Source organism: Mangrovicoccus sp. HB161399, from assembly GCF_013184745.1.
Taxonomy (GTDB): domain Bacteria; phylum Pseudomonadota; class Alphaproteobacteria; order Rhodobacterales; family Rhodobacteraceae; genus Mangrovicoccus.
Window position 1 is genome coordinate 114,222 of the sequence record NZ_JAATVU010000004.1, and the last position, 55,945, is coordinate 170,166.

General features: G+C 68.6%; 52 protein-coding genes and 1 pseudogene (2 of these 53 only partly in view). 25 read left to right on the forward strand and 28 right to left on the reverse strand.

Annotated features, from left to right (window positions below):
* From HCC78_RS03620 to HCC78_RS03635, 5 genes and pseudogenes are all read left to right on the forward strand, one after another.
* On the forward strand, positions 1–234 hold the 3' portion of the coding sequence (locus tag HCC78_RS03620; protein WP_172327372.1) for a c-type cytochrome. 1,047 nt of this gene lie to the left of the window's left edge; 234 of the gene's 1,281 nt are visible here — the last part of the coding sequence; its start codon lies off the left edge, out of view; its stop codon occupies positions 232–234.
* Positions 231–356, forward strand: coding sequence for a hypothetical protein (locus HCC78_RS34430; protein WP_256368204.1), 126 nt, complete (start codon positions 231–233; stop codon positions 354–356). The genes HCC78_RS03620 and HCC78_RS34430 overlap by 4 nt, the downstream gene beginning before the upstream one ends.
* Entirely contained in the window at positions 340–1,728 is a 1,389-nt protein-coding gene (locus HCC78_RS03625) for a sigma-54 dependent transcriptional regulator (protein WP_172327373.1), read from the forward strand. The genes HCC78_RS34430 and HCC78_RS03625 overlap by 17 nt, the downstream gene beginning before the upstream one ends.
* 46 nt (positions 1,729–1,774) lie before the next feature.
* Positions 1,775–3,049 (forward strand): lytic murein transglycosylase, encoded by a 1,275-nt coding sequence (locus tag HCC78_RS03630; RefSeq protein ID WP_172327374.1) that lies wholly within the window; start codon positions 1,775–1,777, stop codon positions 3,047–3,049.
* A gap of 63 nt (positions 3,050–3,112) precedes the next feature.
* Positions 3,113–3,668 (forward strand): annotated as a pseudogene (locus HCC78_RS03635) (IS5/IS1182 family transposase).
* Between the two features lie 9 nt (positions 3,669–3,677).
* On the opposite strand, the gene HCC78_RS03640 reads toward HCC78_RS03635, so the two are convergent.
* The 5 genes from HCC78_RS03640 to HCC78_RS03660 all read right to left on the reverse strand — a co-directional run bounded on the left by HCC78_RS03640 (position 3,678) and on the right by HCC78_RS03660 (position 7,438).
* Positions 3,678–4,562 (reverse strand): helix-turn-helix transcriptional regulator, encoded by an 885-nt coding sequence (locus HCC78_RS03640; protein WP_172327375.1) that lies wholly within the window; start codon positions 4,560–4,562, stop codon positions 3,678–3,680.
* A gap of 46 nt (positions 4,563–4,608) precedes the next feature.
* Positions 4,609–5,430, reverse strand: a complete 822-nt coding sequence (locus HCC78_RS03645) for a substrate-binding domain-containing protein (protein WP_172327376.1) — start codon at positions 5,428–5,430, stop codon at positions 4,609–4,611.
* A gap of 50 nt (positions 5,431–5,480) precedes the next feature.
* Positions 5,481–6,233, reverse strand: coding sequence for an ATP-binding cassette domain-containing protein (locus HCC78_RS03650; RefSeq protein ID WP_172327431.1), 753 nt, complete (start codon positions 6,231–6,233; stop codon positions 5,481–5,483).
* Positions 6,234–6,258: 25 nt separating this feature from the next.
* Complete coding sequence (locus HCC78_RS03655) at positions 6,259–6,966, reverse strand: ABC transporter permease (RefSeq protein ID WP_172327377.1); 708 nt, start codon at positions 6,964–6,966, stop codon at positions 6,259–6,261.
* A gap of 172 nt (positions 6,967–7,138) precedes the next feature.
* Complete coding sequence (locus tag HCC78_RS03660) at positions 7,139–7,438, reverse strand: hypothetical protein (RefSeq protein ID WP_172327378.1); 300 nt, start codon at positions 7,436–7,438, stop codon at positions 7,139–7,141.
* 222 nt (positions 7,439–7,660) lie between these two features.
* Between HCC78_RS03660 and HCC78_RS03665 the strand changes: the two genes are divergently transcribed.
* Positions 7,661–7,963 (forward strand): hypothetical protein, encoded by a 303-nt coding sequence (locus tag HCC78_RS03665; protein ID WP_172327379.1) that lies wholly within the window; start codon positions 7,661–7,663, stop codon positions 7,961–7,963.
* Positions 7,964–8,003: 40 nt separating this feature from the next.
* Here the strand turns inward: HCC78_RS03665 and HCC78_RS03670 are convergent, their stop codons facing one another.
* The 9 genes from HCC78_RS03670 to HCC78_RS03710 all read right to left on the reverse strand — a co-directional run bounded on the left by HCC78_RS03670 (position 8,004) and on the right by HCC78_RS03710 (position 16,705).
* Positions 8,004–8,657 carry a L,D-transpeptidase gene (locus HCC78_RS03670; RefSeq protein WP_172327380.1) on the reverse strand — a complete coding sequence of 218 codons (654 nt, stop codon included), beginning with the start codon at positions 8,655–8,657 and terminating at the stop codon, positions 8,004–8,006.
* A gap of 159 nt (positions 8,658–8,816) precedes the next feature.
* Positions 8,817–9,518: a GntR family transcriptional regulator gene (locus HCC78_RS03675; protein ID WP_172327381.1), complete on the reverse strand. Its 702-nt coding sequence runs from the start codon at positions 9,516–9,518 to the stop codon at positions 8,817–8,819.
* 46 nt (positions 9,519–9,564) lie between these two features.
* Complete coding sequence (locus HCC78_RS03680) at positions 9,565–10,398, reverse strand: alpha/beta fold hydrolase (RefSeq protein WP_172327382.1); 834 nt, start codon at positions 10,396–10,398, stop codon at positions 9,565–9,567.
* Complete coding sequence (locus HCC78_RS03685; RefSeq protein WP_172327383.1) at positions 10,395–11,675, reverse strand: LLM class flavin-dependent oxidoreductase; 1,281 nt, start codon at positions 11,673–11,675, stop codon at positions 10,395–10,397. The genes HCC78_RS03680 and HCC78_RS03685 overlap by 4 nt, the downstream gene beginning before the upstream one ends.
* Positions 11,672–12,445, reverse strand: a complete 774-nt coding sequence (locus HCC78_RS03690) for a class II aldolase/adducin family protein (protein WP_172327384.1) — start codon at positions 12,443–12,445, stop codon at positions 11,672–11,674. The genes HCC78_RS03685 and HCC78_RS03690 overlap by 4 nt, the downstream gene beginning before the upstream one ends.
* Before the next feature lie 33 nt (positions 12,446–12,478).
* Positions 12,479–13,318: a carbohydrate ABC transporter permease gene (locus tag HCC78_RS03695; RefSeq protein WP_172327385.1), complete on the reverse strand. Its 840-nt coding sequence runs from the start codon at positions 13,316–13,318 to the stop codon at positions 12,479–12,481.
* Positions 13,318–14,247 carry a carbohydrate ABC transporter permease gene (locus HCC78_RS03700; protein ID WP_172327386.1) on the reverse strand — a complete coding sequence of 310 codons (930 nt, stop codon included), beginning with the start codon at positions 14,245–14,247 and terminating at the stop codon, positions 13,318–13,320. Before HCC78_RS03700 ends, HCC78_RS03695 begins: the two co-directional genes overlap by 1 nt.
* Before the next feature lie 57 nt (positions 14,248–14,304).
* Entirely contained in the window at positions 14,305–15,600 is a 1,296-nt protein-coding gene (locus HCC78_RS03705; RefSeq protein ID WP_172327387.1) for an extracellular solute-binding protein, read from the reverse strand.
* A 37-nt stretch (positions 15,601–15,637) separates the two neighbouring features.
* The gene (locus HCC78_RS03710) at positions 15,638–16,705 is read right to left on the reverse strand and encodes an ABC transporter ATP-binding protein (RefSeq protein WP_172327388.1); all 1,068 of its coding nucleotides are present in this window, start codon (positions 16,703–16,705) and stop codon (positions 15,638–15,640) included.
* Positions 16,706–17,042: 337 nt separating this feature from the next.
* Between HCC78_RS03710 and HCC78_RS03715 the strand changes: the two genes are divergently transcribed.
* From HCC78_RS03715 to HCC78_RS03765, 11 genes are all read left to right on the forward strand, one after another.
* Positions 17,043–17,825: an SDR family oxidoreductase gene (locus HCC78_RS03715; RefSeq protein WP_172327389.1), complete on the forward strand. Its 783-nt coding sequence runs from the start codon at positions 17,043–17,045 to the stop codon at positions 17,823–17,825.
* Positions 17,825–18,949, forward strand: a complete 1,125-nt coding sequence (locus HCC78_RS03720) for a pyridoxal phosphate-dependent aminotransferase (RefSeq protein ID WP_172327390.1) — start codon at positions 17,825–17,827, stop codon at positions 18,947–18,949. Before HCC78_RS03715 ends, HCC78_RS03720 begins: the two co-directional genes overlap by 1 nt.
* Positions 18,950–18,960: 11 nt before the next feature.
* Positions 18,961–19,839, forward strand: a complete 879-nt coding sequence (locus tag HCC78_RS03725; RefSeq protein WP_172327391.1) for an alpha/beta fold hydrolase — start codon at positions 18,961–18,963, stop codon at positions 19,837–19,839.
* 3 nt (positions 19,840–19,842) lie between these two features.
* Positions 19,843–21,099 carry a hydantoinase/carbamoylase family amidase gene (locus tag HCC78_RS03730; RefSeq protein ID WP_172327392.1) on the forward strand — a complete coding sequence of 419 codons (1,257 nt, stop codon included), beginning with the start codon at positions 19,843–19,845 and terminating at the stop codon, positions 21,097–21,099.
* A complete protein-coding gene (locus HCC78_RS03735; protein WP_172327393.1) occupies positions 21,096–22,022 on the forward strand; it encodes an AraC family ligand binding domain-containing protein in 927 nt (308 codons plus the stop codon). The genes HCC78_RS03730 and HCC78_RS03735 overlap by 4 nt, the downstream gene beginning before the upstream one ends.
* A complete protein-coding gene (locus HCC78_RS03740; protein WP_172327394.1) occupies positions 22,022–22,960 on the forward strand; it encodes a nucleoside hydrolase in 939 nt (312 codons plus the stop codon). The genes HCC78_RS03735 and HCC78_RS03740 overlap by 1 nt, the downstream gene beginning before the upstream one ends.
* 41 nt (positions 22,961–23,001) lie before the next feature.
* Entirely contained in the window at positions 23,002–23,799 is a 798-nt protein-coding gene (locus HCC78_RS03745; protein ID WP_172327395.1) for an ABC transporter ATP-binding protein, read from the forward strand.
* 54 nt (positions 23,800–23,853) lie between these two features.
* Positions 23,854–24,867, forward strand: a complete 1,014-nt coding sequence (locus tag HCC78_RS03750; RefSeq protein WP_172327396.1) for an ABC transporter substrate-binding protein — start codon at positions 23,854–23,856, stop codon at positions 24,865–24,867.
* 53 nt (positions 24,868–24,920) lie between these two features.
* Positions 24,921–25,667, forward strand: a complete 747-nt coding sequence (locus tag HCC78_RS03755; RefSeq protein ID WP_216671011.1) for an ABC transporter permease — start codon at positions 24,921–24,923, stop codon at positions 25,665–25,667.
* Complete coding sequence (locus tag HCC78_RS03760; RefSeq protein WP_172327398.1) at positions 25,664–26,425, forward strand: ABC transporter permease; 762 nt, start codon at positions 25,664–25,666, stop codon at positions 26,423–26,425. The genes HCC78_RS03755 and HCC78_RS03760 overlap by 4 nt, the downstream gene beginning before the upstream one ends.
* 123 nt (positions 26,426–26,548) lie before the next feature.
* A complete protein-coding gene (locus HCC78_RS03765) occupies positions 26,549–27,547 on the forward strand; it encodes a sulfotransferase family 2 domain-containing protein (RefSeq protein ID WP_172327399.1) in 999 nt (332 codons plus the stop codon).
* Here the strand turns inward: HCC78_RS03765 and HCC78_RS03770 are convergent.
* Positions 27,516–29,156 (reverse strand): hypothetical protein, encoded by a 1,641-nt coding sequence (locus HCC78_RS03770; protein WP_172327400.1) that lies wholly within the window; start codon positions 29,154–29,156, stop codon positions 27,516–27,518. The two genes, HCC78_RS03765 and HCC78_RS03770, sit on opposite strands and share 32 nt — an antisense overlap.
* A gap of 108 nt (positions 29,157–29,264) precedes the next feature.
* Positions 29,265–30,686, reverse strand: a complete 1,422-nt coding sequence (locus HCC78_RS03775) for a TrkH family potassium uptake protein (protein WP_172327401.1) — start codon at positions 30,684–30,686, stop codon at positions 29,265–29,267.
* Positions 30,687–31,135: 449 nt separating this feature from the next.
* Between HCC78_RS03775 and HCC78_RS03780 the strand changes: the two genes are divergently transcribed.
* Positions 31,136–33,925, forward strand: a complete 2,790-nt coding sequence (locus HCC78_RS03780; RefSeq protein WP_172327402.1) for a bifunctional aconitate hydratase 2/2-methylisocitrate dehydratase — start codon at positions 31,136–31,138, stop codon at positions 33,923–33,925.
* A gap of 220 nt (positions 33,926–34,145) precedes the next feature.
* Here HCC78_RS03780 and HCC78_RS03785 read toward each other — a convergent pair whose 3' ends face one another.
* The 12 genes from HCC78_RS03785 to HCC78_RS03840 all read right to left on the reverse strand — a co-directional run bounded on the left by HCC78_RS03785 (position 34,146) and on the right by HCC78_RS03840 (position 49,105).
* Complete coding sequence (locus tag HCC78_RS03785; RefSeq protein ID WP_172327403.1) at positions 34,146–35,684, reverse strand: family 16 glycosylhydrolase; 1,539 nt, start codon at positions 35,682–35,684, stop codon at positions 34,146–34,148.
* 131 nt (positions 35,685–35,815) lie between these two features.
* Complete coding sequence (locus HCC78_RS03790; RefSeq protein WP_172327404.1) at positions 35,816–36,727, reverse strand: esterase family protein; 912 nt, start codon at positions 36,725–36,727, stop codon at positions 35,816–35,818.
* A 10-nt stretch (positions 36,728–36,737) separates the two neighbouring features.
* The gene (locus HCC78_RS03795; RefSeq protein ID WP_172327405.1) at positions 36,738–38,270 is read right to left on the reverse strand and encodes a hypothetical protein; all 1,533 of its coding nucleotides are present in this window, start codon (positions 38,268–38,270) and stop codon (positions 36,738–36,740) included.
* A 5-nt stretch (positions 38,271–38,275) separates the two neighbouring features.
* Positions 38,276–39,013, reverse strand: a complete 738-nt coding sequence (locus HCC78_RS03800; protein ID WP_172327289.1) for a peptidoglycan-binding protein — start codon at positions 39,011–39,013, stop codon at positions 38,276–38,278.
* Positions 39,010–40,344, reverse strand: a complete 1,335-nt coding sequence (locus HCC78_RS03805) for a DUF3131 domain-containing protein (protein ID WP_172327406.1) — start codon at positions 40,342–40,344, stop codon at positions 39,010–39,012. The genes HCC78_RS03800 and HCC78_RS03805 overlap by 4 nt, the downstream gene beginning before the upstream one ends.
* Positions 40,341–42,170 carry a glycosyltransferase gene (locus HCC78_RS03810; RefSeq protein WP_172327407.1) on the reverse strand — a complete coding sequence of 610 codons (1,830 nt, stop codon included), beginning with the start codon at positions 42,168–42,170 and terminating at the stop codon, positions 40,341–40,343. Before HCC78_RS03810 ends, HCC78_RS03805 begins: the two co-directional genes overlap by 4 nt.
* A 7-nt stretch (positions 42,171–42,177) precedes the next feature.
* A complete protein-coding gene (locus HCC78_RS03815) occupies positions 42,178–43,326 on the reverse strand; it encodes an acyltransferase (protein ID WP_172327408.1) in 1,149 nt (382 codons plus the stop codon).
* Positions 43,323–44,981 carry a DUF3131 domain-containing protein gene (locus tag HCC78_RS03820; protein WP_172327409.1) on the reverse strand — a complete coding sequence of 553 codons (1,659 nt, stop codon included), beginning with the start codon at positions 44,979–44,981 and terminating at the stop codon, positions 43,323–43,325. The genes HCC78_RS03815 and HCC78_RS03820 overlap by 4 nt, the downstream gene beginning before the upstream one ends.
* The gene (locus tag HCC78_RS03825; RefSeq protein WP_172327410.1) at positions 44,978–47,131 is read right to left on the reverse strand and encodes an ATP-binding protein; all 2,154 of its coding nucleotides are present in this window, start codon (positions 47,129–47,131) and stop codon (positions 44,978–44,980) included. Before HCC78_RS03825 ends, HCC78_RS03820 begins: the two co-directional genes overlap by 4 nt.
* Entirely contained in the window at positions 47,128–47,544 is a 417-nt protein-coding gene (locus tag HCC78_RS03830) for an ATP-binding protein (protein WP_172327411.1), read from the reverse strand. Before HCC78_RS03830 ends, HCC78_RS03825 begins: the two co-directional genes overlap by 4 nt.
* Positions 47,544–47,891, reverse strand: coding sequence for an STAS domain-containing protein (locus tag HCC78_RS03835; protein ID WP_172327412.1), 348 nt, complete (start codon positions 47,889–47,891; stop codon positions 47,544–47,546). The genes HCC78_RS03830 and HCC78_RS03835 overlap by 1 nt, the downstream gene beginning before the upstream one ends.
* On the reverse strand, positions 47,888–49,105 hold the full coding sequence (locus tag HCC78_RS03840) for a PP2C family protein-serine/threonine phosphatase (RefSeq protein WP_172327413.1): 1,218 nt from the start codon (positions 49,103–49,105) through the stop codon (positions 47,888–47,890). Before HCC78_RS03840 ends, HCC78_RS03835 begins: the two co-directional genes overlap by 4 nt.
* Positions 49,106–49,723: 618 nt before the next feature.
* Here HCC78_RS03840 and HCC78_RS03845 point away from each other — a divergent pair.
* The 7 genes in view from HCC78_RS03845 to HCC78_RS03875 are tightly spaced (at most 57 nt apart) and all read left to right on the forward strand, a layout consistent with a single transcriptional unit that may run on beyond the window.
* Positions 49,724–50,434: a GntR family transcriptional regulator gene (locus HCC78_RS03845; RefSeq protein WP_172327414.1), complete on the forward strand. Its 711-nt coding sequence runs from the start codon at positions 49,724–49,726 to the stop codon at positions 50,432–50,434.
* Positions 50,435–50,436: 2 nt separating this feature from the next.
* Positions 50,437–51,435, forward strand: coding sequence for an ADP-ribosylglycohydrolase family protein (locus HCC78_RS03850; protein WP_172327415.1), 999 nt, complete (start codon positions 50,437–50,439; stop codon positions 51,433–51,435).
* A complete protein-coding gene (locus HCC78_RS03855) occupies positions 51,435–52,343 on the forward strand; it encodes a PfkB family carbohydrate kinase (protein WP_172327416.1) in 909 nt (302 codons plus the stop codon). Before HCC78_RS03850 ends, HCC78_RS03855 begins: the two co-directional genes overlap by 1 nt.
* 57 nt (positions 52,344–52,400) lie before the next feature.
* Positions 52,401–53,438, forward strand: a complete 1,038-nt coding sequence (locus HCC78_RS03860) for a PotD/PotF family extracellular solute-binding protein (protein ID WP_172327417.1) — start codon at positions 52,401–52,403, stop codon at positions 53,436–53,438.
* Between the two features lie 37 nt (positions 53,439–53,475).
* The gene (locus tag HCC78_RS03865) at positions 53,476–54,339 is read left to right on the forward strand and encodes an ABC transporter permease (protein WP_172327418.1); all 864 of its coding nucleotides are present in this window, start codon (positions 53,476–53,478) and stop codon (positions 54,337–54,339) included.
* Positions 54,336–55,121: an ABC transporter permease gene (locus tag HCC78_RS03870; protein ID WP_172327419.1), complete on the forward strand. Its 786-nt coding sequence runs from the start codon at positions 54,336–54,338 to the stop codon at positions 55,119–55,121. Before HCC78_RS03865 ends, HCC78_RS03870 begins: the two co-directional genes overlap by 4 nt.
* On the forward strand, positions 55,121–55,945 hold the 5' portion of the coding sequence (locus HCC78_RS03875; protein ID WP_172327420.1) for an ABC transporter ATP-binding protein. Its footprint extends 189 nt past the window's final position; only the first 825 of its 1,014 coding nucleotides appear in the window; the start codon lies at positions 55,121–55,123; the stop codon falls past the right edge of the window. The genes HCC78_RS03870 and HCC78_RS03875 overlap by 1 nt, the downstream gene beginning before the upstream one ends.

Here is a 55,945-nt window from a genome sequence, read left to right on the forward strand (position 1 = left end):
CACGGGCTGTTCGGACGCCCGGCCGGGACGGTGCCGGGCTACGGCTATTCCGCGACATTGGACGGGTCGGGGATCATCTGGACCGAAGAGACGATAGACGCGCTTTTCGATCAGGGTCCGGACCATTACATTCCGGGATCTAAGATGCCCATGCAGGTGATCGCCGGGGCGGATGACCGCGCCGACCTGATCGCCTATCTCAGAGAGGCCACCAAGGGAGAGGGACCGCCATGAAAGCCATGCTCACGGGCTTTGCCGCCATCGCCGCGATCGGCATTGCCGCATATTTCGGCCTGCATGAAATCGGCCTGAGCTCGGCCGAGGTCTATTCCACGCAGAATGTCCGCCTCGACTGAGGCGCGGCGCGTGGCGGATGCCGCCGGAGCGCGGGACGATTACGGGCCGATGCTGGCCGGCGCCTCGATCCTGGTGGTCGATGACGAACCCGGCATGCGCAATTTCCTCGTCAAGATCCTGGCGCCGCGGGTGCAGCGGATCGAGGCGGCGGCCTCGGCGGCCGACGCCACGAAGAAGCTCGACGCGGCGCATTTCGACCTGGTGATCCTCGACAACCTGCTGCCGAAGACCACGGGACTCGACTGGCTGGCGGAACAGGCGCGGCGCGGCTTCTTCGGCGACACGATCCTGATCACCGCCTATGCCGACCTGGAGACCGCCATCGCCGCGCTGCGCGCCGGGGTCGCGGATTTCGTGCTGAAGCCGTTCCGCGCCAACCAGATCCTCGGGGCGGTGGCGCGCACGCTCGACCGCAAGCACCTGCGCCGGGAAAACGCGCTGCTGCGGCGGGAGCTGCGCAGCGGCCAGCTTCAGGGCAAGCTGCTGGGCAAGTCCGAGGTGATGGTCGCGCTGCGCGCGCTGCTGGCCCGTCTGGCGCCGCTGCCGACGCCGGTGCTGTTCACGGGCGAAAGCGGCACCGGCAAGGAACTGGCGGCGCGGCAGCTGCACGCGCTGTCTGACCGCGCGGAGAAGCCCTTCGTCCCGGTGAACTGCGCGGCCATAGCGCCCGGGCGCATGGTGCAGGAGCTGTTCGGCAGCATCGGCGCCGACGGGCGGCTGAAGCCGGGGCTGCTGCTGCTGGCGGATGGCGGGACGCTGTTTCTCGACGAGGTGGCGCAGATGCCCGAGGCGCTGCAGGCGGCGCTGCTGCGGGTGCTGGAGGACCAGCGCATCCGCCCGGTGGGCGCCGAGCGCGAGCTGCGGCTGAACCTGCGCTTCCTCTTCGCGACCAATGCCGATCTCGGCGCCGCGGTGGCCGAAGGCCGGTTCCGCGCCGACCTGTTCCACCGGATCGACGTTCTGCGGGTCGGGATGCCGCCGCTCAGCGAGCGGTCCGACGACATCCTGGATCTGGCCGCGCTCTTCATGGCGCAGTTCTCCAAGGCGCTCGGCATGCCGGAGCTGGAGCTCGACGAGGAGACCCTGCTGAAGCTGCGCCGCTACGCCTGGCCCGGCAATGTCCGCGAGCTGCGCAACCTGGTGGAGCGCTCGGTGATCCTCGGCGCCTTCCCCGAGGAATTCGCCGGTGGCGGCAAGGTCACCGGCGCGCAGGCGATCGAGGATCTCGATCTGGTGGTGCAACGCCACATCCTGCACATGCTGGACCTCTGCGGCGGCAACCGCGCCGAGGCCGCGCGGCGGCTGGGCGTGTCGCGCAAGACCATCGACCGCAAGATGGCGCTTTGGGAGGAGCCCGGCGTTCCGCCCTGAGCCATCCTGCGCTACACTGGGGCAAAACTTGGGGGCGGAGCAGGACATGACCGGAATATCCGACGGCCGGACAGGCATCCGGAAGCTGCGGCACAGGGCGCTGGCCGCACTGGCTGCGCTCTGTCTCGCGCTGCCCGCCGCCGCAGTCGACCGTGCGGCCGCCGAACGGCAGTTCCGCGGCTGGCTGGAACAGACCGTCTGGCCGCAGGCCGCGCGCAAGGGCGTGTCGCGCGCCACTTTCGAGCAGGCCTTCGCCGGGGTGCGGCTGAACTGGGACCTGCCCGATCTCGTGCCGCCGGGCACCAAGCCTGCGACGCCGAGGCAGCAGCGCCAGGCCGAATTCGGCCAGCCCGCCAAGTATTTCAGCCGCGGCTCTCTCGAGGGGGCGACCAGCGTCGGGCGGCAGATGGCCGGCCGCCACGCCAGGGCGCTGGCCGCCACCGAGCGCGCCACCGGCGTGCCGGGGCGGATCGTGCTGGGCATCTGGGGCCGCGAAAGCGGCTATGGCCGCGCCTCCATCCCCTACAACGCCTTCGAGGTGCTGGGCACCAAGGGCTTCATGTCGACCCGGCCGGACTATTTCACGGCCGAGCTGGTCGCGCTGCTGCAGATCGCCGAAGGAGGGCACGCGCCGGAAAGCGCGATGAAAAGCTCCTGGGCCGGGGCGCTGGGACAGCCCCAATTCATGCCCACGAGCTTCCTGCAATACGCCGCCGACGGCACCGGCGACGGCCATGCCGACATCTGGCGGTCCGAGACCGACACGATTGCCTCGATCGGCGTCTACCTGGCGAAGCATGGCTGGCAGAAGGGCCGGGACTGGGGCTTCGAGGTACGCGTGCCCGCCTCGGTTTCCTGCACTCTGGAAGGACCCGACCAGGGGCGGCGGATCTCGAACTGGGAAAAGATGGGCATCACCCGCGTCTCGGGCCGCCCCTTCCCGCAGAACGAGCGGCGCGGCCAGGGATTCCTGCTGATGCCCGCCGGGCGGCATGGACCGGCCTTCATCGTCACGCCGAATTTCTACGTGCTGAAGGACTACAACATGAGCGATCTCTACGCGCTCTATGTCGGCCATGTCGGCGACCGCATCCAGTACGGGGCTGGGGATTTCAGCGCGCCCTGGGGCAATGTCGGCGGTCTCTACCGGTCGGACGTGGCCCAGATGCAGCGCGCGCTGGAACGGATGGGCCATGATGTCGGCGGCGCGGACGGGCTGCCTGGGTACAAGACCCGCCGCTCGATCGGGCGCTGGCAGGAATCGCGCGGCATGGCGGCAACCTGCTTCCCCGAGGCCCCGATGAAGGCAAGCCTGCGCTAGGGTCAGGATGCCTTGGTTTGTGCTGTTCCGCATGCTTCGCGGCTGCAACGACACAGCAGTGACATGAGCGGTGTCTTCCGGCTGCCGGACGCGCACATGGCGCGTCTGGCCCGCTTCTTTCCGAAGCCGCACGGAAAGCTCGAAAAACGCCCGGCAGTCTCTGGAAGCACTGGAGCGGGAAGGGCATCTTCGCGCAGATCACGGCGGGCGCGGCCGCCTCACCGGCCGAACCGGAAGCGGCATGGACATCAAGCCCCGCGCCATCTGTGGCCGCCCGGTGCGACCGGTTGAGCTGTTCGTCACCGCCGGACAGGCGAGCAATCATGCCGGCGCAAGAGCGCTGATCGGCAGCCTGCCCAGCGTCAAATGGCGGCCCGGGAGTTGCGGCCATGATGCTGGCCGGCTCCGGGAAGCGTTGCAGGACAAGGGCATGCGCGCGTGCATTCCGGGCCGAAAGCAACGCAAGATCCCTTTCAACCACGGCAAGCGGCGCGACCGCATCGAGATCATGTCCGGCAGGCTCAGGGACCGGAGGCGTGCTGCAACCCGCTGCGGCAGCTGTCCCAGGGTCTTCCTCCAGGCCATCGCTCTCGCGGCAACCGTCACCTTCTGGGCATGAACCCCGGCCCTAGGCGTTCCAGACCACCTGGCCAAGCCGCGACAGGCCGTAGCCGCCCAGGTTTTCGGCGCGCTTGCGGAAGGGCTCCGAGCGGCAGAAGGCCATCAGCTCCTGCAGCGGCGGCTCGAACCAGGCGCGGCGGCAGGCCAGAAGGTCGAAGCGCTCCTCGATCACCGGCACGAAGCGCAGCCCGTAGGTGCGGGCCAGCGTTTCCAGCCCGAAGGTGACGTCCGCCTCGCCGCGGCGCACGGCCTGCACCGCCTCGTCCTCGGTGCGCTCCAGCCCGGCCAGCCGGACCTTGCCGAGATCGAGACCCGCCTCCGACGCAAGGTCGGACAGCAGCCCGGCGGTGCCGGAGGCGTCCTGCCGCGGCGCGAGCCGCAGCCCGGCCAGCCCGGCCAGGCCGGCGGGCGCCGCGACCCCCTCGCGCAGAACCAGCCCGCGGCGGCGCGTGGCGAAGCCGACCAGCACCGCGTCGAGACCGCCCGCCGCCTCGCGCGCGGCGGCGATGTTCCAGCTGCCGCCGGTGTCGCGCAGGTGCATCCCGGCCGCCACGCCCTCGCCGGCGGCGAAGCGGGCCAGCCCGTCGAGCGAGCCGTCGAAATAGGTCGCAAGCCCGCAGCGCGACTGGCGGATCGCCCAGTCGAGCAGCGGATCGTGGCTGCCCAGGAACACGCCCGGACGCGGCGCGGCAGGCGCGCTGCGCCCGCCCCGCGCGCCCTCGATCCAGGCGCGGATCTCGGCGGCCGGAAACAGCAGCTTGCCGGTGGCGCGCGAACAGGGCAGCTCGCCCGAGGCGGCCAGATCGTAGATCTTGCGCTCCTTCAGGCGAAGCAGCTCCGCCAGCTCGCGCACGGTCAGGTATTCATGGGTCGGGCTCTGCAGGTCGGTCATCGGCTCGGACTTGGGGGAACGGCGGCGCGCCGTCCCCGCGATGCTATCAGTTTCCGGGCGCATTCGGGAAAAAGAGCTGCTGGCCGTCCACCTGGTAGGCCGCAATGGTCCGCTGGCCCTCCGGCGACAGCAGCCAGCCGGCGAAATCCTGTGCCGCCGCGATATTGGCCGAGGGGCATTTTTCCGGGTTCACCGGGATCACGCCGTACTGGTTGAACAGATCGGCATCGCCCTGCACCTCGACCGCGTAATCCTGCTTGTTGCCGAAGCTGATCCAGGTGGCGCGGTCGGTCAGCACATAGGCGCCCATGCCGATCCCCGCATTCAGCGTCGCGCCCATGCCAGAGCCGGTCTCGCGGTACCAGTCGCCCGAGGCGGCCGTGGGGTCGATCCCGGCGGCCTTCCACAGCGCGACCTCCTTCTTGTGGGTGCCCGAGTCGTCTCCGCGCGAGGCGAAGAGCGCGCCGGAGGCGGCGATCTTCTCCAGCGCGGCCTCCGCATCGGTCATGCCCGCCACGCCTGCCGGGTCGCCTTCCGGCCCGACGATGACGAAGTCGTTGTACATCAGGTCGGTGCGCTTGGTGCCATAGCCCGCGGCGACGAATTTCTCCTCGGCCGGCTTGGCATGGACCAGCAGCAGGTCGCCGTCGCAGTTCTCCGCGTTGCGGATCGCCTGGCCGGTGCCGACGGCAACGACATGGACCTCGATGCCGCTCTCGCCGGAATAGATCGGCAGCAGGTAGTCGTAGAGCCCCGAATTCGCCGTCGAGGTGGTGGATTGCACGATGATCGACACGTCGTCGGCCTGTGCCGCTGCGGCGAGGCCCAGCGACAGCGCGGCGGCAGCGGTGATCCTGAAGATGGCCATGATGGGAAGCTCCTCTCTGCCCGTTTGTCCGGAAGGTCCTGCCGGCGGGATCACAGGATGATCCTGCCCGCCAGGTAGTCCCGCGCCGCCTGCGACCGCGGCTCGGGGAAGAAATCGGCGGCGGCGGCGTGCTCGGCGACCCTGCCGCGATGCAGGAAGACCACCTCGTCGGCGATCCGCCGCGCCTGGCCGATGTCATGGGTGACGAAGATGATGCGGGTGCCGCGGGCGCGCGCCTCGCCGACGATCCGCTCGATCACCAGCACCGAGGCCGGATCGAGGCTGGCGGTCGGCTCGTCGAGAAACAGCACTTCCGGCCCGGTGGCCAGCGCCCGGGCCAGGGCCAGCCGCTGCGCCTCGCCGCCCGACAGCAGGCGGGCGGGCTGGCGCGCCTTGGCCAGCAGACCGACATCGGCCAGCAGTTCATCGCGGCGGCTGCGGTCGCGGCCGCGTGCCTTCAGCACGAAATCCAGGTTCGCGGCGACCGAGCGGCGCAGCAGCACCGGCTTCTGGAAGACCAGCGCCTGCCGCGCGGTGGCCCGGGCCGCGTCGAGGCCGTTCCAGCTGACCCGGCCCGCGCTCGGCGCGATCAGCCCGTGCAGCAGCTTCAGCAGGATGCTCTTGCCCGCGCCGTTGGGCCCCATGATGACCGTGCAGCCCGCGGGCGCCAGCGCCAGATCCACTCCGTCGAGCAGCACTGCGCCCCCGGCCTCCAGCCGCAGCCCGGACACCTGCAACGGCAGGAGCGACGCGGGCCGGGCGGCAGCGGCATGGGCGGGCGGCAGGGCCAGGGCATCTGACATGCCGAGGCCGGTGACGGAGACGTCCTCAGGCATGGGCCTGCCTCGCGGCGGTCAGGCGCAGCGCCTGCACCGCGGCATTCACCCCCAGCGCCAGCACCAGCAGCACGATCCCCAGCGCCAGCGCCAGCGCCAGGTCGCCCTTCGAGGTCTCCAGCGCGATGGCGGTGGTCATGACCCGGGTCAGGTGGTCGATATTGCCGCCGACGATGATCACCGCGCCGACCTCGGCGATGGCGCGGCCGAACCCGGCCAGCCAGACCGTCAGCAGCGCGTAGCGCCCGTCCCAGAGCAGCGTGGCGATGCTCTGGCGCGGGCTGAGGCAGAGCGAGCGGAACTGGTCGGCATATTCGGCATGCAGATCCTCCAGCACCTGCCGCGACAGGGCGGCGACGATGGGCACGATCAGGATGGTCTGCGCCAGGATCATCGCGCCCGGCGTGTAGAGCAGGCCGAGAAAGCCCAGCGGACCCGAGCGCGACAGGCTGAGATAGACCAGAAGCCCCACCACCACCGGCGGCAGCCCCATCAGCGCGTTCATGACCACGAGGACCAGGCCCCTGCCCCGGAACCGGCTGACCGCGACCAGCGCGCCCACCGGCAGGCCGATGGCGCTGGCCAGGAGCGTGGCGCTCAGGCTGACCCTCAGCGACAGCCCGACGATTTCGTAGAGATCCGCCTCCCCGGACAGGACCAGCGACAGCGCCAGCCCGAAAGCCTCTGCGATATTCTGCAAAATTTACCCTCCCCGCGGAAATTTTGCGTCCTCCCGACTATGCAGGACCGCGCGCAGGACGCAAGCGGGGATTGCTCCGGCAGCGGCGGGGGCCGCACGCAACGGCGGGGCGCCAAGGGCCTGCCTGCGTCGCCCCTGGCTCCCCTCGCCGCCGGTGACGGCGGCCCGTCCGCTATTTCCCGGCCTGGGTCCTGTCCTGATCCCGGTCCTGATCCTGGTCCTGATCCGGGACAGTGGCTGCCGGATCGCCGGAGGCGGGCGCGGAAGCGGCCGTCGCCGAGGCCGCAGCCCGTCCGCCGCCGTCATCGCCATCGCCGCCGGCATAGGTGCCGCCCTGGTTGGCGAAGTCGCTGCAGGCTGCCAGAGCGCTTGCCACGACAAGCAGTACGAGCAGTTCTTTCATGATGACCTTCCTCCTTTCCACGTCCCCAGCGTAGGGCGCGAGGCGGAAAACGGCCATGATTTCGGTCAATTGCGCGAAACTTCTCCAGGATCGCGGCCCATCGGCCGGCCGGGGCGCGGCCATGGCGGCGCGGGGTCCGGGCGAATGCCGCGGGCGCGGGGATGGACGGCGCCGCAAATCTGCCTACCTGATGCAAGAAAGCCCCGGATGCCCTCGGCCGCAGATGCCCGGTTGCGCCGGACGCGGCAGATGCGACACTCGGGGAAAGTCATGACTTACGGAAATGGATCCATGCGTTTCAGCTTGCACTCCGCGTTTCTCCTTCCCGCCCTTCTTGCAGGCCTGGCCGGCTGCGATCCCGCCGCGCTGACGGCGCTGAATTCCGCGACGCCCGACCAGGTCCCCGAGGCGGTGCGGGCGGCGGCAGCCCCGGACCAGGACATCGCGACGGCGCGGGTCCTGCCAGAGGACGGCTGCTACTGGTACGAATATTCCGGACCGGTGGAGACCACGCTGCTGCCGCTGCTGACCCCCGGGGGGCGGCCGATCTGCACCCAGGCCGCGGTCGAGGCGAAGGCGGCGGACGCGGGCTGAGCCGCGGCTGCCGGGCCTCCGCCCGCCTTGCGGCGGGGGCTCAGCTCTGGGCGGTCACCGTCCGCTCGGCGGGATGCAGGATGGCGCGGCTGCCGACGGAGACATTGTCGTAGAGGCCGATGATATGCGCCATGACCATCCGGACGCAGCCCGAGCTCGCCCGTCCGCCGATCGAGCGGGGATGCGGCGTGCCGTGGATGCGCAGGTAGGTGTCGCGGTTGCCCTGGTAGAGATAGAGCGCGCGCGATCCCAGCGGGTTGCTGGGCCCGCCCGGCATCCCGTCGGCATGCTGGGCGTAAAGCTGCGGGTCGCGCGCGATCATGTCCGAAGTCGGGGTCCAGCTCGGCCATTTCGCCTTGCGCCGGATCGAATAGGTGCCCGGCTCGTAGAGATGCCCGCGGGCGATGGCCACGCCGTAGCGGTTGGCCGTGCCGCCCGGCTGGATGTGGTAGAGATAGCGCGCCACCGCGTCGACATGGATGTCGCCCGGCGTCAGCCCCGGCTTGGCCTCGACCGTCTGCGGCAGGAAGCGGGGATGGAAGCCCCACGGATTGGACGTTGCGGGGTTGTAGTTCGCGGGCGTGACCTGCGCATCCCAGCGGGCCCAATCGCCGGTTGCGGCAGCGGCGGGAAAGGCGATGGGCGCCGAGAACAGGGCAGCGCTGGTCGTCAGGAAATGGCGTCTCGTCAACATGGGCAAACGGCCCCCGGCTTGAGTGAACGAAAAACTGGCGTGTCGCATGGGATCTAGGATGGATCGCATGATCATCCAGCTCCGTGCTGCACACAAGTCAAATGCTCCCTGCCCTTGCCGGGGCGGGTCGCCGGCGCAACGCCCGGACTGCCGGCGGCCTCAGCCCAGCAGGTGCGGCGGGATCGTGGCGATGAAATCCGACAGGTGGTCGCCGAGCAGCCGCACATGTTCGCTGGCCGCCACCATCGCGCGGTCGCTGTCGCCGGCATCGATCGCATCGATGATCTCGCGGTGCTCGCTCAGCGTGGCGCGCATCTTGCCCGGCTGGTAGGTCACCTGCCGCCGGTAGGGCGAGAGCCGCAGCCGGAGCGCGATGGTCTGTGACGCCAGGAAATGGGTATGCGCGGCGGCATAGAGCAGGTCGTGGAATTCCTCGTTGATCCAGTAGAAGGCCACCGGGTCGCCTTCCTCGAAGGCGGCTTCCAGCCGTTCCTGGATTTCCAGCATCGCCGCCTTCTCCTCGCGCGAGGCGCGCCGTGCCGCCAGCCGCGCGCAGAGCCCTTCAAGCGCGGCCATCAGGTCGAACATCTCGATCAGCATCGGGATCGACAGCTGCGTGACCATCGTGCCCTGCCGCCCGCGGACCTCGACCAGCCCGGTCGCGACCAGTCCCTTGATCGCCTCGCGCACCGGCGTGCGCGACACCGAGAAGCGCGCCGCGATCTCGGTCTCGTCCAGCCGGTCGCCGGGCTTTAGCTCGCCCTCCACGATCAGCCGCTCCAGGTCCTGGCGAAGTTCCTCGGCGCGCGTCAACGGGCGGCGGGCCGGTTTCCCGGGACTGGTCTCGGCGATCTGTGACATGGGCTCTCCTCTCCCGCCGGCGGCAAGGGTGCCGTCCTGGGCGGTGTCATGGTATATGCGGAAGGTCGGTTGCTGTATACTGGAATGGCGTTTCGGCATCGGTTTCAGCCAGTTCTGCCAATTCGGCGAGCAGAACCGGCAGCAGGGACGCCGGAGCCTCGATCTGCGGGAAATGCCCGCTGCCGTAGATCCGGCACGGGACCGCGGCGAGGCAGGGCAGCGGATCGGCGGCATGGGCCGCCTCGACCGCGGCGGAATTGACCAGCCTGAGCGGGCAGGCAAGGCCCGGCAGGCGCGCGGCGATTTCCCACGCGAAGAGCGCGTCGCGCAGGTCGAGCAGATCCGCCGGACGGGCCCGCAGGATGTCCCGCACGATCCCGGCGCGCCGGTCTGCAGGCGTGGCGGGCGCCGCGATGGCATCGACCATGCGGCGGGTCTCTCCGGCGAGGTCCGCGCCGAAGGCAGCGCGGCGGCGGGCGATCTCCGCCGCGGGCGTTCCGCCGTAGAACACCCGGTCGGCCAGCGTGTCGAGCCCGAGAAGCCCGCGGATCCGTCCGGGCGCAGCCAGGGCGGCCTCGACCATCACCGGCCCGCCCATGGAATGGCCGAGCAGCACCGCATCTTCGAGCCCGGCGGCACCGAGGAGCGTGGCCAAGCCCTGCCCCAGCGCAGCCATCGACACCGGCCCCGCGAGCGGATGGACCGGCCCGCCGGGCAAATCGGCGGCGAAGACCCGCCAGCGGGCAGACAGGCCCGGCAGCTGCGCCTGCCATTGCGCGGACGAGCCGCCCCAGCCATGGACCAGCACCAGCGGCGGGCCGGAGCCCCCCGCGTCCGACAGGGCGAAGCGCCCTGCCCGGCTGGCCAGCTGCCAGGTCACGCGGGCAGGCCCAGCTTGCCGCGCAGGGTGCCCGGCGCATAGGCCGTCTTGTAGAGACCGCGCTCCTGCAGGATCGGCACCACCAGGTCGATGAAGTCGGTGAAGCCTTCCATCAGCCAGCCCGGCATGATGTTGAACCCGTCGGCGGCGCCGGTCTCAAACCATTCCTGCAGCGTGTCCGCCACCTGTTCCGCCGAACCGCAGAGCACCCAGTGGCCGCGCGCGGCGGCGACCAGCGCGTAGAGGTCGCGCAGGGTCATGTTCTCGCGCTTGGCCTTCGACAGCATGGCGCGGGCGAAGGCGTGATAGGCGTCGTTCTCGCCCAGATCCGGGATCGGTCCGTCGAGATCGGCACCCGAGAGGTCGGTGTTGAACCGCTCCGACAGCATCCCCAGCGCGGTCTTGTCGTCGACGAAGCCCATCAGCCGCGCCAGCTTCTCGCGCGCCTCGGCCTCGGTCCGGCCGACGACCGGCATCACGCCGGGCAGAACGACAAGATCCTCCGGCTTGCGGCCGTTCTTCTCCAGCCGCGCCTTCAGCCCCTTGTAGAAGGCGGCGGACTCGGCGCGGTCCTGGGTCACGGTGAAGACGACATCCGCGTGCTTCGCCGCCAGCTCCTGTCCCGGTTCCGAACCGCCGGCCTGCAGGATCAGCGGCCGTCCCTGCGGGCTGCGCGGGATGTTGACCGGGCCCTTCACCTTGAAGAACGTGCCCTCGTGGTCGATCGGACGGATTTTCGCCGGGTCGAAATAGGCGCCGCTTTCGCGGTCCTTCGGCACGGCGTCCGGTTCCCAGGCATCCCAGAGCTTGCGCACCACCTCGATGAATTCCGCCGACATCTCGTAGCGCCGCGCATGGTCGGGATGGGTGGTGCCGAAATTCGCCGCCGCCTGCGGGTTCGAGGTGGTCACAGAGTTCCAGGCTGCGCGGCCGCCCGAGATGTGGTCGAGCGAGGCAAAGGCGCGCGCGAGGCTCCAGGGGTCGCCATAGGTGGTCGAGGCCGTGGCGCCGAGGCCGATATGGCTGGTCGACATCGCGATGGCCGAGAGCAGCGTCAGCGGCTCCAGCCGCGAGCAGTAGGAGGGATGCGCGGACGGGTCGGCATTGAGGTTGTCGCCCATGAAGATCAGGTCGAATAGCCCGCGCTCCGCCTCGCGGCAGATCGCTTGCACTTGAGACAGATCCGCGAAGTCGTCGCAGGCCCCCTCCATCCGCCAGCCCGAGATATGGCTGCCGGTGGCCATCAGGAAGAGGCCGAGGCGCATCTCGCGGCTCATGCCCGGTACCCCGCATCGACGCGGTCTAGATCGCGCATCAGGGCCGGCCATTCGCGCTCGCCCGGGATCAGGATGTCGCCCTTGAGCTCCCAGAACTGGCGCGCGGCCTTCTCGCAGACGTCATGCTCCGGGATCACCAGCGCGATGCCCGAGGCGCAGGCGGCCTGCATCTGCAGCTGTATCTTCGCGGCGCGCTCGAAATAGTAGAGCAGCATGAAGGCCTCGCCCGGCGTGCGCCCGACGGTCAGGATGCCGTGGTTGCGCATCAGCATCACCGGGTGGTCGCCCAGATGGGCGATGATGCGCTGCTGCTCGGCCTCGTCGATGGCCACGCCCTCGTATTCGTGGAACCCCTGCCGGTTGTAGAACCGCATCGCGAATTGCGTCAGCGGCAGCAGCCCGTCCGGCTGGCCAGAGACGGCGGTCGAGGCGTCCGAATGGGTGTGCAGCACGCAATGGGCATCGCCGCGCGCCTTGTGCACGGCGGCATGGATGACGAAGGCGGCGACGTTCACCGTGTAGGGCGTGTCCTCGATGACATTGCCGCTGGTGTCGATCTTGACCAGCGAGGAGGCGGTGATCTCGCTGAAGAGATGGCCGTAGGGATTGATCAGGAACTGGTCCGTGGTCCCCGGCACGCGCATCGAGATGTGGTTGTAGATCAGGTCGTCCAGCCCCAGCTTCGCCACCATGCGGTAGGCGGCGGCGAGGCCGATCCGTGCGTCCCATTCCTCGTCGGAATAGCGGTCGGGCTTGGGATAGTCGGTCATTTCAGGTCCCTTTTGAGGTCTTGCGGGAATGTCTCAGCCCTTGATGCCGCTCATCGCCATGCCCTGCGTGAAGTATTTCTGCAGCAGGAGGAACAGCAGGATCAGGGGAAGCGTGGCGACGGTGGCGCCGGCGAAGGTCTCGCCCCAGTTGGGCAGCTGCGTGGGCGACCCCTGCTGGGCGATGGCGACCTGGATCACCTGCGCATCCGGGCTCTGCGCGATGACGAGCGGCCAGAGGAAGCTGTTCCAGGAGAAGAGAAAGGTGACGAGCCCGAGCGTCAGCAGCGGCACCTTGACGTTGGGCAGGATCACCGAGACGAAGATGCGCAGATGCCCGGCCCCGTCGATGCGGGCGGCGTCCTCGAGGTCGCGCGGCAGCTCCTCGAAGGCCTGCTTCAAGAGGAACAGCCCGAAGGGCGAGGCGATCCAGGGGATCATGATGCCGGTCAGCGTGTTCGACAGGCCCAGGCCGGAAACCACCTGGTAGAGCGGCACCAGCAGCGCCTCCACCGGCAGCAGGAAGGTCAGCAGGATCAGCACGAAGACCGCCTGCGACCCGCGGAACTTGATGCGGGTCAGCGCATAGGCCGCCATCGAGCACAGCAGCAGCGTCAGCGCCACCTGCCCCGCCGCCACGATCGCGGTGTTCAGCAGCGCGTGCAGGATGTTGGTGCGGGCGAAGAGCGATCGGTAGTTTTCCGCCACCGGGTCCAGCGGCAGGAAGGTCCGCCAGCTGATCGGCGTCACGTCGGAGAAGATGCCGAGCTGCGGCTTGAAGCTGTTCGACACGATCCACAGGAAGGGCGCGAAGAAGCAGACGAGGATCAGCGCCAGCACGGCGGCCAGAAGGAGGGGCTTGCGGAAACGGGCCATCAGTAGTTCCACCTTGCGCGCAGGAGCCACATCTGCAGGAGCGAAATGCCCAGCACGATGACCAGCAGCAGCACCGACAGCGCCGAGGCATAGCCCGCGTTCTGCATGACGAAGGCGGTCTTGTAGATGTGGTAGACGATCAGGTTGGTGCTGTCGCGCGGTCCCCCGTCGGTCATCAGGAAGGCGGGCGCGAAGGCCTGCAGCGAGAAGACCGTCATGATCACCACGACGAAAAGCGTGGTCCGCGAGAGCAGCGGAATGGTGATGTTCCACAGCACCTGCGCCTTGGTCGCGCCGTCGATGCGGGCGGCCTCGGCCAGCTCCTTCGGCACGCCCTGAAGCCCGCCGAGGAACAGGATCGCGGCAAAGCCCACCTGCTGCCAGGCGGTCATGATCGCGATCATGACGAGCGCCTGGTCCGGCGACGTGAGGAAGGGCTGGCGCGGCAGGCCCATGGCGGTGACAACGCCGTTGATCAGCCCGTTCGACGGGTCGAGCAGGAAGTTCCACATGGTCGCGACGACCACGGCAGAGGTGACGACGGGCAGCATGATGATGGTGCGCACGATGCCGCGCGCGGGCAGCTTGCTGTCGAGGAACAGCGCCAGCGCGAAGCCCAGCGGAATGACGATCGCCACGACGCCGAGAGCGAAGAGGAAGGTCGCGGCCAGGCTCTCGCGGGCATCGTCGAAATAGAGCATGTCCGAGAAGTTCAGGAGCCCGACGAATTTCGCGGCATCCGGGTTCAGCAGCGAATAGTCCATGAAGGCGTTCTTCGCCATCATCGCCAGCGGGACGTACTGGAACAGCAGGAGCAGGAACAGGAAGGGCGCGAGGAAGACATAGGCCACGCGCGCGTCCCGCTTCTGCCGCGGCGTGCGGCGTGCCCTCGCGGCGGCAACTGTACCTTGGGCGTCGATCGCAGTCATGGAAACTCCGGGAAAGGGGCCGGGCCGCCCGCAGGAGGCCCGGCAAGGGGGATCAGGTCAGCGGCGCATCGCGCGGGCGACCTCGCGCTCGGCATCGGCCATTGCTTCCTCGGGATCGCCGCCGAAGGCGACAGAGCGGATGGCATCGGTGACGATGCGGTCATACTGGGAGAAATACGGGCTCGGCGGGCGCGGCTGGCCCCACTGCTCCAGCTGGTCGGTGAAGACCTTCATCGGGTAGTCCTGGTAGGCCGGGAAGCGCGGGAAGAGCGACTTCAGCGTCGGCAGGTTGCCGCGCTGGCTGACATTCATGTAGGCGTACTCGCCCCATTCCATGTCCACCGCGAACTGCGCAGCGATCTCGGGATGCTTCGAGCGCGCGGTGACGCCGATGGTGGTCGAGCCGGTATGCACCACGGGCGTCTTGAAATACGGGATCGGCGTGATGCCCCAGTCGATCACCGGATCCTTCAGGAGCGCGTTCCCGGCGGCGGGCGTGTCGATGTAGAAGCACGCCTTGCCGTCGAAGAAGGCGTTGGGGATCCCGGCCTTCGGCGCGACGCCCTCCTCGTTGAAGAGGCTGCGGTAGAAGGTCAGCGCCTCGATCGCCTCGGGCGTGTCGAGATAGCCCTCGACCGTCGAGCCGTCCGGCGCCATCGCCCAGAAGGTCTTCCAGGCAGAGCTCTCGGGATCGGCCTCCGGGTCGCCGTTCGAGCGCTGGTAGATGAGGTCCTGGTAGACCAGGCCCGGCTGGCCGTTGCCGAAGCGGGTCGGTCCCAGTCCCCAGACCTCCGGTGCGCCCGGCTCGCCCTGCTGGCAGGCCTTGAACGCCTCCAGCGCCTCCGGCCAGGTCCAGGCTGCGTCCAGCGTCTGCGGCGGTTCGATCCCGGCGGCATCGGTCAGCGCCTTGTTGTAGTACATCGCGACCGTGGTCTGCTCGATGCCCGGGGAATAGACCTCGCCCTCGTAGCTGTGCTCGGCCTTGGTGGCGGGCAGGATGTCATCGTCCCAGCCTTCCGGCAGGTATTTCGTCAACGGCAGCAGGATGCCGGCTTTGGCATAGGACTGGGTGTTCGGCCCGTCATAGACCAGGATGTCGGGCGGGTCGTCCGACGCCGCCTGGACCGAGATGGTGTCTCCGAGCTGGGCGAAGGGCACCTCGTTGATCTCGAAGGAGACGCAGGGATGCTCCTTCTGCCAGGCTTCCATCGGCGCCGGATAGGGATAGTTGCCGGGGGTGCGCAGGATGCGCAGCGTCACCGGCTTGCCGTTGCAGGCGGCGTCCTGTGCAAGCGCGGGCAGGGCGGCAAGCGCGCTGCCCCCGAGCAGGGTGGCGAACAGCACTCGTTTCATCGTCAAATCCTTCCTGTCGGGGTCTTCTTCTTGGCGTTCAGACGGCGCGGCCCGAATCCGCGTCGAAAAGCGAAAGCCGCGCCGGATCGGCCGAAAGATGGACCGGCTGCCCGGCCCGCGGCGCGCGGGCGGGCTCCATCAGCGCGGCGCAGTCCTGACCGGCATGGGAGAAATGCACCAGCGAGGTCGCGCCCAGATGCTCGACCATCGTCGCCGTGGCATGGAAGGCGGCGTCCTCCGGCGCGGCCGCGGCGAAGGCCTCGGGGCGGATGCCGGCATCGAGGCGGCGCCCCTCGGGAAGCGGACGGCCGGGCGGCAGCGGGAGAACCGCGCCGCCGCCGAGATCCAGCGCCCCGTTCCGCACCGTGGCGGCCAGGAAATTCATCTGCGGCGAGCCGAGGAAGCCCGCCACGAAGCGCGTCGCGGGGCGGTCATACAGTTCCTGCGGGCTGCCCTGCTGCTCGATCCTGCCGTCCTTCAGCACAACCACCCGGTCGGCCAGCGTCATCGCCTCGACCTGGTCATGGGTGACATAGATCGTCGTCGCCGACAGCCGGTCGTGGATGCGCCGGATCTCGGCGCGCATCTGGCCGCGCAGCTGGGCGTCGAGGTTGCTGAGCGGCTCGTCGAACAGAAACACCTCCGGCTCGCGCACGATGGCGCGGCCCATGGCGACGCGCTGGCGCTGCCCGCCCGAAAGCGCCTTCGGGTGGCGGTCGAGATGGCCGGACAGTCCCAGCGTTTCGGCCGCGCCCTCGACCCGCCGCCGGATCTCGGCGCGCGGCAGCCTGGCCAGGCGCAGCCCGAAGCTCATGTTCTGTGCCACCGTCATGTGCGGGTAGAGCGCGTAGTTCTGGAACACCATGGCAATGCCGCGCTCGCGCGGTTCCAGCCCGTCTACGCGGCGGCCGCCGATGCGGATCTCGCCCGCCGTCGGCTCCTCCAGCCCGGCGATCATCCGCAGCGTCGTCGACTTTCCGCAGCCCGATGGTCCGACCAGCACGAGGAACTCGCCGTCCTGCACGTCGAGATCGAGACCGGCAATCGTGTTGGCGCCGGCCCCTTCATAGGTCTTGCCGATGCCTGCAAGGCTCACCTGGGCCATGGGGCTCCTTTCCTTCCGCGGCATTCGCGGATGCGGCTGCCGGGGCATCCTTGCCGCCGGGATCGACTCGAAAGCACATCGAATTGACGCATCCGTAAATATCTATTCTGCATGCACAGTGGAATTTTATGTACGCCATTTTCCAATTGACTAGTTTTACGGCAAAATACCTGCACACCATATGTGTGTTTGCCGGTTTTCCCGGCAGCCGCATGCAGGCTTCGGGTTGAGTGCCAAATTTCGCTGCATTTCGTGCGGTCCGGTGAAATCATCGGTTTACAGGATGCAGGCTGTGTGTATGCACAAAACAACTTATTGCATCCAAGTGGAGACGTCGATGAAACTGGACCTGACCGGCAAGACCGCCCTGATCACGGGAGCCTCCAAGGGCATCGGGCACAGCTGCGCCAAGACCCTGGCGGCAGAGGGCTGCAACCTGCATCTCGCCGCCCGCAACGGCGAGGCCCTGGCGGCGCTGAAGGCAGAGATCGAGGCCGAGCACGACGTCACCGTCACCATCCACCCGGCCGATCTGGGCTCTGCCGAGGCGATGATCGCGCTCGATGCCGCGGCCGGCGACTACGACATCCTGATCAACAACGCGGGCGACATCCCAGCGGGCCCGCTGGACGAGGTCACCGACGAGGCGATCCGCACCGGATTCGAGCTGAAGGTCTTCGGCTACATCACCCTGTCGCGGCTGTTCTTCGCCAAGCGCAAGGGCAAGCCGGACAGCGTCATCGTCAACGTGATCGGCAATTCCGGCGAGAACTGGGACGCCTCCTATTTCGCGGGCTCGACCGGCAATGCCTCGCTGATGTCCTTCACCAAGGCGATCGGCGGCCGCTCGCTCGATGACGGCATCCGCGTCGTCGGCGTGAACCCGGGCCCGGTCGATACCGACCGCATGCTGAAAATCATGAAGCGCAAGGCGATCGACATGCTGGGCGACGAGAGCCGCTGGGAAGAGCTCTACGCCAAGTACCCGGGCAAGCGCCCCGCCACCGCCGAAGAGGTCGCCGATCTCTGCGCCTTCCTGGCCTCGCCGAAAGCGGGCTACATCACCGGCACCGTGGTCACCATCGACGGCGGCATCTCTGCCCGCGGATCGGTGATCTGATGGCCGACCTCTCCGTCCGCAACCGGTATTTCGACGACCTGTTCAACACGCCGGATCTGGCGTGGATGGGACAGAACACCAATCACATCCCGGCCCATCCCGATGTGACGGCGGCGATGACCGCTTCCATCGAGGCCGGAGAGTTCAACGCCTATGCCCCGCCGCTGGGCTTCGAGGAACTGCGCGCCGCCGTCGTCGCGGATGTCGGCGTCCCTGGACTGGAGGCACTGGTGACAGAGGGCGGCGTCAACGCGCTGTCCCTGATCTGCCGCGCGCGGGCGAAGCCGGGCACGACGCTGGTCACCACCGACCCGACCTGGAAATGGCCCTGCCAGTTCGCCGAGCAGCAGGGCGCCGAGGTGGTGCAGACGCCGATCTACGGGCCCGAGACCGGCTACAAGCTGACCCCGGAGCTCCTGCGCGCCCATATCGACGGGCGCTGCGCCATCCTCTATCTGGTCGACCCCAACAACCCGCTGGGCGTGACCTACACGGCCGAGGAAATCGCCGAATTCGCCGCCATCGCGAAGGAATTCGGCGCGCTGCTGGTGCATGACTGCACGTATCGCGATTTCGCCGAGGGGCATACGCCGGCGGTCTCCGTGGATGCAGACAACGCCGTCTGCACGCTCTCCTTCTCCAAGTGGCTGGGGCTTGCCGGCATGCGCATCGGCGCGCTCGTGGGCAATTCGGCGCTGATCGCCGAACTGGCCGCGGTCTCGACCTCGGTGCTGGGCGGCAATGTCGTGGCACAGCGCGGCGCCATTGCCGGGCTGAAGGTCAAGGCCGAGTGGATGGACACCGTCCGCCGCATCGACCTGGCCAACAAGGAGAAGGTCAAGGCCGCGGCCGAAGCCATCGGCATGTCCGTCCCGGTCTGGCCGTCGCACGGCAACTTCATCATCATCGAGACCGCGGGCGTGCGCCCCGAGGCGATCGTCGAGGCCGCGCGGCTGGACGGGGTGATGATCCGCCAGGGCGCGTATCATACCGCCGCCTTCGGCGACCGCTTCATCAAGGTATCGACCACGGTCCCCGAAGCCTGGGCCGACAAGCTTGCCGCCAATTTCGCAGCCTATGTCGAGACGGCCAAGGGCCTGACCGACGTGCCTGCATTGTTCTGAGGAGACGCCGGATGTACGCAACCGCGAAGGACGGCACCAAGATCTACTACGAGACGGCGGGCGAAACCGGCACGCCGATCCTGTTCATCCACGAATTCGGCGGCAACTACGACGCGTGGGAGCCGCAGATGAGCCATTTCGCGCGCCGCCACCGCTGCATCACCTATGCCGCGCGCGGCTATGCGCCCTCGGACATCCCCGCCGACATGGAGATGTATTCCCAGGCGATCGCCGTCGATGACGCCATCGCGGTGCTGGACGATCTGGGCATCGAGAAGGCACATATCGTCGGGCTGTCGATGGGCGGCTTTGCCACCGTGCATTTCGGGCTGAGCTATCCCGAACGCGCGCTATCCCTGACCGTCGCCGGCGCCGGCTATGGCTGCGAGAAGGAGACCGAGGAGTATTTCCGCGGCGTCTCTCTGACCGTGGCCGAGAAGTTCGAGACGGACCCGGTCGGCTTCGCCGAGGTCTACGGACGCGGCGCAAGCCGGGTGCAGTTCGAGAACAAGGACCCGCGCGGGCATCTGGACTTCGTCGCCCGCCTCGCGCGCCACGACAAGGTCGGCGCGGCGAACACGATGCGCGGCGTGCAGGCGCGGCGCCCGTCCTTCTGGGATCTGGAGGACAAGCTCAAGATCTGCACCCTGCCGACGCTGGTCATGGTCGGCGACGAGGACGATCACTGCCTGCAGCCGGGTATCTACCTGAAGAAGACCATGCCCGCCTCGGGCCTCCTGATCCTGCCGAAGACCGGCCACACGCTGAACCTGGAAGAGCCGGTCCTGTTCAACCTGCATCTCGCCGAGTTCATCGCCCAGGCCGAAGCGGGCGCCTGGGGGCTGCGCGATCCGCGCGCCAACCCCGCCCAGGTCATGCGGACAGACTGAGCCATGGATGACCTCCCCCGGATCGACGGCGGCAGGCTCTGGTCGCGGCTGATGGAGATGGCCGCGATTGGCGCCCTGCCCGATGGCAAGGGCGTCAACCGCCAGGCGCTCTCGGCCGAGGACCGTGCCGCCATGCGCAAGCTGATCGGCTGGGGGCAGGCCATCGGGCTGTCGCCCGCTTTCGACACCGCCGGGAACCTGTTCCTGGAGATGGAGGGCGCCGCACCGGGCGCGCCAGTGCTGATCGGCTCGCATCTCGACAGCCAGCCGACCGGCGGGCGCTTTGACGGGGTCTTCGGCGTTCTGGCGGCCTTCGAGGCACTGGAAACGCTGCATGACGCGAGCATCGTCCCGCCGCGCCCGGTCACGCTGGTCGCCTGGATGAACGAGGAAGGCAGCCGCTTTGCCCCCGGCATGATGGGCTCCGAGGTCTTCGCCGGGACCCGCAGCCTCGCCGATATCCGCGCCGCTGCGGATGCCGCTGGCGTCACCGCGGGCGCGGAGCTGGACCTGCTGGCCGCGAGCTTCCCGGATGTGCCGGTCCGCGATCCGGGCTTCCCGCTCCATGCCTATGTCGAGCCCCATATCGAACAGGCCGACCTGCTGGAGACCACCGGCATGGTGATCGGCGCGGTCTCGGGCATCCAGGGCAAGAAGACCTACGAAGTCACCGTCACCGGCCGCGAGGCCCATGCCGGCACCGAACCGATGGCACGCCGCCAGGATGCGGTGCAGGCCTTCGCGCGGATCGCGGTCGCCATGCAGGCGGCGGCGCTGGCGGCGGGACCCGATATCCGCTTCACCATCGGCCGGGTGGAGGTGCTGCCCAACGCGCCCTCGGTCGTGCCTGCGGAGGTCCGGTTCCGCATCGACCTGCGCCATCCCGAAAATGCCGTCCTCGACGCCACGGGCCTGGCGCTGGAAGCTGCTGCGCGGGACGGGGCCGCGCCCTGCCGGGTTGCCGTCCGCGGCATGGTCGACGCCCCCGCCAATGATTTCTCGCCCGCGCTTCGCGCCGCCATCCGCGACAGCGCCGCGTCGCACGGCATCCCGGCGGTCGACCTGCTTTCCGCCGCCGGGCATGACGCGCGCCACATGGCGCCGCTCTGCCCCTCGGCGATGATCTTCATCCCCTGCCGCGGCGGGCTGAGCCACCATCCCGACGAATGGGCCGAGCCTGCCCATGTCGCAGCCGGCGCCCAGGTCCTGCTGGACGTCTGCCTCCGCGCCGCCTCTTCCGATCAAGGAGATCTGACATGACGATCAACGACATGGCCGAAATGCCGGTCCAGCATCCGCGCGCGCCCAAGACCGGGGCCGAGGCGCGGGGCCGCTATTTCAACTCCGGCAACGCCTTCAACATCAAGCTGCCCCCGGTGCCGCCGCGCATCCTGCGCGACGAGCCCGCGCAGGCGCTGGCGAAGACCGGGACCGGCTGGGTGCTCTGCGACCTTTCCGCCGAGCTCGGCTGCCGCTTCCCCGCCACCACGCCGCTGATGCTGGCGCGCTACGCCACCGTGCTGGCGGGCGACGGCCTCGACGTGACGCTGACCTGCACCGCCTCGGTCTGGTACGTGATAGAAGGCACCGCCAGGATCATCGTCGGCGACGAGACGGCGGAGCTCGGCAAGGGCGACGTCTTCCTGCTGCCCGGCGGGGTGGAGAGCCGCATCGAAGCGTCGGAAACCGCCGTGTTCTGGGCGGTGGGCAATGATCCGCAGCTTGCCTTCGAGAAGGCCGCGCCGATCACCGGCGAGGAGGCTGCGACCGGCTTCGTGCATTACCCCGCGGACGAGATCACCCATCAGCTCGACGTGGTCTATGGCCGCGACGCGAATGACAGCACTTCGGGCCATGCGCTGATCTTCTCGGCCGAGCCGACCGAGGCCAGCCGCAACATCGCGCCGACGCTGACGCTGTCGCTGAACACGCTGAAACCGCACAGCTTCCAGCCGCCGCACAAGCACAACTCGGCGGCATTGACCCTCGCGGTAGCCGGCGATCCGGCCTATTCGATGGTCGGGGACCTGAAATGCGACTGGTCGCCCTGGGCGACGCTGCTGACCCCGCCGGCCGAGAAGCACAGCCACCACAATGACGGCGACACCCGGGCCGAGTTCCTGATCGTGCAGGATGGCGGGCTCTACTACCACGCGCGCACCATGGGGTTCGAGTTCTACTGATGCGGCTGATCATCGACACCGACACGGCAGGCGACGACTGCTTCTCGCTGCTCCTGGCGATGAAGAGCCCGGGCGTGACGCTGGAGGCCGTGACGATCTGCAACGGCAATGTCGATTTCGACCAGCAGGCCGAGAACGCGCTGGCCACGATCGAGGCGGCGGGGATGTCGGGCGCGGTCCCGGTCTATCTGGGCGCGCGCAAGCCGCTGCTGGCAGACTGGGAGCCCGCGCAGATGCATGGCGCGGACGGCATGAGCGGCGCGGGGTTTCCCCCCGCCCGCCAGCGCCCGGAGACGCAGCACGCGGTCGATGCGCTGATCGAGAGGATCATGGCGGCCCCCGGCGAGATCGAGATGATCGCCCAGGCGCCGCTGACCAACCTCGCGCTTGCCGTTACCAAGGAGCCGCGCATCGCCAAGGCGCTTAAGCACCTCTGGATCATGGGCGGCACCGACAATTCGGTCGGCAATGTCACGCCCTGCGCCGAATTCAATTTCTACATCGACCCCGAGGCGGCCGCGATCGTCTTCCGCGCGGGGTTCGACATCACCCTGTCCACCTGGACGTTGACGCTGAAGAGCGCGGTCTTCGACGGCGAACAGCTCGCCCGGCTCGACGCGCTCGGCACGCCGCTGTCTGAATTCCACGCCAAGGTGTCGAAGACCCCGCGCACGGTGGCGAAGGAACGCTACGGCCGCGTGATCTGCACCTATCCCGACACGCTGACCTGCGCCTGCGCGATCAACCCGGACCTGATCACCGCCGCCCGCGGCGCCGTGGTGCGGATCGAGACCGGCGGCACCATCGCCCGCGGCTTCTCGGCGGTGCATCCCGCCAAGCTGGGCGCGCGCTGGCCCGACTACGCCGAGAACGCCCGCGTGATCGAGACCGCGGACAATGCCGCGTTCTTCTCGATGGTGGAGGCCGCCCTCTCATGATGACCCGACCCCAGACCGATTTCACCGCCGCGGAGGCAGCCATGACCGACACCGCAGAGCCGATCCTCGACCTGCGCACCCTGTCCAAGACCTTCGGCGAGGTGCAGGCGCTCAACGGCGTCGACCTGAAGGTGCAGCCGGGCGAATTCGTCACCGTCGTCGGCCCCTCGGGCTGCGGCAAGTCCACGCTCTTCAACATCGTCTCGGGGCTGGAAGAACCCGACAGCGGCTCGGTCCTGCGCTTCGAAGGCCGGTCGGTCATGGCGCGCGACCTCCTCGGCAAGGTCTCCTTCATGCCGCAGCGCGACCTGCTGCTCGCGTGGCGCAACGTCATCGACAACGCCATTCTGCCCTTGGAGATCGAGGGCGCCAACCGCGCCGAGGCCCGACGCGAAGCCGAGCGGATGCTGCCGGAATTCGGGCTTGCGGGCTTCGCGAAACAGTACCCCCACGAGCTGTCGGGCGGCATGCGCCAGCGCGTGGCGCTGATGCGCACCTTCATGTTCAAGCGGGACCTGATGCTTCTGGACGAGCCCTTCGGCGCGCTCGACGCGCTGACGCGCTCGATGATGCAGCGATGGCTGCTCGATGTCTGGCAGAAGCACCGACGCACCGTCCTCTTCATCACCCATGACGTCGACGAGGCGATCTTCCTCGGCGACCGCGTGCTGGTGATGACCGCGCGCCCCGGCGCGATCAAGCTGGAGCGCAAGGTCGACCTGCCGCGGCCGCGCGGCGCCGATCTCGTCACCTCCCCCGAATTCATCGCTCTCAAGCGCGACCTGCTCGATGCGATCGAGGAAGAGAGCATGAAGACCTTCGGCCCGAACCCGCATTAGGGCCGCACCGGAGCCCGGGCGAACCGGGCCCTTTCCAACAGCACGGAGACTCCCATGAAAAGACGTTCCTTCCTCTCCACCCTCGGCGCCGTCGCCTCTGCCGCCGTCATCGGCGCGCCCGCCATGGCGCAGGACCTGACCGAGGTCTCGCTGCGGCTCAAATGGCTGCCGCAGGCGCAGTTCGTCGGCTTCTACATGGCGAAGGCCAAGGGCTACTATGCCGACGAGGGCCTCGACCTGACGATCAACCCGGGCGGCCCGAACCTGCTGACCGAGAACCTCGTCGCCACCGGATCGGACACGTTCGGCCTGTCGGGCGGCACCGACTCCGTCTTCGCGGCGATCGAGAAGGGCCTGCCGATCACCTGCATCGGCATCGCCCACCAGGAAACGCCCTTCGTCTTCGTCTCCAAGGCCGACGGCCCGGTGCAGGAGCTGGCGGATTTCCAGGACGCCTCGATCACGACCTGGTTCACAGGCGCAAACTACGTGCTCTACGCGATGCTGGCGGCGAACGGGCTGGACCGTTCGACAATGAACATCCAGCCGCAGCAGGTTTCGGTCACGCCCTTCGTCGACGGCCAGATCGACGTCGTCACCGCGACGCGCTACAACGAGTACTACACGCTGATGCAGCGCGTCGGCGAGGAGAACCTCAAGCGCTTCGTCCCCGAGGATTACGGCGTCTCCTTCCCGCGCGACACGCTGATCGTCGGCAATGACTGGGCCGCCGAGCATCCCGAGCTGGTGCAGGGCTTCGTGCGTGCCTCGGTCAAGGGCTGGCTCGACACCTTCGCCGACAAGGGCGCCGCAATCGACCTGATCCTGAAGGAGGCCCCGACCCTCGACCGCGCCCACCAGGAATTCATGCTCGACGAGATCGAGAAGATCATGATGGCCGGCGCCGCGGCGACCGACGGGCTCTTCACCATCGACATGGACGCGGTCGGCAAGGCCCACCAGATCATGGTCGACTACGAGGTGCTGGAAGGTCCGATCGACCTCGGCAAGGCCTTCGACAGCCAGTATGTCGACGCCATCCCGGTGGCGGAGCGCCTGCCGAAATGACGGCAGTCCCGGCACCTGCGGGGTCCTTCCCCGCTGCACGGCGCTTCGGCGCCGTGCTCCCCCTGCTCCGCGGCGTGCTGGCGCTGGCGGCGGTGCTGGCCGCGGTCGAGCTGATCGTCATCGCGCTCGGCATCCGCCCCTATGTCCTGCCGCGCCCCTCGGCCGTGTTCGAGGCCATCCTGCGCACCCCCGCGGCCTATCGCGACGCGATCATCCGCACCGGGCTGGAAACGCTCTACGGCTTCGCGGCCGGGGCGCTGTTCGGCATCGGCATCGGCATCGCCTTCTCGCGGCTGCGTTTCCTGCGCGAGACCGTCTTCCCGATCTTCATCGTGTCCCAGACCATCCCGGTGATCGCCTTCGGCGCGCTGGTCGTCATGTGGTTCGGCAACACGATCCTGGCGAAATCCGTGATCGTCTTCTACCTGACCTTCTTTCCGGTGACCGTGAACACGCTGCTGGGCATGCGTGCCGTCGACCAGAAGCAGGTACAGCTGCTGAAGAGCTTCGGCGCCTCCGAGGGCGAGATCCTGCGCAAGCTGCGCTTCCCGACCGCGCTGCCGCATATCTTCGTCGCGCTGCGCATCGCCTCCGCGCTCGGCCTGGCCGGCGCGGTCGTCGGCGAGTGGTTCGGCGACACGACCGGGCTGGGCGTCCTGCTGCTGCAGGGCATGTATGCCGAGAACATGGTCGCGATCTGGGCCAGCGTCTTCTGTTCCGCGCTTCTCGGCGTGGCGCTCTTCTCCGCCATCGGCTTCGCCGAGCGGCGCATCGTGTTCTGGGGAGGCAGCGACGCATGAGCACCGATCCCATGGCTCCGTCCCGCCACGCGCTGGCGCGCGGCATCTTCGGCGGCGTGGCGCTGTTCCTGGTCTGGGAATTCGTCGCCCGCGGCTTCGACCTGCCGAGCTACATCCTTCCGGCCGTCTCCGAGATCGTCGCCCGCATCTGGACCGCCCGCGCCGCCTTGGGCAATGCCGCGGCCTACACGCTGGGCGAGTCCGTCGCGGGCTACCTGCTGGGCGGCGCGATCGGCGTCGGCCTGGCGCTCTGCGTGACGCTGGTCCCGCCGCTGCGCAAGGTGATCGTGCCCGCGGCGACCGCGGTGAACTCGGTCCCGGTCGTGGCCTTCTCGCCGCTGATCCTGCTGTGGTTCGGCATGGGCATGACCTCGAAGATCGTCATGGTCGCCGTGGCGGTCAGCTTCACCATGTTCGTCTCGGCGCTGGCGGGCTTCGACCGCGTCGACGAGCGCAGCGTCAACCTGATGCGCAGCTTCGGCGCCAGCCGCGCCGCCATCCTGTGGAAGCTGCGCCTGCCGACCGCGCTGCCCCTGATCCTGTCGGGGATGCGGCTGTCCACCGTGCGCAGCCTGATCGTCGCCATCGTGACCGAGATGCTCGGCGCCTATGGCGGGCTCGGCTGGGTGATCTACCAGGCCGTGGTCGTCATCGACTTCGTGCAGGTCTGGGCCGCGATCTTCATCGCCTCGCTGGCCAGCCTCGCCTTCTTCGGCGTCGTCTCGTGGCTGGAGCGGCGGCTGGTCTTCTGGCGCTGAGACGCCCGCACCGGGGTGTGGCCGGCGACAGGCCGCACCCGCCGCTGACCTGACGCGCTTGCAGCCGCGCGCCCGGGCAGCCATCATGGCCCAGGGAATTCCGCGGCAGGAGGGTCCGGCAGCTTGGCAGACACGGCAGGACAGCCCCCCGGGGCAGCGGCCCCGCTTCCCGGGCTCGCGGCGCGGCTGGGCGCGAACGGGCGCCAGCTCGACTACCTGGTCAATCCCGATCCCGCCCGCGGCATCGCCTATGTCGAGACGCCGAAAGTCGCCTGCACCGCCGTCAAGGACTTCATGCAGTCCCGCGCCGCCGGGCGCCCGCCCTCCTCCGGGCTGGCCCGCGTGCATGACCGCGACGCCTCGCCCCTGCCGCGGCTCAGTGCGCTGCCGGTGCCCCAGCGCCGGGCCATCCTGTTCGGGCCGGTCCGCCGCTTCTCCTTCACGCGCAACCCCTTCACGAGGGTCCTGTCGGGCTATCTCGACAAGCTGGTCGCCAGCAGCTGGGAACGCAGCCGCCACCTGCCCCGGCTCGGCCTGCCGCCGGACGCCATGCCCGATTTCCCCGCCTTCCTGCGCGCGCTTGCCTCGCGGCCGGAAAGCGCGCGCGACATCCATTTCGCCGATCAGAGCCGGCTGCTGATGCTCGGCGACGTCGCCTACGACTTCCTCGGCGCCTTCGAGACCTTCGGCGGGGATTTCGCCGAGGCGAAGCGGCGCTATTACGGAGGGGCGGAGGAGGCTGCCGAGGCCGGGCCGGGCCGCCACCATGCCACCGGCGCGGGCGGCAAGCTGGCCGGGCACTATGGACCGGCGGAAATCGCCCTGGTCCGCAAACTCTATGCCCGCGATTTCGAGCTGCTCGGCTATTCGACGGAATTGGAGGAGGCAGGGCTGCCGCCCGTCCGGACGGAGCCGCCGCAGCGTTCGGTCCGCCTTGCGGCCCGCAGGCTGGGCCTGCCGGATCCCGCCGGCGCGCCCGCCGCCTTCCGCGCCGCGCTGGATGCCGCGGAGGCCGGCGGCCGCCTCCCGCCGGAACGCGCCGCCAACCTGCGCCGCCGTGCCGGGGAGGAGTGTCCCCTCGGCCCGGGGGTCAGTCCCGCGGAAACTCCACGAAGCCGTTGACGTCGAGATTGCGGATCGCTCCGTCCTGCGCATGGACCGATGCCGAGAGCGCCGCATTCTGGTCGATCCACCACAGGTCGGGCGACCCCGGAACGCTGAACTGCATCTCGAGGAACAGCCGCATGTGCGTGGCGAAGGCCAGGCCTTCCGGACCATAGGGCAGATAGAGGCTGTTCACCGTGATCCGCTGCCACGGATAGCAGTAGCGCGGGGAGATGCGCAGCCCGATCCGGTCGCGCGGCTGCCCGGTCCGGGCGAAGAACGCGGCGGCGCTTTCCCGGAAGAGGATGTCGATGTCGAAGACGAAGACCGGCCTGCGGCGGGTCCGCATCAGCTCGGGCGCGATCAGGTAGCGCAGGCTGGCGTAATAGGCCCGCTCCTCCGGCAGCCCGCCGAGCAGCCGCAGCTCGATGCCGCCGAGTTCCGCTGCAAGCGCCTGCAGGCGCTCGGCCAGGTCCGGGTCCGGATTGGCGACGGCCAGCACGATATCCGCCTCGCCTGCCGCGCGGCAGCTGCGCAGCGCGGCCTCGCCATGCTCCGCCGCATAGACCCTGTCCGCCGCCATCAGCACCACCGGCGCCTCGCCTGCCTGCGGCGGCAGGGCCGGCGCGGCGCGTGCCATCCGGTCGAGCCCCGCGCAGGTTCCGCGCTCGACCCGGGTGGACAGGCCGCGGTTCCACGGCCCGAACCAGGCCGGGTCCCAGGCCGGAAGCTGCGGAACAAGCGCCCAGTACCGGTCCCAGTCGCCGCGCCAGAGCGCCTGCGCCGCCAGGTAGGCCAGGCCCGGCGTCATGCCGAAGCGGCCCAGCCCCGGCCGCGCGAAGAACGCGTCGCAGCCCGCGTCCCGGCCGTCTCCCTTCATCTGGCAGTAGGCCGCGGCGTCGAAGGCGCGGTGCGCCTCCCGGCCGGTCCCGGCGCGCGCGATGGCGGCGAAGTCCATGCGGCCCTTGTTCATCCTCTTCGCGCCGATATGCTGCCAGGCCTCGCGGAAGGTCGGCGAATCCGGGCTGCGCGCCTGTCGCGGCCCGCCGAAGGCCAGCCGGTAGCCCCGGCCCGCGGGCACCGGCAGCCGCAGGCGCCTGGCGTGGAAGGCGGCAAATCGCCGATCGGCGGGATAGCCGAGCAGCCGGAAATCCGCGGCATGCAGGCTGCGGACGCGCCTTGCCGCGTCCCGCGGGATGGCGGGAGGTCCGGGCAGCGCCTCCGGAGCCGCGACATCCGCGGCGCCGAACAGCTCCGCCAGCAGCGCCGGGAGGTCGGTGCCGAGCGCCTCGGCATGGATCACGTGGTCGAAGGCGACGGCGCCGCCGCCCAGAAGCTCCGCCTGACCGGGCGGCGGCGCCTCCGCCAGCAGCTCCAGCAGGCCGGTCCCCGCGGCTTCCGCCATCGCGGCGAGCCGCGCGTACGGGTTGCGAACGGCCGCCACCCGCAGCAGGCCCGGCTCCGCAAGCGCCGGATGGTCGGCGGGCAGCAGGCGTCCCTCGTCCCCGGCGGCTTCGCGGAAGGCGGCGGACAGCAGCTCCGGCACCACGCCCGGCAGCAGCCACAGCGCGACGCGCTTTCCCTTCGCCCCGAGAAGGAGGCAGTCTGCTGCCATGATGTCCGCCATGCCGAATTCCATCCTGCCGGTCCCCTGTCCCTGCCGGGAGATGCCGCGACCCTAACCCGGATGGGCATGCGGCAGGCTGCGGCAAATCTTCGGCCGCCGGGCAGCGCGTCAGAACGCCGTTTCGCGCCAGAAGACCGGCGTCAGCAGCACCAGCGCGGTCAGCATCTCCAGCCGTCCGAGCAGCATGCCGAAGACCAGCACAAGCTTCTCGGGATCGGTCAGCGCCTCGAAATTCCCGGCTGGGCCGATCACAGTGCCGACCCCCGGCCCGACATTGGCCAGCGCGGTCAGCGCGCCGCTGGCCGCCGTCGCCATGTCCAGCCCCAGCAGCGACAGCACGAGCGACAGCACCGCGAAGGTCGCGAAGTAGAACAGGAAGAACGAGCTGACGCCGTTCAGCACGTCCTCCTCGACGCGGCGCCCCTCGTAGCGGACGGTGACGATGCGGCTCGGCGACTGGATCGTCTTGATCTGCGCCACCACCGCGCGCGCTGCCAGCAGCCAGCGCATCGCCTTGGCCCCGCCGGCGGTCGAGCCGGTGCAGCCGCCGACTGCCGTCAGCACGAAGAAGGCCGCCGCCGCGAACGGACCCCAGGTCGTGTAGTCGGTGCTGGCATAGCCGGTGGTCGTCACCACCGAGACCACGTTGAAGGCCACAAGCCGCAGCGCATCGGAGGCGGGCATGCCGCTGGAGACGGTGAGCCAGGCGGTGAGGCCGAAGATGGTGACCGACAGGGTCCAGACCATCGCCTCGATCTGCTCGCTGCGGTAGATGCCCCGGTAGTACACCCGGATGTACCAGGCGAAGGGCAGCGCGCCGAGGAACATGAAGAAGGTGCAGGCCCATTGCAGGAACGGGCTGGAGAAATGGCCGAAGGAGGCGTCGTAGCCGGAATAGCCGCCGGTGGAGAGCGTCGTCATCGCATGGGTCACGGCGTCGAAGACATTCATGCCGCCCGCGACATAGACCACCGCGCAGAGCGCGATCAGCCCCAGATAGACCGTGAGCGTCGCCGCGGCGAAGCCGGCCGCGTTGCGCAGCTCCTTCTCGCCCTTGTCCGAACTCTCGGTGCGGAACAGCTGCATGCCGCCGACGCGCAGGATGGGCAGCAGCGCCATGCCGGTCACGATGAACCCGACCCCGCCCACCGCCTGCAGCGTGGCGCGCCAGAAGATCACGCCCCGCGGCGTGCCGTCGAGGCCGCTCATCACCGTGGCGCCGGTGGTCGTGATGCCCGACATCGCCTCGAAGAGCGCATCGGTGCCGGGCAGCGACCACATCCCCAAGGGCACCGCCCCGGCCAGCGCGGCCGTCATCCAGACCGAGGTGGTCAGCAGGAAGATATGCGGACGCCGCAGCCCCTCGGGCGAGGAGGCGCTGGCGAGGCTGACCAGCGCGCCCACGGTTCCGGTCACGATCGCGGCAAGGCCGAAGCTGGCCGCGGTGGCATGGAAGAACAGGGCGTCGACCGCCATCAGCGCGGCGAAGAACTGCAGCACCAGCCCGTTCACGAAGATCACAAAGCGCATATCGAGCTGCCACCCTCCGGACCGGCGCGCCTGCCCGGGCCGAAATCCGCTGCCTGCCGCGTCAGTGCAGGGAGCGGAGGAACCGGAACACGCGGCCGATCTTATTGCAGCCCCGGCGGACGGACAATCCTCCTGCCGCCGCCCGGGACCTCCTCCGGCCGGGACCGGTTCCGCGGGCCTGCCGCCTGCCCGCCGCGGCAGCGGCAGCTGGCGACATTTCGGGCACCGGGAGAACCTGTCGAAAAAGCCGCAGTTTGTCGGCCTGTCGCGCTTGGCAGGAGAGGGATTCTGTGCCGAAAATGGGGACCAGCGCCCTGTGCGACAGCAGAACCGCTTGCTGCCGGTCCGCACGTGGTATACGGATGTACACAATAGGCAGGCCGTTTCCCGCGACAGCGGGTTGCGGCCGTGTTTTCTCGCTGAGACCAGCACCGGAACCAGGGATCGTCATGAGCTTGTACACAGACTACCTAGCTGAAATCGAAACGCGCAAAGCGGAAGGCCTGCATCCCAAGCCCATCGATGATGGCGCGCTGGTCGGCGAGCTGATCGCACAGATCGAAGATGCCGGGAACGAGTACCGGAAGGATTCGCTCGAGTTCTTCATCTACAACACCCTGCCCGGCACGACGAGCGCCGCAGGCGTCAAGGCCGCCTTCCTGAAGAAGATCATCCTGGGCGAGTCCGTCGTCCCGGAAATTACCCCGGCCTTCGCCTTCGAGCTGCTGTCGCACATGAAGGGCGGCCCGTCGGTCGCGGTGCTGCTGGATCTGGCGCTCGGCGAGGATGCCGGGATCGCGGCGCAGGCCGGCGACGTGCTGAAGACCCAGGTCTTCCTCTACGACGCCGACATGGCCAGCCTGAAGGCCGCCTTCGAGGCCGGCAACGCGGTCGCCAAGGACATCCTGGAAAGCTATGCGAAGGCCGAGTTCTTCACCAAGCTTCCCGAGGTCGAGGACGAGATCAAGGTCGTCACCTACATCGCCGCGGAAGGCGACATCTCCACCGACCTGCTGTCGCCGGGCAACCAGGCGCATTCGCGCTCGGACCGCGAGCTGCACGGCAAGTGCATGATCTCCCCCGAGGCGCAGAAGGAAATCCAGGAGCTGCAGGCGCAGCACCCGGACAAGCGCGTCATGCTGATCGCCGAGAAGGGCACCATGGGCGTGGGCTCGTCGCGGATGTCGGGCGTGAACAACGTCGCGCTCTGGACCGGCAAGCCGACCAGCCCCTACGTTCCCTTCGTGAACTACGCGCCGGTCGTCGCGGGCACCAATGGCATCTCGCCGATCTTCCTGACCACCGTGGGCGTCACCGGCGGCATCGGCCTCGACCTGAAGAACTGGGTCAAGAAGCTCGACGCAGACGGCAAGCCGCTGCTGAACAACGAGGGCAACCCGATCCTCGAGCAGAAATACTCGGTCGCCACCGGCACCGTCCTGTCCATCGACACCAAGGGCAAGAAGCTGAAGTCGGAAGAAGGCGAAGAGCTCGCCGATGTCGCTTCCGCCTTCACGCCCCAGAAGGTCGAATTCATGAAGGCGGGCTCGTCCTATGCCATCGTCTTCGGCAAGAAGCTGCAGACCTTCGCCGCCGAGACGCTGGGCGTCGAGCCGACCCCGGTCTTCGCGCCGAACAAGGAAGTCACCGCCGAGGGCCAGGGCCTGACCGCGGTCGAGAAGATCTTCAACCGCAACGCGCTCGGCGTGCCGAAGGGCAAGGTCCTCTACGCCGGCTCGGATGTCCGCGTGAAGGTGAACATCGTCGGTTCGCAGGACACCACCGGCCTGATGACCGCGCAGGAGCTGGAGGCCATGGCGGCCACCGTGATCTCCTCCACCGTGGACGCGGCCTACCAGTCGGGCTGCCACACCGCGTCGGTCTGGGACAAGAAGGCCCAGGCGAACATCCCGAAGCTCATGTCCTTCATGAACAACTTCGGCGTGGTGACCGCGCGTGATCCGAAGGGCCAGTATCACTCGATGACCGACGTGATCCACAAGGTGCTCAATGACATCACCGTGGACGACTGGGACGTCATCGTGGGCGGCGACAGCCACACCCGCATGTCGAAGGGCGTCGCCTTCGGCGCCGACTCCGGCACCGTGGCGCTGGCGCTGGCGACCGGCGAGGCGACCATGCCGATCCCCGAGTCCGTGAAGGTCACCTTCAAGGGCAAGATGAAGGACTACATGGACTTCCGCGACGTGGTCCACGCCACCCAGGCACAGATGCTGGCGCAGCACGGCGACAACGTCTTCCAGGGACGGATCATCGAGGTCCATATCGGCACGCTGCTGGCCGACCAGGCCTTCACCTTCACCGACTGGACCGCGGAGATGAAGGCCAAGGCCTCCATCTGCATCTCCAACGACGAGACGCTGATCGGCTCGCTGGAGCTGGCCAAGCACCGCATCCAGGTGATGATCGACAAGGGCATGGACAACGAGGCAGGCACGCTCGCGGGCCTGATCGCCAAGGCCGACAAGCGCATCGCCGAGATCAAGTCGGGCGAGAAGCCCGCGCTGAAGCCGGATGCCAACGCCAAGTACTTCGCCGAAGTCGTCGTCGATCTCGACCTGATCGACGAGCCGATGATCGCGGACCCGGACGTCAACAACGCCGATCCGTCGCGCCGCTACACCCACGACACCATCCGTCCGATCTCCTACTACGGCTCGGAGAAGAAGGTGGACCTGGGCTTCGTCGGCTCCTGCATGGTGCACAAGGGCGACATGAAGATCGTCGCCCAGATGCTGAAGAACCTGGAAAAGGCGAACGGCAAGGTCGAGTTCAAGGCGCCCCTCGTGGTTGCCGCGCCGACCTACAACATCATCGACGAACTGAAGGAAGAGGGCGACTGGGAAATCCTCCAGAAGTACTCGGGCTTCGAGTTCGACGACCTGTTCCCCAAGACCCAGAACCGCACCGAGTACGAGAACATCCTCTATCTCGAGCGTCCCGGCTGCAACCTCTGCATGGGCAACCAGGAGAAGGCCGCGAAGGGCGACACCGTGCTGGCGACCTCGACCCGCCTGTTCCAGGGCCGCGTCGTGGAAGACAGCGCCGAGAAGAAGGGCGAGTCGCTGCTGGCTTCGACCCCGGTCGTGGTGCTGTCGGCCATCCTCGGCCGCACGCCGTCGGCGGACGAGTACAAGGCCGCGGTCGAAGGCATCGACCTGACCAAGTTCGCGCCGCCGACCGCAGCGCCCGCGGCGTCGGATTCGGTGCATTTCTGACCGGACGGGCTCCGGCCCTGCGGGCCTGCGGGCCCGGGCCGCAATGACATCGAAGGGGCAGCGCCGGAAACCGGCGCTGCCCCTTCTGCATCCGGGCGGCCGCGGCACGGCCGCCATCCGGCCGCCGGAAACCGGATCGCGCACCTTCATTCCCTCAGGGGAGGCCCCCGTGCAGCACCGCGTGCAGGGATGCCGGGCGGCTCCTCCCTTCCCTTGCAGCCTAGGCCAGCAGGAAGCTGTCGCTGCCGAGTTCCGCCAGGGTGACATCCACCAGATAGACGACATCCCCGCCATTGCCGCCGAGCGACTGCAGGTCGAGCTTGACCGCCCAGCCCTGGTCGTCGAGCGCCGACAGGACGGAGGTCCAGTCCGTGGCGAAGGACCTCAGGTCGACCAGATCCAGCCCGGCCTCGAAATCGTGGATGTAGTCCGTGCCCCGGCCCGTGGCGAAGACGAAGCGGTCGCTGCTGCCGTCCGGACCGTAGGAGCCGCCCCACAGGTGGTCGGTTCCCGTCCCGCCGTCCAGCACGTCCTCGCCGCTGCCGCCGATCAGGTGGTCGGCGCCGCTGCCGCCGTTCAGGGTGTCGTCCCCGCCCTGTCCGAAAATGCGGTCGGCGCCGCCGCCGCCATAGAGCCGGTCATCGCCGTCATCGCCGTAGAGCGTGTCGTTGCCGCCCTGGCCCTTGATCACGTCGCCCCAATGCGACCCGTCGATCACCTCCGAGGCGCTGGTGCCGACATCCGGGCTGGCCGGAACGAAGGTGGCCGAGGTCAGCGCCTCGTTGCGGTCCGGATCGCTCTCCAGCTCGTAGACGCGGACATAGTCGATGCTGAGCCCGTCGGAGAAATCCGTCGTCGCGTCCGGGTCATCGGCCCAGCCGCCGACCGCGAGGTTGATGATCAGGTACATCTCCTCGGTCACCGTGTTCTCCGCCTCGCGGATCATCGTGCCGTCATAGTACCACTGCACCGTGTCCGTATCCCAAAACAGGCCATAGGTGTGGAACCCGTCGCCCGCGCCGGTGACGGTCACCGCCTCGGCATCCGGCGTGCCATCGGTCCACAGGTTGGTGTGCAGCGTGTCGGCATCCTCTCCGAGGATCTCGAAGATGTCGATCTCGGCGGACCAGTCGCCGTCCGCGGGCAGCAGCCAGAAGGCGCTCCAGAACCCGGTCTGGTCGGGCACGTCGGCGCTGATCTCGATATAGCCCGAGGAGGCGGAGAAGCTCAGCTCGGTCGAGATCATGCCCGAGGCGTACTCCATCCCGTCGGCCAGAAGCTGCTGCGACGCGTCAAGCTCGGCGGCATTGATCGTCAGCACGCCCTGGCTGAGGGTGAAGATGCCCGGAAAGGCCGACATGTCGGGATCGGCATAGTATTGCAGCTCGCCGTTCGAGGCGATCGTCCGGGTGTCGTCGAGATGCGGCGAGAACGAGGTCGTCCAGATGCCGCCGCTGCCGAAGCCGGTCCAGAACGAGACCGAGGAGCCGTTGAACTCGTCGGCGAAGGTCAGGACGTAGGTCTCGCCGCCGATCGAAATGCTCAGCGGCGGGTCCGACAGGACCATCGCGTAGACGGCGGAGAGCGGAGCCAGCTCCGCCGCCGCAGCGGCCAGAACCGGCGAGGCCGCCGCGGCCGTGGCCGAGGCCGCGCCATCGGCAGGCACCGCGTCAGAAGCGGAGGCAGGGAGGGGGCCGAAATAGATCGCGCGCGAGGCGGCAAGGAGGGCGTCGAGCGCCTCAGGACTGGCATAGGTCATCGGAGTACTTCCCGGGAGGTTACGGTAACAAGGCACCGCACATTACTACTCCATGGCGATTCGCCATCACGAATTTGCGCGCGGGAGTAAAGTTTCCGCAGGGTGCGCAGCGCGGGCCACAGCGGGCTGCGTCACTCTCCGTAGCCGCGGGACAGCACCGCATCGACATGGCGCAGGGCGCTTTCCAGTGCGCCGCGCCAGAACGGCCAGTCATGCCCGCCCTCGGTCACGCGGAACCGGTGCTTCACCCCGGCATCGCGCAGCGCGACATGCAGCGCGGCGGTGGCCTCGAAGAAGGGATCGTCCGCACCGATGTCGAAATAGAGCCGCGGAACGCGCCGGAAGCGCGCCGCCTCCGCCCCCGCCGCCAAGGTCGCCGGCAGGAGCGCCTGCCAGGCCGAGTTGATCCGGTCCGCTCCCTCCAACCCGGAGCCCAGCACGCCGCCGTAGCGGCTTTCGTATCCCTCGGGCGACAGCGCCAGCAGCTGGCCTTCCGTGCGGAAGGCGGAGCTCAGCGCGGCAGCCCCGGCAAAGCTGTCCGGCGCGCGCAGCTGGTAGACCGCCGCCGCCACCCCGCCCATCGAGATGCCCAGCAGCGCGCGGGCGTCGCCGCTGCCGATCGCGCGGTGCCGGGTCTCCACCGCCGGGATGAAATCCGCGAAGAACATCGTCTCCCAGCGGGTGCCGCCGTCGCGGTCGTCGAGGAAATAGGTCGCCACATCGTTCAGCGCGTCGCGCCGCCCGTCGGGGGCCACGGCAATCAGCGGCCGGATCTCGCCCGCCGCAATCATCCGGTCGAGCAGATGGTCGATCCCGGCCAGGGTGAACCAGTCCGACGGCTGGCCGGTCCCGCCGCCATGGAGCAGGTAGAGCACCGGATAGTCCCGGCTGTCCGCGCCGTAGCCGGGCGGCAGGTAGAGCGCGTAGCGGACCGGCCGGTCCAGCGTGGCGCTGGCGATGACGTTGTCGAAGCGCACCTCGGCCCGCGCGGCGGGTGCCAGCGAAAGCGCGGCGAGCCAGGTGCAGAGCAGCTGCCGGATCATCGCCCTCCCCTCAGAAGCTCAGCCGGTAGGACAGGGTGATGCTGCCCCCCAGGAGGCCCGGCCCGTGCGAGCGGTCGTCGTTCCAGGGCAGGCGGTTGTTGCTGTAGTTGGCATAGCTGACCTGGACCTTCTCGGTGACCTGGTAGCTGGCAGTGTAGGAATAGTCCGGGCTCCAGGCCTCGTGCACCCGCGGCGGGTAGGCATATCCGGTCACGCCGACGCGCAGCTTTTCGGTCAGCGCCATGTTGCAGCCGAGAGAGCCCGAGGCATCGCCGGGATCGGGCAGGCCGAAGCCGAAGGAGCAGGAAGCCACGCGGATCTCGTCGAAGCGGATCTTCGGCAGCGCCAGATAGGCGCGCAGGTTGCCGTCCATCAGGCTGGGCATGTAATAGGCGCCGACCGCGGCGAAGCGGGCCGAGTAGTTCGAATAGTCGAGCAGCAGGAAATCCGTCACCCGCCAGGACAGCGCATAGGTGTAGTCGGGGTCCCAGGGCGCCTGCTGGTGCTGGATCGGATAGTAGATGTAGGCGGCCCGCAGCGAAATGCGCTCGGCCAGCCGCGCCGAACAGCCGAGGCTGAAGCGGAGCTTGCCGTATTCGGTGCTCTGGTCGTCATGGTCGGAATACTGCAGCGTCGTGCCGCTGCTGACCGAGCAGGACAGCCGGAACCGCTCGGCCAGGCTCATGCGCTCTTCCGCAGGCTCAGCCGAAGCCGCCGCGGCCTGCGCGGGCGCAGCCGCCGGAGCGGGGCGCTGCGCGGTGGCGCCGGAGCGTGGTGCCGCCGCCGCGGGAGCCGGCGCAGCGGCAGCCGTCCCGGAAGCCGCGGCAGCCGCAGTCCCCGGGCGGCAGGCAGACGCATCGAAGATGTCGTTGACGATGCAGCCGCCGGACGGTCCCGAAGAGGCCGCGGCCGCCGTCACCGTCGCGCCCGGCGCGGGCTCCGCCCCTGCTCTTGCAGGAACCGGGGCGGCGCCCGTTGCGGCCGGGGCGGCAGGAACGGCACGGGCGGCGGGCGCCCCGGTCCCGGCCAGGATCCAGCGGGCGAGATAGCGGGCCAGGCCGAGTCCGTCGGGCGCCTCGGGCAGCGCGGGCTTCGGCGCGCCGGTGGCGGGAATGCTCTCGACGATGCTGTCGCCCTGGATGATGTCGCAGGACACTCCGGCCGTGCATTTCAGGATGTACTCCGCCGCCGCGCGGGAAGTGTCGGGCACCACCACCGCCGATCCGTCCGGGAACAGCCGGTAGGCCCAGCCGGGCACGGCGCCCTGCTGGGAGCGCGACCAGGCCAGCGCGTTCGGCGTGTCCTCGAGGATCTCCTCGGCCCCGGGCACCGCCGGGTCGAGCGTGTCGACGAAATCCTCGCCCGGCAGCCGCTGCCACCAGTCCGGCATCGGCGCGGCGGCCTGCGCCAGGATCAGCGGCGCCGCCATCGGCGCCTGCGGCTTCGCAGACCCGGCCGGATCGGCGGCGGCGGCGGCTTCCGCCGCAAGCGCGCCGAAGCAGCAGGCGGCCGAAAGGCCCAGGGCTTTCCAGAAAGGCTGCATCCCGGTCACTCCCCGCACAGGCTGCCGCGGAGCGCCGCGGCGGCCTCCGCCGGCGCCATCTGCGCCGCATCCGCGCCGAGCGCCTGCTGCAGCGCGCGGCGCGTGCGCGCGCCCATCATCCCGTCTGCCGGACCCGGATCGTATCCCGCGAAGAGCAGCAGCCGCTGCAGCGTCTGCACCTCCGTTCCGCCCGCTGCGACCGCATCGGCCGCGCAGGTGCCGGAGGCCGCGCCCCCTTCCTCGACCCGCGCGCCCGCAGCGGTGGCCAGACCGGCGCTGGAATCGAGGATGCGCCCGGCATCGGTGACCCCCGCGCCCGGCGGCAGGCCGATCGGCGCCTGCGGATCGTCCGAGGCCAGCTCCGTGCCGGTGACATCCTCGCCCAGCAGGCAGCGTCCCAGCATGTCGGCCACCGGCTTCGCAGCCGGAGGCACCGGACCGGCCGGGCGCTGCTCGCAGCTGCCGGCAGCGGCATTGCACAGCACCACCAGGCGCCAGTCCGCCAGGTCGAAGCCCGGCGCGACGATGGCGGTGAGATCGCTGGACAGCTGGTAGACGAAGCCCGCGATCCGGCCTTCCTGCCAGAGCCCGGGATAGCGCGCCGTCGGCACGTCCCGGAACCGCTGCACGGCATTGACCGCCCCGGGCAGGGGCCGGTCGAAGGCGGCCCCCACGCAGGGGATCTCCTGCGCCGCCGCAGCCGCGGGCAGCGCCGCGAAGGCCATCAGCGCAGCCGTCCTCATTCGCCGGCCACCCGCATCAGCGGGCCGTAGGCCTTGAAGGCCAGCGCGGCCAGGACGACGGCATTGGTGTTGGCCGTGGTCGAGCTGTTCACCTCGCCGGTTTCCTCGTAGATCCCCTCGGGCCAGCCCTTTTCCGGGTCGGCCGTCTCCGAGATCGCCTCGACCAGAGCGGCGGTGTATTTCGTGCCGAAGAGCGCGTCCCAGCCGAAGGCCGCCTTGGTCGCGACGGTCCGGCGGCTGTCGATCCGCTCGCCCTGGAAGGTCATCACCGCCCAGGGCTCGCCGCCGCCCCAGACCGTCGAATAGGCGAAATAAGGCTCTTCGCTCAGATGGGTCTCGGTCACGGCGGTCAGCTCGCGGGTCTCGTCGTAGCGTTCCTTCTGCGCCCGGTAGATCGCCGTGGCGAAGCGCTGGGAGCGCGCGTCGAAGCCGAATTCCAGCCCGTCGAACAGGTAGGGCTCGCTGACCACGAAGGCCGGGGTCTTGCCGCGGTGCAGGCGGGTGTCGACCGGGATCGGCTGGCCCTCGACGGTCTGCACCATCAGGTTCTCCTCGACCTCGTAGGCCTTGTAGACGTCGTAGCCGAACAGCATCATCGCCTTGGCGGCATACTGCTCGTAGCCGACCCGGCCCTCCTGGTTCTCGCGGACCTCGCCGGCCACGACATTGGTGCCGACCAGCTCGCCGTCCTGCACCATCTCGCCGAGCGACCACGTGCCCATCAGCGTCTCGACTTCCGTTGCAAGCTCCGGGTGGCGGCGCTCGATAAGCCCCAGTGCCGAGACGATGCGCGCCACGTCGAGCGCCGACCAGCCGAGCCCCAGCTCGGACGGCCGGTTGCCGTAGTCGACCATCTCCAGCGTGCGGGTGTGGTAGGCCTTGTTCGGCAGCGTGTCCTGGAACAGCCGCAGCGTCAGCAGGCTGCCCAGCAGCTTGGAGAGCCGCGCCTGCGCCTCGGCGGTTTCGATCACGCCCAGGCGTTCGGCCGAGAGGATGGCGATGATGTAGGAGCCGGTTTCCCACATGGTGGTGGAGGGATACTTGTCGACCGAATTCGCCAGGCCGGTTTCCTCGATCGTGTTGTTGGCGAAATAGGTCCAGGCGATGCGCGCCGCCTCCATGTCCTCCGGCGTGCTCTCGCCGCGGATGGCCAAGGGCAGCGGCTCGATCCGGTCGAATGCCTGCATGGCCACGGAGCCCCCCTGCATGGTCGCCACTTCGGGCGGATTGCCGAATGTCTCGAGCCAGAGCACGAGCGCGAGGCCGGCGGCAAGCCCCACGAGAAACACGATATGCCCCCGCGCGCGGGTCAGGTTCTTGCGGAAGCTCATCGGCGCTTCTCCTCTTCGGTCTCTTCCGGCGGCTGCCAGACCGCAGCCAGGATGATGCCCGCCATCGCGGCACAGTTGTTGAGGCCCCATAGGGCATTGGTGACCACGCCGGTCAGCGTGTGCGGCGTGTCCGCGAACAGCACCGCGGCGATCCCCCAGACCACTCCGGCGGCGGTCAGGACCAGCACGGCCAGCTGCGGGCGCACGAGCTTCAGGAAATTCCCGGACTGCCGGTCCTTCGGCGTCACCGGGAAGGAGATCTTCTGCCCGCGCAGCACGGTCCAGATGGCGCGCAGCCCGAGCGGGAAGAAGGACAGGTAGCTGGCCTTGGCCGCATAGCCGGAGACGCCCCAGGTTCCGACCATCATCGCCAGCTCCAGCGCGATCAGGAACGGGACGACATGGACGAAGAAGTCCCCGGTATAGGCCGAGACCGGCGCAACGCCCGAGAACAGGTAGATCACCGGCGCGAACAGGAAGACGATGTTCCACAGCGCGCCGAGATAGGAATAGAAGGTCGCGCCGTACATCAGCCGCTGCGGCAGGGTCAGCCCGCGCCGGAACATGGCGTTGTCGTTGAACAGGATGTCGAGGCTGCCGCCGGCATATTTGAACCGCTGGATGGTCCAGGTCAGGAAATCCTGCGGCGACAGCATCTTGGACTCGACATAAGGGTGCTGGTACGACTTCCAGCCGCGCTCTCGGTCGGAATGCAGCACGATCGAGGTGTAGATGTCCTCGGAGACGTGGAAGCGGTAGGGCGTCAGCACGACCTCGGTCACCGCCTCGGTGCGGATCGCCTCCATCAGCGCGGGATTGACCCGGCGCTCGCGGCTTTCCAGGGTGATCTCCTCTTCCGCGGCGATGACCCGGCGCTCCACAAGGTCGCCGAAGCTGCGCAGCGCCGCCTCCATCACCGCCTCGCGCCGGTGGATGGACCCTGCCCCGCAGCAGAAGGAGGCATTGGCCCGGTTCCGCCGCCGCTGGATGACGTCGTAGAACATCTGCGGATCGTTGACATAGGGGTCCTCGCCAAGCCGGATCTCGCCCAGAACGCGCTCGATCCCGCGGCCGATCCGTCCCCCTGCCCGGCCGAAGCGCCGCGCCAGCCGGTCCGCCAGCCGCTCGCCCTCGGGCAGGTCGTAGAACCATTGCGGGGTCTGGACCCAGGCCATCTTGGGATCGCGGAAATAGCCCATCGTGCGCGCCAGGAAGGTCGGGAAGGGCCGCGTGTCGGCATCGCAGATCACGATGAAATCGCCCGAAGTGCGCTCCATCGCGTTGCGCAGGTTGCCCGCCTTGAAGCCCTCGTTGCTGGTGCGGGTGATGTAGCCCGCGCCCTCCTCCTCGGCGACGGCGCGCATCTCGGGCCGCTTGCCGTCGTCGAGCACGTGGATCTTGACGTCGATCGGATGCGGATAGTCGAGCTTCGCCGCATCCTGCAGCCCGAGCCGCACCAGCTCGGGGTCCTCGTTGTAGGTCGCGAACAGGATGTCGATGCTGATCGGGCGGCCCTGATCTGGCGCGGCCGGATCGACATCCCCGATCAGCGCGGGCGGCTCGGCGATCTCGGGCGCCTGGTCCTTCCAGAGATTGTAGACGAAAAGGATCAGCCCGAGATAGGCCGCGGTCTCCGACAGGACCAGCGGAAGGGCGAACCACATCGCGTCATGGTTCAGCGAATGCAGCCAGCGCCAGCCGACATACCAGGCCCCGACCACCAGCGAGATCGTGGCGAGGAACTGCCAGAGCAGCTCGCGCAGCGGCGAATAGGGCAGCGGCTCGGGCGGGAGGCGGTGCTCGAAAGCGCGGAAATAGTCGTCCATGGTCGTCTCAGCCCTTTCCCGCCGCTTGCAGTTCGCGCCATTTCCATGGCGCCGGACCCAGTCCGATGGTCCAGGCCAGCGGCCGCGTCCGCTGCAGAAGGACGGCGCAGCCGAAGGCTGCGGGCAGCACCACCGCGATGCGCAGCAGGACGAGGATCGTCGGCGACATCAGCTTCGACAGGCCGGTCGTGAAGACCGCCACGTCATAGAGATCGACGAAGATCGGGTGCACCAGGTAGACGCCGAACGTGTAGGCGGCGGCCTTGCTCCAGCGCGGCGACCAGTCGAGGAACTGTCCGCCCATGAAGATGCAGAACATGAAGAGCGGCATGAGGAAGTGGCCGAAATAGTCCCAGCCGGTGCGCACGCCCCAGCGGCCCTCGAACAGCGCCGTGCCGAGATAGGGCATGGTGGCGATATAGGCCATCGAGGCGAAGTAGAAGGCGCCCCGCCGGATCAGCTTGGACTCCCCCCTCGGCAGCCCGTCGCGCCACAGCGAATAGAGCGCGAAGGCCGCCAGGCCGTAGCCGACATAGCCCCAGACCTTGGTGATCCGGACCAGGTAGGCGCGGGTCAGCGGGTCGATGTCCAGCGTCCAGAAATAGCGCTGCACGTGATCCATCGCCCCCAGCGTGGCGAACAGCATGATGCCGAGCACCGGATAGCGCATGGCGATCCGCATCACCGGGAAGAACAGGAAGATGGCGAAGAGCGTCGGCAGGAAATGCATGTGGTACTGCGACCGGCCAAGCAGGAAGTAGGACACCCAGGTCTTCGCCTCGGCGAGGCTGTCCAGGTATTGCGGCCCGTAGCCGAAGACATCGGCCTTCAGGATGCGGAAGAAGGCGTAGAACACCGTCCAGAAGGCGAAGGGCACCAGCAGGCGCTCCGCCTGGGTGGCGATGGCCGAGCGGTAGGTCGGACGCGTGCGGTCGACCCGCATCGCCATCAGGAAGAGCGAGAAGAAGAAGAACATCTCCGAGCCCGAGAATTCCGCGACCGAGCGCAGGAAGACCGGCACGAAGCGCTCGCCCGGCGTCACGTCCGGAAACGGGCGCCCGGCGAAATCCGTCGTGGTGTGGATAAGCACGACGCCGATGGCGGCGCAGACGCGGTTGGCGTCGAACCAGACGAGACGGCTTGATCCGGCGTTCATGGCTGCCCCCAGGGTGCGCGGCACTGCTGCGGAAGGACGATGCGCGGCGCGGGGGCGGCGAAGCTCTGTTCCTCGGGGCGGCAGTCCGTCGCCGAGATGCCGGTTTCGCGCTGGAGCGGGCGGCAGTAGCGGAATTCCTCCCACGGCACGGCGGGCTGCAGTTCCGGCAGGTCTCCGCAGGCGCAGCAGGGGGCCTCCACCAGCATCGGCTGCGGCATGCACTTGTTGGCGCGCACGTCGGTGCCGGTATAGGCCATGTCCCAGTAGCTCGTGTTCTCGTTGAGGAACTTCAGGATCGGGCCCTCGGCCTTGTAGAGCAGCGCGGCGAGGATGATGCCGTTGTTGTTCGCCGTCTGCAGCGGGATGTAGCCGTTGCCGTTCTCGTAGAGGCCCTCGTAGAAGCCGCCGTCCTCCTGCGAGAGATCGGCGACGGTCTCGAACAGCAGGTCGGTATAGGGCACGTCCCACAGCGCCCACATGCCGATCGCGGCCTTCGAGGCCACCGCGGCCCGGTCGGGCTGGTAGACGTCGCTGGGATCGAGCGTGTTCCAGGGATAGCCGTCGGCGAAGATCGAGTCGTAGACGAAGTACGGCTTGCCCTCGACCTGGTGCTCGGAGCGCGCGGTGATGACGCCGGTCGCCTCGAAGCGGCGCTGCTGCACCAGGAAGATCCGGTGGGCGAATTCGGCCCGCCAGCCCTGCGAGGCGACGCCCGGCCCGTCGCGGTCATTGACCGGCAGGTCCCATCCCAGCTCCAGCCCGTCGAGCAGGTAGCTTTCGGTCAGAACGTAGTTCTGGTTGTGGAACACCCGCGGATCGCGGCCGTCATAGGGCACCATGACATCGTAGATCTCGGTGTAGTCGAGCGGCGCGGGATTCATCGCCTCGGCGACGTTGAACCCCCAGAGCGCGAAGCCCTTGGCGGCATATTCCTCGTAGCCCAGCCGGCCCTCCTGCACGTAGCTGGTCTCGCCGTTGCCGCGGACGATGGAGCCGAAGAGGCGGCCGTCATCCTGCACGATGTTGCAGTAGTTCCAGCGCAGCGGAACGTTGTCCACGCTGTTGGCGAGATAGGGATAGTGTTCCTTGAGGATGCGCAGCCAGACCAGCATCCGGCCCATGTCGAGCACCGAGAAGCCCACTTCGCCCGGCTGGTTGGCGTAGTTCACCTTGGCGCCGGTCTTGGTGTTGTAGACCTTGTTCGGCGCCTCGCCGCGGAACAGGTCGAGATTGCGCAGCGTGCGCAGCAGCCTGGTCGCGCGGGTGTCGAACTCGCGCTTGTCGACGATGCCCAGCTCATGCGCCGAGACCAGCCCGCTGATGTAGGACGCGGTGTCCCAGAGCGTGGTCGACGGATAGGAGCCGACCGCGTTCACCAGCCCGGTCTCCGGCTGGTAGTATTTCTCGAAATAGCTCCAGGCGGTGCGGGCCATCTCCATCTCGCGCGGCGTCAGCTCGCCATGCCGCCCGAAATAGGCGGTGACGCCCTCCTGCTCGCGCGGCGGCAGCAGCTCGGAAAAGCCGAGCGTTCCGGCCGAGGCGGGCGGAACCGTCTGGCCGGGGCTTTGCTGGGACAGGGCAGGCTCCGGCCCGATGCCGAGGGCGAAGGCGGTCGAAAGGGCCAGGGCGGAAAGATGGAAACGGCTGGTACTCATGCCATTGCTCCGGAAGGTACTAAACTAGGGGTTTGGCTCTCCGCGCCGAGCAGCCCGAGCAGCTCGTTGCGGAACAGCCGGATATCGCCGGTCACGTCCGCCAGTTCCGACGGGGCGTCCCTGCGGGCATCGGAGAGGTCTTCCAGTCGGCGGCAGCGCGCAGCAAGGTCTTCGCAACCCAGCGTTCCGGCGATGCCGACCATCGAATGCAGCGCGCGGCGGCGGATTTCGCTGGGCGCCTCGGTTCCGGCGTCGGGCACGTCCGCCTCGAGAATGCCGAGATGCCGGTCGAAATCCGACACCGCGGCAGTCAGCATGGTCGGCACGACATCCGCGCCGAAATCTTCGGTCAGCTCCGAGATCCGCCCGCGAAGCCGCGCGGCCTCGGGGAAGCTGCCATCGCCGGCGGCCGCCGCTTCGTCCGGCACCGCCGCCGGCTGGCTGGGCTCGAAGACCGTGGTCTCGATCTCCCGCCCGCCGGCGCGCGCCTCGGCATAGCCCTTCCACTTGTGGAGCATCTGGGCCACTTCGAACAGGATGACGGGCTTGCACAGAACGTCGTCGAACCCGTCCGCCAGGAAGGAGTCGTGCAGGTCCTGCGAGGCATGGGCGGTCACGGCGATGATCGGGATATCGGCAATTTCGCCGCCCAGGGCGCGGATCGCGCGGGTGGCAGAGGTCCCGTCCATGACCGGCATGGACAGGTCCATGAAGATCAGGTCGTAGCTGTATTTCTGCACCGCCTCCACCGCCTCGGCCCCGTTCAGAACCATGTCGGACTTCTGCCCCAGCCGCTCCAGCTTGATGCGGGCCACCAGCTGGTTGGTGCTGTTGTCCTCGACGACGAGGATCCGCATCCGCGGCAGGTCGATCGCGATTTCCTCTGCCTGTTCCTTGACGACGGGTTCGGCGGCGGACAGGGGGAGGTCCATCCAGAAGGACGAGCCGGCGCCCTCCTTGCTGCGGAAGGACATGGTGCCGCCCATCAGTTCTGCGAGCTGCAGGCTGATCGCCAGCCCGAGCCCGGTGCCGCCGAAGCGGTGCGAATAGGAGGCGCCGAGCTGCTCGAACCGTCCGAACACCTTCGCCTGGTGCTGCTCGGGAATGCCGGTGCCGGTATCGGTCACGCAGAATCTCAGCCGCAGCTCCTCGCCCTCGCCCTCGCCCGGCTCCAGCCGCTCGACGGTCAGCATGACGCTGCCGCGGGCGGTGAACTTGACGGCGTTGCTGACGAGGTTCGCCAGCACCTGGCGCACCCGGCCGGAATCCGCAAGCAGCCACGGCGGGACGTCCTCGTCGACATGGCTGTCGAGCAGGATGCCCTTTTCCTGCGCCCGCACCGCATTGAGATGGATGACGCTGCGCACGACCGACTGGAGCTCGAACGGCTCGGGATTGCACTCGAGCTTGCCTGCCTCGATCTTCGAGGCGTCGAGAATGTCGTTCAGGATCACCAGCAGCGAATTCGCGCTGGAGCGCGCCACGCGCAGCCGTTCGAGCTGCTGCGGCGCCAGGCCGCTGTCCTCGAGCGCGCCCAGCATGCCGAGCACGCCGTTCATCGGCGTGCGCAGCTCGTGGCTGATCACCGCAAGGAACTCGCTCTTGGCAGCATTCGCCTTCTCGGCAGCTTCGACCGCCTCCTGCAGCGCCTGCTCGCGCTCGACATGCTCGGAGATGTCCCGCACGGTGGAGACCATCCGGACCGGATTGCCGTTCTCGTCGGCAAGGAGTTCGGACAGCGCCTCGATCTGCAGCACCCGGCCGTCCCGCGCCCGCACCTTGTAGAAGATCTCGCGCCGGGCGTATTTTCCGGTGCGCCGCGAGGTCTCCAGCGCGATCCGCTCGCTCTCGACCACGCTGGCCTCGTATTCGGGCAGCAGCATGCCCTGGAACTCCGCGCCGGTCATCCGGCCGCCCGGCTCCAGCGCGAGCAGCCGCGCATATTCGTCGGACCAGTCGACCACGTCGCGCCGGAAGTCCCAGCGCACGGTGCCGATCCGCGCGATGCGCTGCGCCTCGCGCAGGTGGCGCGTCACCGTCGCCAGCGCCCGGCTGCGCCGCCGCTGCCAAACCGTCTGGATGGCCAGGACCACCACGGCCATGACCAGCGCGATGACCAGGATGGAATAGTGCGGACCGTCCTCGATCATGCCGGTGCTTCCCTCCGGAACAGCAGTTCCAGCCGGTTGCGGCCTTCGCTCGGCTCGTAGACCAGATCGTCGCTGCAGAACCGGATCAGCGGCAGGCCGCGGCCGCTCTCGGCCATCAGGTCAACCTCGTCGAGCTCGGCCACGTCGTCGTAGAGATCCGCCGGCATCTGCTCGCCTGCATCGACGATCTCGACGCGGACGCCGTCCTCGCTGATCGCCGCGGACACGCGGATCTTCTCGCCCCGCTCGGCCGAACTCCCGTGGTTCACGGCATTCGCCAGCGCTTCGGTCACGGCGATTTCCATCGCCGAAAGCTTGTCCTCGGAAACGGCTCCTTCCAGCGAAGCCTTCAGGGTCACGACGAGCTGGTCAATTTCCTCCAGCTTCGCGGACATTTCCAGGACGATTGCCATCACACGCGTTCCTTTATCGCTGCGATCGCGGCATTGGCGTCGCTGTACGAGCTGAAGACGCGGTCCATGCGGGTGATCTTGAACATCTGCTGCACGCCGCTGGACAGGCTGCAGACGACGATCTCGCCGCGGTTGCCCAGGCGCTTGAGCAGGCCAACCATCGCGCCGATCCCCGAGGAATCGAGGAAGGACACGTCGGACAGGTCGATCACCAGCTTGTCCTGCTTCTGGTCGATCAGCGCGAGCACCTCTTCCTTGAACGCCGTCGCGTTCGCCGCCGTGAGCCGCTCGACGGCCGGATTCACGACGCAGATGCCATATTCGTCATGCAGGCGGGTCTTGATCATTGTTTCGGTGTCCTTTCACAGACAAGAACGGTGAGGTCGTCATCCAGCGTGCGGCCGCCGCGCCAGCGCTCCAGCGCGGACACGACGCCGTCGGGAATGGTCTCGGGCGCGGCAGCGGCCTCTGCGAGGGCCGCCTTCACCCGCATCTCGTCGAAGGGCTCGCCGAAGCGGTTCTCCGCCTCCATGGCGCCGTCCGAACACAGCACGAGGAACTCGTCCGCGGCAAAGGAGGTGACGGAGGTCTCGAAGGGCACGCCCGCCAGCAGCGCGACCGGAAAGCCGCCCGTGCCCACCTGGCGCACCGAGCCGCCGCGCGTCAGCATGTAGGGCGAGGGATACCCCGCCTGGCAGTAGTGCAGCCGGTCCGCGCCATGCTCGATCATCCCGCAGAACATGGTGAAGTACTCGGTGCCGTCCTCGCGGTAGAACCGGTCGCTCAGGACGCTGACCAAGGCGGCGGGATCGGGATGTCCGGCACCATCGAAGGAATGCGCCCGGAACAGCTCGGAGGTCAGCAAGTGCCCCAGCGCCACGGACATCAGCGAGGCATGCACCCCGTGCCCGGCGACGTCGATCGCGTAGAAGGCGGTGAACCCCTCGCAGATGCGGTAGTAGCCGAACATGTCGCCCGACAGGATGTTGGACGGCTTGAAAGCGGAATGGAACTTGCAGCCCGCGACGTCCTTGTGGGCCGGGGGCAGCAGACGGCGCTGCGCATCGGCGGCGGCGCGCAGGTCGTCCTCGATCCGCTCCTTCGCCCGCGCCAGCACCGCGCTGCGCTGTAGCAGCAGCTGTTCGTGGCGCAGCAGGCGGTCGGCGGAGCGGATCCGCGCGGTCAGGCTGGCCGTGTCGACCGGCTTTCCCATGAAGTCGTCGACCCCGGCCTCCAGCGCGCGCTCGCGCTGCAGCCGCTGGTTCTGGCCGGTGACCATGAGGATGTGGACATAGCCGTCGCCGGGTTCCTCGCGGATCTGGCGGGCCAGTTCGTAGCCGTTGAGACCGGGCATATCGAGGTCGCAGACCAGGATCTTGGCGGAAATCCTGCGGAGCAGCTCCAGCGCCTGGCAGCCGTCCAGCGCCTCGTGCGGCTCGTGCCCGAGCTTCCTGAGAATTGCCGAGATATACGCCCGCTGCACCGCGTCATCATCCGCAACGACGACTTTCAGCGGCGCTGAATCGAACTCAGGCCGGGACTCGGCTGGATACTCGTACATGTGTCACCACCTGATCCCCCAAAACTCAAAAGCCGTATCAGCAAGAGATCTTAACGATTGTTTCCATTTTATTTATATTCTGACAGGGCCGTGACTCAAAATGATTTTTCGCGGACGGGGCCGATACAGTTTCCGCTATCTGACCGGGTTTGCGGGGTTTTTTGCTTCAATTCGATGGTTTGGCCATCTGAAACATCGAAATCGCAACGGCGGCTTGGGCGCTAATGTCGCAAAGGATTTCTCCTTCCGGTTTTATTCCAATTCCGGAACAATCGCGCCGCGGTAGCGAAAGCGCCGGGACGCGGGGTCCGAAGCGAAGGCCAGGCCTGCCCCAACGGCATGCGGCTTGATTCCGATTCTGCGAGACGGCCCGGAAACTGGCGGCAGACGCCCGTGCCCCGCCCTGCATTCGGCTCCCGCCGCCACGGACCTCGGGTCCCGCCTCCGCCAAATCCCGTGTTCGCCGAATGTCCGGACGCCTGCGCGGGCCACAGCCGCCAAAACTGCACATTTTATGTGCATGTTCTCCCCCGAGGGGCCCGGATTCGAGAGAATCCGCAGAACCTGTTTGACCACATGTATGCACCTGTACGTTATAGGTGCAGGACAGGAGACGACATGCCCCCACCCGCCGCAGAAACCAAGTCGGAACGCATCGCGAGGCTGCTCGAGGCCGAGATCCGCTCGGGGGCGCTGCATGACGGCGCCGCGCTGTCGAGCGAGAGCGCCCTCGTGGCCCGCTTTTCCGTGTCCCGCGCAACAATCCGCAAGGGACTGAGTTTACTTGCGGAAAAAGGTCTCATCCGGACCAAGGTCGGGCTCGGATCCTTCGTCACCTATGGCGGTGCCGTGATCGACGGCGGCCCCGGATGGAGCGTCGCGCTCTCGGGCGGCGAGGCGCGCCTGGGCGCGCGCATCCTGCGCATCTCGCGCATCGCCATGGATCTGGAGCTGCCGCAGATGCCCGCGGGCGCCGACGTCCTGGCCGTGGACCGGCTGCGTTTCCGCGAGGAGACCGGACAGGGCCTGACACTCGAGCGCGCCCGCGTGCCCTGGCGCGCGGATTTCACGCCGGTGCTGGAAGCAGGGCTGGAGCAGGGCTCGCTCAACCGGACGCTGGCTGCGCGCGGCCTGGTCCCGGCTTCGGGCGAGGAACGCGCCAATGTCCTGCTGTCGCTCGGGGCGGAAGATGCGGCCGTGATGGGCCGCCGCGCGGGGGAGCCGATGCTGCGGCTGCGCCGCCTCACCCGCGATGCCGATGGCGGCATCGTCGAATATGTCGAAAGCCTGCTCGATCCGGCGGTCTTCGGCCTGCACGTGGAATTCTGAAGATGACCGACACCTCCCCCCATGCCCGCGCGCTTGCCGCCCTGACCGGACTGGCCACCGGCGACGCGCTCGGCATGCCGGCCCAGACCCTGCCGCGCGAGACGATCCGCGCCCGCTACGGCCGCATCGCCGATTTCGCGGCGCCGTTCGAGGGGCATCCGGTCTCGCATGGCCTGGAGGCCGCACAGGTCACCGACGATACCGAGCAGGCGCTGCTGCTGGCACGGCGGCTGATCGCCGACCCCGAGGGCTTCGACGACCGCGGCTGGGCGCAGGACCTGCTGGACTGGGAGGCGGAGATCCGCGCCAAGGGGCTTTCGGACCTTCTGGGCCCCTCCTCGCGCCGCGCCATCGACGCGCTGCTGGCAGGGGCATCGCCGGAAGAGACCGGCAAGGGCGGCACCACCAACGGCGCGGCGATGCGGATCGCGCCCGTCGGCATCATGACTCCGCCCGATCCGGCGCTGATCTGCCGGAATGTCGCCCGCACCTGCCGGGTGACCCACAATACCGGCGAAGCCATCGCCGCCGCGTCGGCCGTCGCCATGGCGGTGAGCTGCGGCGTTGCGGGCATGAGTTTCGAGGAGGCGCTCGATCCTGCGCTGGCGGCCGCGCGGCTGGGCCAGACCATGGGCGGCGCCACCGGCGAGCCCGACATGGCCGGACGCATCGCTGCGGCGCTGGACCTGGCGGAAGCCGGCCGCGAGGACGCTCTGGTCGCGGGCATCGGCACCTCGGTGGCCAGCCGGGAAAGCGTCGCCTGCGCCTTCGGCCTGCTGCGGCTGGCCGGGGACGACCTGTGGCAGGCGCTGCTGGCCGCGGCCAATATCGGCGACGACACCGACACGATCGGCGCGATCGCCGGCGCCATCGGCGGCGCCACAGGCGGCACCCTGCCCGAGGCCGCCGTCGCCCGGGTCCGCGCCGCCAACGACCTGCCCCTGGAAGAGATCGCCGGGGGCCTCCTGGCTCTGCGCGCACGGGCGGAGGTGCAGGCCTGATGGGCGCGCTGCTGCAGATGACCGGCCCGGTGCTGGACCTCGTCTACAAGGTCCGCGCCCTGCCCCGCCGCGGCGAAGAGGCGGTGGTGACCGGCTTCTCGGCCTGTCCCGGCGGCGGTTTCAACGCGCTGGCCGCGGCCCGCGCCGCGGGGATGGAGGCGCGCCTCGGCGGGTCGCTCGGCACCGGCCCGATGGCCTCGGTGATCGCGGCGCAGCTAGCCGTGCTCGGCATCGCCTGCGCACGCCCGCCGGTCGCGGACCATGACCAGGGCTGCTGCACCGTCCTGCTGGAACCGGACGGCGAGCGCAGCTTCGTCGGATTTCCCGGCGCCGAGGGCGAGATCGCGGCCGGGGCGCTGGCCGCCATCGACCTTGCGGGCGTCTCCTGGGTGATGGTTTCGGGCTATTCGCTGCATTACGCGAATGCCCGCGACGCGCTTGCCGACTGGCTTGCCCGCCTGCCGCAGGGCATCCGCCTGCTCTTCGACCCCTCGCCGGTCGCGGCAGAACTGCCGGAGACCCTGCTGGCGCCCGTCATGGCACGCGCCGACTGGATTAGCGCCAATGCCGCCGAGGCCGCCGTGCTGACCGGGCTGCGGGACCCGGAGGCCGCCGCGCCTGCGCTGGCGGAGGGCCGCGAAGGCGCAGTGGTGCGCCGCGGCGCCGATGGCTGCCTGCTGGCCGCCGCCGGAACGCTCCGCCCCATTCCCGGCCAGCCGGTCGCGCCGCTCGACACCAACGGCGCGGGCGACTGCCATATCGGCAGCTTCATCGCCGAGTTCGACCGCACCGGCGATCCGCTTGCTGCGGCACGCTACGCCAATGTCGCGGCCGCGCTTTCCACGACGCGCGAGGGCCCGGCGACGCCGCCGGCCCGCGACGAGGTGCTGGGCCTGATGCCCGGCTGACACGAGACCAACGAGCGGGCCGCCAAGGCCCCGGGACATTCCGACAAGGAGACCATCATGAAATCCGCCTTCCTTCTTTCCCTCTCGGCTGCGGCGCTGGCCGCCTCCGGCGCGCTGGCCGACGAGATCCGCGTCCTGAACTGGCAGGGCTACGGCACCGACCTGGACTGGTCGCTCAAGGCCTTCGAAGAGGCCACCGGCAACACGGTCGTGCATGAATACTTCAACTCCGAGCAGGAGATGCTGACCAAGCTGCGCACCAATCCCGGCGCCTATGACGTCGTCCTGGTGAACGCGATCTACAACCCGCAGGCCACCGAAGAGGGCCTGCTGGCGCCGGTCGACACCTCCGCGCTGGAGAACTATGCCGGCATCCCCGCCGAGTTCGCGCAGAGCGACCTGGTGACCGAGGGCGGCGAGGTCTACGGCGTGCCGTGGACCTGGGGCGTGACCTCCTTTGCCGTGAATACCCAGGTCTTCGACCCGGCGCCCGGCACTCTGGAAGTGCTGTGGGACCCGGCCCATGCCGGCCGCGTCTCGATCCGCGACGACGCCGTCGAGGCGATGCAGATCGGCGCGCTGGCGACCGGCCAGGGCATCAACGACATCCAGGACCTCGATGCCGTGCAGGCCAAGCTCGAGGCGCTGATGCCGCAGGTCCGCACCTTCTGGGGCAGCGAGAACGACTGGAACCAGTTCATGGCAGCGGGCGAATTCGACGTGGCGACCTACTGGTCGGGCTCGGCGGCGCGCTCCGCCGCGATGGGGCTGCCGGTGGAATTCGTCGTGCCGAAGGAAGGCGCCATCGGCTGGCTCGACAGCCTGGCAATCCCGGCCACCTCCGAACACAAGGAGGCCGCCGCGCAGTTCATCGACTGGATGATCGACCCGGAATTCTACGTCAAATGGGATGCCGAGGGCGCGCCCGCCTCGGCCAATGCCGAAGCCGCCGCAGCGCTGGACGAGACCGCCTTCAACCGCCGCGTCCTTGGCGATCCGGAGGTGGCCGCACGCGTCCAGTTCCAGACCCCGGTCGATGACGGAACCCGGCAGAAATACCTGGAAATCTGGCAGGCGCTGAAGGCGGCCCAGTAACCCCGGCACAGGCAACGCACGGAAAGGGAGGCCCGGCATGGCAGACCTCGTCACCCCGGCGGAGCGCAGGCGGCTCTACACGCTGCTCTCCCCGGCCTATCTCTGGCTCATGGTCGCGGTCTTCCTGCCGCTCTCGGCCATGCTGTTCTTCAGCTTCCTGACCGACATGCCCCAGGACGCCCCGGATTGGGGCGTCACGCTGGGAAACTACGCGGAGTTCCTGTCGAACCCGACCTACGGGACGCTGATGGCGAAATCGCTGAAGCTCGCCGTCACCGTCACGCTGTTCTGCATCCTGATCGGCTATCCCTGCGCGCTGGTGCTGGCCAAGTCGATCAAGGGCCGGGCGCGCGAGGCGCTGTTCCTGATGGTCATCCTGCCCTTCTGGTCAAACTCGCTGGTGCGCATCTTCTCCTGGGCGATCGTGCTCAGGGGCAACGGCGTGCTGGAACGCGCGATCAACTGGGTGCTGCCCTTCGACGTGCGGCTGAACCTGATGTTCACCACCGACGCGGTGGTGATCGGGCTGGTGCACAGCTACCTGCCCTACGTGATCCTGACCTCGTACCTGGCGCTGCAGGCGGTCGATGACGACCTGATCGACGCGGCCCGCTCGATGGGCGCCTCGAAGCTGACCATCCTGCGCCGCATCCTGCTGCCCCTGTCGCTGCCCGGCCTGCTGGCGGGCGCGGTGCTGGTCTTCGTCCCGGTGGTCGGGTCCTTCATGGAGCCGCGCATCCTCGGCGGCCGCATGGGCACCTATTACGGCACCGTGATCGAGGACCAGTTCGTCGCCGTCTACAACTGGCCGCTCGGCGCGGCGCTGTCCTTCATCCTGCTCGCCGTGGTCATCGTGATCCTGGCCGCCGCGAGCCCCGTGCTGAAAAGGGCGCAGACATGACCCGCTCCCCGCTCGTGCTCATCGGCAAGATCTGGCTCGCGCTGATCCTGGTCTTCCTCTACGCGCCGATCCTCGTGATGGCGGCGATGTCCTTCAACGCCTCGCCCTTCTACCAGCTGCCCTTCCAGTTCTCGACCGACTGGTACGCCAAGATGGCCGGGAACCAGCAGATCATCGCGGCCGCCATCCGGTCCGTCCTGATCGCCTGCGCCACCACCGCGATCGCCACCGTGCTGGGCACCGCCGCCTCGGTCGCGCTCTTCCGCTACGACTTCCCCGGCAAGCGCATCCTGCAGGTGCTGCTGTTCCCGCCGATCGCGATCCCGTGGCTGATCACCGGCACGGCGATGCTGGTCTTCTTCTTCGCCATCGGCATCGGCCGCGGCACGCCTGCCGTGCTCATCGGCCATGTCGCGCTGGCGCTGCCCTACGTGATCGTCACCGTCTCGGCGCGGCTATCCAGCTTCGACGTCACGCTGGAGGAGGCCGCGCGCTCGATGGGCGCCAATGCCTGGACCGTGCTCAGCCGCGTCACCCTGCCCTGGATCGCCCCGGGGATCGTCGCGGGCGCGCTCTTCGCCTTCGCGGTCAGCTTCGACCAGTTCGTGGTCAGCTACTTCCTGTCCGAGCCTGGCGACAGCACCCTGCCGGTGCTGATCTACACCGCGATCCGCAAGGGCTTCACCCCGGAGATCAACGCGATCTCCACCATCATCGTCACCGTCTCCATGGCGGTCATGTTCCTCGCCGCCCGCTTTTCCAAATTCGGAGGGTCCCGCTGATGTCCCGCGTCGACGTAGCCAACGTCACCAAGAAATTCGGCCAGGCCACCGCGCTGGACGACGTGTCGATCACCTTCGAGGATGGCGGGTTCTTCGCCCTTCTCGGCCCCTCCGGCTCGGGCAAGACGACGCTCCTGCGCACCATCGCCGGGTTCTACTTCCCCGAAGCGGGCACGATCCGCATCGGCGAGCAGAATGTCGAGACCGTGCCGGTCGAGAAGCGCGACATCGGCATGATGTTCCAGAACTACGCGCTCTTCCCCAACATGTCGGTCGCCGACAACGTGGGCTTCGGCCTGCGCGTCCGCAAGGTCCCCGCGGCCGAGGAGAAGCGGCGCATCGCCGAGGCGCTGGAGCTTGTCCAGCTCGGCGCCATGGCCAACCGCAAGCCCTCGCAGCTCTCGGGCGGGCAGCGCCAGCGCGTCGCGCTCGCCCGCGCCATCGTCACCAATCCCCGCGTGCTCCTTCTCGACGAGCCGCTCTCGGCGCTCGACAAGACGCTCAGGGTCGACATGCAGATCGAGCTGAAGCGCATCCAGCGCGAGATCGGCATCACCACGATCTTCGTCACCCATGACCAGGAAGAGGCGCTGACGCTGTCGGATCGGATCGGCATCCTGAAGGACGGCCGCATCGTCCAGGCGGGCCCGCCGCGCGAGGTCTACGACCGCCCCGTCGATGCCTTTGCCGCCGGATTCCTCGGCGAGGCGAACTGGCTGCCGGAGGCCGCGCTGGCCGGGCTGTCCCTGCCCGTCACGGCGGCGGGCCGCCGCTTCGCCACCCGCCCCGAGATGCTGTCGATCTCCGCCGAGGCGCCCGCGGAC

What these genes read in the sequence shown, in the direction of transcription:
- HCC78_RS03675 (WP_172327381.1), bottom strand. Translation starts at nt 9,518, where the DNA reads ATGTCACAGATCGCCGAGACCAGTCCCGGGAAACCGGCCCGCCGCCCG.
- HCC78_RS03650 (WP_172327431.1), bottom strand. Translation starts at nt 6,233, where the DNA reads ATGTCAGATGCCCTGGCCCTGCCGCCCGCCCATGCCGCTGCCGCCCGG.
- HCC78_RS03810 (WP_172327407.1), bottom strand. Translation starts at nt 42,170, where the DNA reads ATGGACGACTATTTCCGCGCTTTCGAGCACCGCCTCCCGCCCGAGCCG.
- HCC78_RS03640 (WP_172327375.1), bottom strand. Translation starts at nt 4,562, where the DNA reads ATGACCGACCTGCAGAGCCCGACCCATGAATACCTGACCGTGCGCGAG.
- HCC78_RS03700 (WP_172327386.1), bottom strand. Translation starts at nt 14,247, where the DNA reads ATGACTGCGATCGACGCCCAAGGTACAGTTGCCGCCGCGAGGGCACGC.
- HCC78_RS03750 (WP_172327396.1), top strand. Translation starts at nt 23,854, where the DNA reads ATGAAAAGACGTTCCTTCCTCTCCACCCTCGGCGCCGTCGCCTCTGCC.
- HCC78_RS03835 (WP_172327412.1), bottom strand. Translation starts at nt 47,891, where the DNA reads ATGATCAAGACCCGCCTGCATGACGAATATGGCATCTGCGTCGTGAAT.
- HCC78_RS03705 (WP_172327387.1), bottom strand. Translation starts at nt 15,600, where the DNA reads ATGAAACGAGTGCTGTTCGCCACCCTGCTCGGGGGCAGCGCGCTTGCC.
- HCC78_RS03645 (WP_172327376.1), bottom strand. Translation starts at nt 5,430, where the DNA reads ATGGCCATCTTCAGGATCACCGCTGCCGCCGCGCTGTCGCTGGGCCTC.
- HCC78_RS03830 (WP_172327411.1), bottom strand. Translation starts at nt 47,544, where the DNA reads ATGGCAATCGTCCTGGAAATGTCCGCGAAGCTGGAGGAAATTGACCAG.
- HCC78_RS03630 (WP_172327374.1), top strand. Translation starts at nt 1,775, where the DNA reads ATGACCGGAATATCCGACGGCCGGACAGGCATCCGGAAGCTGCGGCAC.
- HCC78_RS03745 (WP_172327395.1), top strand. Translation starts at nt 23,002, where the DNA reads ATGACCGACACCGCAGAGCCGATCCTCGACCTGCGCACCCTGTCCAAG.
- HCC78_RS03725 (WP_172327391.1), top strand. Translation starts at nt 18,961, where the DNA reads ATGTACGCAACCGCGAAGGACGGCACCAAGATCTACTACGAGACGGCG.
- HCC78_RS34430 (WP_256368204.1), top strand. Translation starts at nt 231, where the DNA reads ATGAAAGCCATGCTCACGGGCTTTGCCGCCATCGCCGCGATCGGCATT.
- HCC78_RS03785 (WP_172327403.1), bottom strand. Translation starts at nt 35,684, where the DNA reads ATGACCTATGCCAGTCCTGAGGCGCTCGACGCCCTCCTTGCCGCCTCG.
- HCC78_RS03795 (WP_172327405.1), bottom strand. Translation starts at nt 38,270, where the DNA reads ATGCAGCCTTTCTGGAAAGCCCTGGGCCTTTCGGCCGCCTGCTGCTTC.
- HCC78_RS03815 (WP_172327408.1), bottom strand. Translation starts at nt 43,326, where the DNA reads ATGAACGCCGGATCAAGCCGTCTCGTCTGGTTCGACGCCAACCGCGTC.
- HCC78_RS03740 (WP_172327394.1), top strand. Translation starts at nt 22,022, where the DNA reads ATGCGGCTGATCATCGACACCGACACGGCAGGCGACGACTGCTTCTCG.
- HCC78_RS03805 (WP_172327406.1), bottom strand. Translation starts at nt 40,344, where the DNA reads ATGAGCTTCCGCAAGAACCTGACCCGCGCGCGGGGGCATATCGTGTTT.
- HCC78_RS03665 (WP_172327379.1), top strand. Translation starts at nt 7,661, where the DNA reads ATGCGTTTCAGCTTGCACTCCGCGTTTCTCCTTCCCGCCCTTCTTGCA.
- HCC78_RS03715 (WP_172327389.1), top strand. Translation starts at nt 17,043, where the DNA reads ATGAAACTGGACCTGACCGGCAAGACCGCCCTGATCACGGGAGCCTCC.
- HCC78_RS03860 (WP_172327417.1), top strand. Translation starts at nt 52,401, where the DNA reads ATGAAATCCGCCTTCCTTCTTTCCCTCTCGGCTGCGGCGCTGGCCGCC.
- HCC78_RS03690 (WP_172327384.1), bottom strand. Translation starts at nt 12,445, where the DNA reads ATGACCGACTATCCCAAGCCCGACCGCTATTCCGACGAGGAATGGGAC.
- HCC78_RS03735 (WP_172327393.1), top strand. Translation starts at nt 21,096, where the DNA reads ATGACGATCAACGACATGGCCGAAATGCCGGTCCAGCATCCGCGCGCG.
- HCC78_RS03780 (WP_172327402.1), top strand. Translation starts at nt 31,136, where the DNA reads ATGAGCTTGTACACAGACTACCTAGCTGAAATCGAAACGCGCAAAGCG.
- HCC78_RS03685 (WP_172327383.1), bottom strand. Translation starts at nt 11,675, where the DNA reads ATGAGCCGCGAGATGCGCCTCGGCCTCTTCCTGATGGCCACCGGCAGC.
- HCC78_RS03840 (WP_172327413.1), bottom strand. Translation starts at nt 49,105, where the DNA reads ATGTACGAGTATCCAGCCGAGTCCCGGCCTGAGTTCGATTCAGCGCCG.
- HCC78_RS03855 (WP_172327416.1), top strand. Translation starts at nt 51,435, where the DNA reads ATGGGCGCGCTGCTGCAGATGACCGGCCCGGTGCTGGACCTCGTCTAC.
- HCC78_RS03845 (WP_172327414.1), top strand. Translation starts at nt 49,724, where the DNA reads ATGCCCCCACCCGCCGCAGAAACCAAGTCGGAACGCATCGCGAGGCTG.
- HCC78_RS03865 (WP_172327418.1), top strand. Translation starts at nt 53,476, where the DNA reads ATGGCAGACCTCGTCACCCCGGCGGAGCGCAGGCGGCTCTACACGCTG.
- HCC78_RS03850 (WP_172327415.1), top strand. Translation starts at nt 50,437, where the DNA reads ATGACCGACACCTCCCCCCATGCCCGCGCGCTTGCCGCCCTGACCGGA.
- HCC78_RS03670 (WP_172327380.1), bottom strand. Translation starts at nt 8,657, where the DNA reads ATGTTGACGAGACGCCATTTCCTGACGACCAGCGCTGCCCTGTTCTCG.
- HCC78_RS03625 (WP_172327373.1), top strand. Translation starts at nt 340, where the DNA reads ATGTCCGCCTCGACTGAGGCGCGGCGCGTGGCGGATGCCGCCGGAGCG.
- HCC78_RS03695 (WP_172327385.1), bottom strand. Translation starts at nt 13,318, where the DNA reads ATGGCCCGTTTCCGCAAGCCCCTCCTTCTGGCCGCCGTGCTGGCGCTG.
- HCC78_RS03730 (WP_172327392.1), top strand. Translation starts at nt 19,843, where the DNA reads ATGGATGACCTCCCCCGGATCGACGGCGGCAGGCTCTGGTCGCGGCTG.
- HCC78_RS03825 (WP_172327410.1), bottom strand. Translation starts at nt 47,131, where the DNA reads ATGATCGAGGACGGTCCGCACTATTCCATCCTGGTCATCGCGCTGGTC.
- HCC78_RS03790 (WP_172327404.1), bottom strand. Translation starts at nt 36,727, where the DNA reads ATGATCCGGCAGCTGCTCTGCACCTGGCTCGCCGCGCTTTCGCTGGCA.
- HCC78_RS03760 (WP_172327398.1), top strand. Translation starts at nt 25,664, where the DNA reads ATGAGCACCGATCCCATGGCTCCGTCCCGCCACGCGCTGGCGCGCGGC.
- HCC78_RS03870 (WP_172327419.1), top strand. Translation starts at nt 54,336, where the DNA reads ATGACCCGCTCCCCGCTCGTGCTCATCGGCAAGATCTGGCTCGCGCTG.
- HCC78_RS03770 (WP_172327400.1), bottom strand. Translation starts at nt 29,156, where the DNA reads ATGGCGGACATCATGGCAGCAGACTGCCTCCTTCTCGGGGCGAAGGGA.
- HCC78_RS03820 (WP_172327409.1), bottom strand. Translation starts at nt 44,981, where the DNA reads ATGAGTACCAGCCGTTTCCATCTTTCCGCCCTGGCCCTTTCGACCGCC.
- HCC78_RS03800 (WP_172327289.1), bottom strand. Translation starts at nt 39,013, where the DNA reads ATGAGGACGGCTGCGCTGATGGCCTTCGCGGCGCTGCCCGCGGCTGCG.
- HCC78_RS03710 (WP_172327388.1), bottom strand. Translation starts at nt 16,705, where the DNA reads ATGGCCCAGGTGAGCCTTGCAGGCATCGGCAAGACCTATGAAGGGGCC.
- HCC78_RS03720 (WP_172327390.1), top strand. Translation starts at nt 17,825, where the DNA reads ATGGCCGACCTCTCCGTCCGCAACCGGTATTTCGACGACCTGTTCAAC.
- HCC78_RS03775 (WP_172327401.1), bottom strand. Translation starts at nt 30,686, where the DNA reads ATGCGCTTTGTGATCTTCGTGAACGGGCTGGTGCTGCAGTTCTTCGCC.